The sequence below is a fragment of the Pseudomonas hydrolytica genome (assembly GCF_021495345.1).
In the GTDB taxonomy this organism is placed as follows: Bacteria; Pseudomonadota; Gammaproteobacteria; order Pseudomonadales; family Pseudomonadaceae; genus Aquipseudomonas; species Aquipseudomonas hydrolytica.
Genome location: NZ_CP099397.1, coordinates 4,340,696 through 4,395,408, shown reverse-complemented (window position 1 = coordinate 4,395,408; position 54,713 = coordinate 4,340,696). Strand labels below are relative to the sequence as shown.

Annotated in this window: 55 protein-coding genes and 1 riboswitch (2 of these 56 running past the window's edge); of the genes, 26 read left to right on the top strand and 29 right to left on the bottom strand. The window is 64.8% G+C overall.

Features of this window, described 5'->3' with window-relative positions:
- From L1F06_RS20625 to L1F06_RS20615, 3 genes are all read left to right on the top strand, one after another.
- Nucleotides 1-800, top strand: partial view of a TonB-dependent receptor family protein gene (locus L1F06_RS20625; RefSeq protein WP_129482963.1) — the 3' portion only. It extends 1,246 nt beyond the left edge of the window; 800 of the gene's 2,046 nt are visible here — the last part of the coding sequence; its start codon lies off the left edge, out of view; it ends in the stop codon at nt 798-800.
- Entirely contained in the window at nt 797-2,227 is a 1,431-nt protein-coding gene (locus L1F06_RS20620) for a hypothetical protein (protein WP_129482962.1), read from the top strand. The genes L1F06_RS20625 and L1F06_RS20620 overlap by 4 nt, the downstream gene beginning before the upstream one ends.
- A 164-nt stretch (nt 2,228-2,391) precedes the next feature.
- On the top strand, nt 2,392-2,874 hold the full coding sequence (locus L1F06_RS20615) for a copper chaperone PCu(A)C (RefSeq protein WP_012019643.1): 483 nt from the start codon (nt 2,392-2,394) through the stop codon (nt 2,872-2,874).
- 123 nt (nt 2,875-2,997) lie between these two features.
- On the opposite strand, the gene L1F06_RS20610 is transcribed toward L1F06_RS20615, so the two are convergent.
- The 3 genes from L1F06_RS20610 to L1F06_RS20600 form a co-directional block, all read right to left on the bottom strand.
- Entirely contained in the window at nt 2,998-3,945 is a 948-nt protein-coding gene (locus L1F06_RS20610; RefSeq protein WP_129482961.1) for an adenosine deaminase, read from the bottom strand.
- A 104-nt stretch (nt 3,946-4,049) separates the two neighbouring features.
- Nucleotides 4,050-5,405, bottom strand: coding sequence for an 8-oxoguanine deaminase (locus L1F06_RS20605; RefSeq protein WP_129482960.1), 1,356 nt, complete (start codon nt 5,403-5,405; stop codon nt 4,050-4,052).
- Between the two features lie 126 nt (nt 5,406-5,531).
- The gene (locus L1F06_RS20600) at nt 5,532-5,882 is read right to left on the bottom strand and encodes a MerR family transcriptional regulator (RefSeq protein WP_012019640.1); all 351 of its coding nucleotides are present in this window, start codon (nt 5,880-5,882) and stop codon (nt 5,532-5,534) included.
- Nucleotides 5,883-5,964: 82 nt separating this feature from the next.
- On the opposite strand from L1F06_RS20600, the gene L1F06_RS20595 reads away from it, so the two are divergent.
- Nucleotides 5,965-6,462, top strand: coding sequence for a hypothetical protein (locus tag L1F06_RS20595; RefSeq protein WP_129482959.1), 498 nt, complete (start codon nt 5,965-5,967; stop codon nt 6,460-6,462).
- 100 nt (nt 6,463-6,562) lie between these two features.
- Here the strand turns inward: L1F06_RS20595 and L1F06_RS20590 are convergent, their stop codons facing one another.
- The 7 genes from L1F06_RS20590 to L1F06_RS20560 form a co-directional block, all read right to left on the bottom strand.
- Nucleotides 6,563-7,246 (bottom strand): SDR family oxidoreductase, encoded by a 684-nt coding sequence (locus L1F06_RS20590; protein ID WP_003240390.1) that lies wholly within the window; start codon nt 7,244-7,246, stop codon nt 6,563-6,565.
- A gap of 45 nt (nt 7,247-7,291) precedes the next feature.
- Complete coding sequence (locus L1F06_RS20585) at nt 7,292-7,849, bottom strand: DUF922 domain-containing Zn-dependent protease (protein ID WP_129482958.1); 558 nt, start codon at nt 7,847-7,849, stop codon at nt 7,292-7,294.
- Nucleotides 7,846-8,430 (bottom strand): IMPACT family protein, encoded by a 585-nt coding sequence (locus L1F06_RS20580; RefSeq protein WP_096825604.1) that lies wholly within the window; start codon nt 8,428-8,430, stop codon nt 7,846-7,848. Before L1F06_RS20580 ends, L1F06_RS20585 begins: the two co-directional genes overlap by 4 nt.
- Complete coding sequence (locus L1F06_RS20575; RefSeq protein WP_003240396.1) at nt 8,430-9,092, bottom strand: TetR/AcrR family transcriptional regulator; 663 nt, start codon at nt 9,090-9,092, stop codon at nt 8,430-8,432. Before L1F06_RS20575 ends, L1F06_RS20580 begins: the two co-directional genes overlap by 1 nt.
- Nucleotides 9,093-9,250: 158 nt before the next feature.
- Nucleotides 9,251-10,627, bottom strand: coding sequence for a uracil-xanthine permease family protein (locus L1F06_RS20570; protein ID WP_129482957.1), 1,377 nt, complete (start codon nt 10,625-10,627; stop codon nt 9,251-9,253).
- A gap of 73 nt (nt 10,628-10,700) precedes the next feature.
- Nucleotides 10,701-11,501, bottom strand: coding sequence for an outer membrane protein OmpK (locus tag L1F06_RS20565; protein WP_012019634.1), 801 nt, complete (start codon nt 11,499-11,501; stop codon nt 10,701-10,703).
- Between the two features lie 322 nt (nt 11,502-11,823).
- The gene (locus L1F06_RS20560; RefSeq protein ID WP_012019633.1) at nt 11,824-12,741 is read right to left on the bottom strand and encodes a LysR family transcriptional regulator; all 918 of its coding nucleotides are present in this window, start codon (nt 12,739-12,741) and stop codon (nt 11,824-11,826) included.
- 164 nt (nt 12,742-12,905) lie between these two features.
- Here L1F06_RS20560 and aptA point away from each other — a divergent pair, with 164 nt between their 5' ends.
- The 3 genes from aptA (at nt 12,906) to L1F06_RS20545 (ending at nt 16,789) form a co-directional block, all read left to right on the top strand.
- Complete coding sequence (aptA, locus tag L1F06_RS20555) at nt 12,906-14,252, top strand: omega-aminotransferase AptA (RefSeq protein ID WP_012019632.1); 1,347 nt, start codon at nt 12,906-12,908, stop codon at nt 14,250-14,252.
- Nucleotides 14,253-14,341: 89 nt separating this feature from the next.
- Nucleotides 14,342-15,838, top strand: coding sequence for a CoA-acylating methylmalonate-semialdehyde dehydrogenase (locus L1F06_RS20550; protein WP_129482956.1), 1,497 nt, complete (start codon nt 14,342-14,344; stop codon nt 15,836-15,838).
- A 123-nt stretch (nt 15,839-15,961) separates the two neighbouring features.
- On the top strand, nt 15,962-16,789 hold the full coding sequence (locus L1F06_RS20545; RefSeq protein ID WP_129482955.1) for an arylamine N-acetyltransferase family protein: 828 nt from the start codon (nt 15,962-15,964) through the stop codon (nt 16,787-16,789).
- A 295-nt stretch (nt 16,790-17,084) separates the two neighbouring features.
- Here L1F06_RS20545 and L1F06_RS20540 read toward each other — a convergent pair whose 3' ends face one another.
- The 6 genes from L1F06_RS20540 to L1F06_RS20515 all read right to left on the bottom strand — a co-directional run bounded on the left by L1F06_RS20540 (nt 17,085) and on the right by L1F06_RS20515 (nt 22,185).
- Nucleotides 17,085-17,321, bottom strand: a complete 237-nt coding sequence (locus L1F06_RS20540; RefSeq protein ID WP_012019627.1) for a hypothetical protein — start codon at nt 17,319-17,321, stop codon at nt 17,085-17,087.
- A 357-nt stretch (nt 17,322-17,678) separates the two neighbouring features.
- Nucleotides 17,679-18,383 carry a lipopolysaccharide kinase InaA family protein gene (locus L1F06_RS20535; RefSeq protein ID WP_129482954.1) on the bottom strand — a complete coding sequence of 235 codons (705 nt, stop codon included), beginning with the start codon at nt 18,381-18,383 and terminating at the stop codon, nt 17,679-17,681.
- 240 nt (nt 18,384-18,623) lie between these two features.
- Nucleotides 18,624-20,270, bottom strand: a complete 1,647-nt coding sequence (groL, locus tag L1F06_RS20530; protein ID WP_003240411.1) for a chaperonin GroEL — start codon at nt 20,268-20,270, stop codon at nt 18,624-18,626.
- Nucleotides 20,271-20,319: 49 nt separating this feature from the next.
- Nucleotides 20,320-20,613, bottom strand: a complete 294-nt coding sequence (locus L1F06_RS20525) for a co-chaperone GroES (protein WP_003240414.1) — start codon at nt 20,611-20,613, stop codon at nt 20,320-20,322.
- Between the two features lie 320 nt (nt 20,614-20,933).
- A complete protein-coding gene (locus L1F06_RS20520) occupies nt 20,934-21,383 on the bottom strand; it encodes an FxsA family protein (protein ID WP_012019625.1) in 450 nt (149 codons plus the stop codon).
- A 67-nt stretch (nt 21,384-21,450) separates the two neighbouring features.
- Complete coding sequence (locus L1F06_RS20515; RefSeq protein WP_129482953.1) at nt 21,451-22,185, bottom strand: HugZ family pyridoxamine 5'-phosphate oxidase; 735 nt, start codon at nt 22,183-22,185, stop codon at nt 21,451-21,453.
- Between the two features lie 108 nt (nt 22,186-22,293).
- Between L1F06_RS20515 and L1F06_RS20510 the strand changes: the two genes are divergently transcribed.
- Nucleotides 22,294-23,052 (top strand): SDR family oxidoreductase, encoded by a 759-nt coding sequence (locus L1F06_RS20510; protein WP_003240420.1) that lies wholly within the window; start codon nt 22,294-22,296, stop codon nt 23,050-23,052.
- Between the two features lie 133 nt (nt 23,053-23,185).
- On the opposite strand, the gene L1F06_RS20505 is transcribed toward L1F06_RS20510, so the two are convergent.
- Nucleotides 23,186-24,154: a polyprenyl synthetase family protein gene (locus L1F06_RS20505; protein ID WP_003240422.1), complete on the bottom strand. Its 969-nt coding sequence runs from the start codon at nt 24,152-24,154 to the stop codon at nt 23,186-23,188.
- A 246-nt stretch (nt 24,155-24,400) separates the two neighbouring features.
- Between L1F06_RS20505 and rplU the strand changes: the two genes are divergently transcribed.
- The 5 genes from rplU (at nt 24,401) to L1F06_RS20480 (ending at nt 28,062) form a co-directional block, all read left to right on the top strand.
- Nucleotides 24,401-24,712, top strand: a complete 312-nt coding sequence (gene rplU, locus L1F06_RS20500; protein ID WP_003240425.1) for a 50S ribosomal protein L21 — start codon at nt 24,401-24,403, stop codon at nt 24,710-24,712.
- Nucleotides 24,713-24,749: 37 nt separating this feature from the next.
- Complete coding sequence (gene rpmA / locus L1F06_RS20495; RefSeq protein WP_003240427.1) at nt 24,750-25,007, top strand: 50S ribosomal protein L27; 258 nt, start codon at nt 24,750-24,752, stop codon at nt 25,005-25,007.
- Between the two features lie 166 nt (nt 25,008-25,173).
- Nucleotides 25,174-26,394: an Obg family GTPase CgtA gene (gene cgtA, locus L1F06_RS20490; protein ID WP_129482952.1), complete on the top strand. Its 1,221-nt coding sequence runs from the start codon at nt 25,174-25,176 to the stop codon at nt 26,392-26,394.
- Nucleotides 26,395-26,475: 81 nt separating this feature from the next.
- A complete protein-coding gene (gene proB / locus L1F06_RS20485; RefSeq protein WP_003240430.1) occupies nt 26,476-27,594 on the top strand; it encodes a glutamate 5-kinase in 1,119 nt (372 codons plus the stop codon).
- Between the two features lie 9 nt (nt 27,595-27,603).
- Nucleotides 27,604-28,062: a CreA family protein gene (locus L1F06_RS20480; RefSeq protein ID WP_129482951.1), complete on the top strand. Its 459-nt coding sequence runs from the start codon at nt 27,604-27,606 to the stop codon at nt 28,060-28,062.
- Nucleotides 28,063-28,168: 106 nt separating this feature from the next.
- On the opposite strand, the gene mqo is transcribed toward L1F06_RS20480, so the two are convergent.
- Both mqo and L1F06_RS20470 read right to left on the bottom strand, forming a co-directional pair.
- Nucleotides 28,169-29,665 (bottom strand): malate dehydrogenase (quinone), encoded by a 1,497-nt coding sequence (gene mqo / locus L1F06_RS20475; protein WP_129482950.1) that lies wholly within the window; start codon nt 29,663-29,665, stop codon nt 28,169-28,171.
- Nucleotides 29,666-30,114: 449 nt separating this feature from the next.
- Nucleotides 30,115-30,342: a hypothetical protein gene (locus tag L1F06_RS20470; protein WP_129482949.1), complete on the bottom strand. Its 228-nt coding sequence runs from the start codon at nt 30,340-30,342 to the stop codon at nt 30,115-30,117.
- 167 nt (nt 30,343-30,509) lie between these two features.
- Between L1F06_RS20470 and L1F06_RS20465 the strand changes: the two genes are divergently transcribed.
- Nucleotides 30,510-31,094: a YajG family lipoprotein gene (locus L1F06_RS20465; protein ID WP_003240438.1), complete on the top strand. Its 585-nt coding sequence runs from the start codon at nt 30,510-30,512 to the stop codon at nt 31,092-31,094.
- Nucleotides 31,095-31,150: 56 nt separating this feature from the next.
- On the opposite strand, the gene L1F06_RS20460 is transcribed toward L1F06_RS20465, so the two are convergent.
- Nucleotides 31,151-31,357 (bottom strand): hypothetical protein, encoded by a 207-nt coding sequence (locus L1F06_RS20460; RefSeq protein ID WP_003240441.1) that lies wholly within the window; start codon nt 31,355-31,357, stop codon nt 31,151-31,153.
- Between the two features lie 274 nt (nt 31,358-31,631).
- Here L1F06_RS20460 and L1F06_RS20455 point away from each other — a divergent pair, with 274 nt between their 5' ends.
- Nucleotides 31,632-31,907 carry a hypothetical protein gene (locus L1F06_RS20455; RefSeq protein ID WP_012019619.1) on the top strand — a complete coding sequence of 92 codons (276 nt, stop codon included), beginning with the start codon at nt 31,632-31,634 and terminating at the stop codon, nt 31,905-31,907.
- A 61-nt stretch (nt 31,908-31,968) separates the two neighbouring features.
- On the opposite strand, the gene L1F06_RS20450 is transcribed toward L1F06_RS20455, so the two are convergent.
- Nucleotides 31,969-33,129, bottom strand: a complete 1,161-nt coding sequence (locus L1F06_RS20450; protein ID WP_177491166.1) for a 1-acyl-sn-glycerol-3-phosphate acyltransferase — start codon at nt 33,127-33,129, stop codon at nt 31,969-31,971.
- A 101-nt stretch (nt 33,130-33,230) separates the two neighbouring features.
- Between L1F06_RS20450 and L1F06_RS20445 the strand changes: the two genes are divergently transcribed.
- From L1F06_RS20445 to L1F06_RS20435, 3 genes are read left to right on the top strand one after another with little or no spacing between them, the layout of a single operon-like run.
- Nucleotides 33,231-33,413 carry a CPXCG motif-containing cysteine-rich protein gene (locus L1F06_RS20445; RefSeq protein WP_003240446.1) on the top strand — a complete coding sequence of 61 codons (183 nt, stop codon included), beginning with the start codon at nt 33,231-33,233 and terminating at the stop codon, nt 33,411-33,413.
- Nucleotides 33,413-33,673 (top strand): putative signal transducing protein, encoded by a 261-nt coding sequence (locus L1F06_RS20440; protein ID WP_129482948.1) that lies wholly within the window; start codon nt 33,413-33,415, stop codon nt 33,671-33,673. Before L1F06_RS20445 ends, L1F06_RS20440 begins: the two co-directional genes overlap by 1 nt.
- A 30-nt stretch (nt 33,674-33,703) precedes the next feature.
- A complete protein-coding gene (locus L1F06_RS20435) occupies nt 33,704-34,321 on the top strand; it encodes an SOS response-associated peptidase (RefSeq protein ID WP_003240450.1) in 618 nt (205 codons plus the stop codon).
- A gap of 86 nt (nt 34,322-34,407) precedes the next feature.
- On the opposite strand, the gene L1F06_RS20430 is transcribed toward L1F06_RS20435, so the two are convergent.
- Complete coding sequence (locus L1F06_RS20430; RefSeq protein ID WP_129482947.1) at nt 34,408-36,558, bottom strand: methyl-accepting chemotaxis protein; 2,151 nt, start codon at nt 36,556-36,558, stop codon at nt 34,408-34,410.
- A gap of 195 nt (nt 36,559-36,753) precedes the next feature.
- On the opposite strand from L1F06_RS20430, the gene L1F06_RS20425 reads away from it, so the two are divergent.
- Nucleotides 36,754-37,575 (top strand): M48 family metallopeptidase, encoded by an 822-nt coding sequence (locus L1F06_RS20425; protein WP_003240453.1) that lies wholly within the window; start codon nt 36,754-36,756, stop codon nt 37,573-37,575.
- Between the two features lie 62 nt (nt 37,576-37,637).
- Here L1F06_RS20425 and L1F06_RS20420 read toward each other — a convergent pair whose 3' ends face one another.
- The 4 genes from L1F06_RS20420 to L1F06_RS20405 all read right to left on the bottom strand — a co-directional run bounded on the left by L1F06_RS20420 (nt 37,638) and on the right by L1F06_RS20405 (nt 41,101).
- Nucleotides 37,638-38,081: a ketosteroid isomerase-related protein gene (locus L1F06_RS20420; protein WP_003240456.1), complete on the bottom strand. Its 444-nt coding sequence runs from the start codon at nt 38,079-38,081 to the stop codon at nt 37,638-37,640.
- A 109-nt stretch (nt 38,082-38,190) separates the two neighbouring features.
- The gene (locus tag L1F06_RS20415) at nt 38,191-38,772 is read right to left on the bottom strand and encodes a TMEM165/GDT1 family protein (RefSeq protein ID WP_129483040.1); all 582 of its coding nucleotides are present in this window, start codon (nt 38,770-38,772) and stop codon (nt 38,191-38,193) included.
- Nucleotides 38,773-38,862: 90 nt separating this feature from the next.
- Nucleotides 38,863-38,983, bottom strand: a riboswitch (yybP-ykoY riboswitch).
- Between the two features lie 36 nt (nt 38,984-39,019).
- Nucleotides 39,020-40,015 carry a methyltransferase gene (locus tag L1F06_RS20410; protein ID WP_129482946.1) on the bottom strand — a complete coding sequence of 332 codons (996 nt, stop codon included), beginning with the start codon at nt 40,013-40,015 and terminating at the stop codon, nt 39,020-39,022.
- Nucleotides 40,016-40,135: 120 nt separating this feature from the next.
- A complete protein-coding gene (locus tag L1F06_RS20405) occupies nt 40,136-41,101 on the bottom strand; it encodes a 2-hydroxyacid dehydrogenase (RefSeq protein WP_129482945.1) in 966 nt (321 codons plus the stop codon).
- A gap of 79 nt (nt 41,102-41,180) precedes the next feature.
- Between L1F06_RS20405 and L1F06_RS20400 the strand changes: the two genes are divergently transcribed.
- Nucleotides 41,181-41,810, top strand: a complete 630-nt coding sequence (locus tag L1F06_RS20400; RefSeq protein WP_129482944.1) for a LysE family translocator — start codon at nt 41,181-41,183, stop codon at nt 41,808-41,810.
- A 45-nt stretch (nt 41,811-41,855) separates the two neighbouring features.
- Here L1F06_RS20400 and L1F06_RS20395 read toward each other — a convergent pair whose 3' ends face one another.
- Entirely contained in the window at nt 41,856-43,031 is a 1,176-nt protein-coding gene (locus L1F06_RS20395; RefSeq protein WP_129482943.1) for a thiolase family protein, read from the bottom strand.
- A 266-nt stretch (nt 43,032-43,297) separates the two neighbouring features.
- On the opposite strand from L1F06_RS20395, the gene L1F06_RS20390 reads away from it, so the two are divergent.
- From L1F06_RS20390 to L1F06_RS20375, 4 genes are all read left to right on the top strand, one after another.
- Complete coding sequence (locus tag L1F06_RS20390) at nt 43,298-44,980, top strand: fatty acid--CoA ligase (RefSeq protein WP_129482942.1); 1,683 nt, start codon at nt 43,298-43,300, stop codon at nt 44,978-44,980.
- A 217-nt stretch (nt 44,981-45,197) separates the two neighbouring features.
- On the top strand, nt 45,198-46,991 hold the full coding sequence (locus L1F06_RS20385) for a DUF1302 domain-containing protein (RefSeq protein WP_003240471.1): 1,794 nt from the start codon (nt 45,198-45,200) through the stop codon (nt 46,989-46,991).
- Nucleotides 46,992-47,023: 32 nt separating this feature from the next.
- Entirely contained in the window at nt 47,024-48,391 is a 1,368-nt protein-coding gene (locus L1F06_RS20380) for a DUF1329 domain-containing protein (protein WP_003240472.1), read from the top strand.
- Between the two features lie 142 nt (nt 48,392-48,533).
- A complete protein-coding gene (locus L1F06_RS20375; protein ID WP_003240475.1) occupies nt 48,534-51,278 on the top strand; it encodes a winged helix-turn-helix domain-containing protein in 2,745 nt (914 codons plus the stop codon).
- Here L1F06_RS20375 and L1F06_RS20370 read toward each other — a convergent pair.
- Complete coding sequence (locus tag L1F06_RS20370; RefSeq protein WP_003240476.1) at nt 51,267-52,127, bottom strand: hypothetical protein; 861 nt, start codon at nt 52,125-52,127, stop codon at nt 51,267-51,269. The genes L1F06_RS20375 and L1F06_RS20370 overlap by 12 nt on opposite strands.
- A gap of 82 nt (nt 52,128-52,209) precedes the next feature.
- Between L1F06_RS20370 and L1F06_RS20365 the strand changes: the two genes are divergently transcribed.
- Together L1F06_RS20365 and L1F06_RS20360 are read left to right on the top strand one after the other, a co-directional pair.
- Nucleotides 52,210-52,881, top strand: coding sequence for a TetR/AcrR family transcriptional regulator (locus tag L1F06_RS20365; protein ID WP_003240478.1), 672 nt, complete (start codon nt 52,210-52,212; stop codon nt 52,879-52,881).
- 70 nt (nt 52,882-52,951) lie between these two features.
- Nucleotides 52,952-53,890 carry an alpha/beta fold hydrolase gene (locus L1F06_RS20360; protein WP_003240480.1) on the top strand — a complete coding sequence of 313 codons (939 nt, stop codon included), beginning with the start codon at nt 52,952-52,954 and terminating at the stop codon, nt 53,888-53,890.
- Nucleotides 53,891-54,005: 115 nt separating this feature from the next.
- On the opposite strand, the gene L1F06_RS20355 is transcribed toward L1F06_RS20360, so the two are convergent.
- Nucleotides 54,006-54,713 carry the 3' portion of a metal-dependent hydrolase gene (locus L1F06_RS20355; protein WP_129482941.1) on the bottom strand. Its footprint extends 138 nt past the window's final position, so the window shows 708 of its 846 coding nt (coding positions 139-846); its start codon lies off the right edge, out of view; its stop codon occupies nt 54,006-54,008.

Here is a 54,713-nt window from a genome sequence, read left to right as displayed (position 1 = left end):
GCTTCAACTTCGCCGGCTTGCCCAGCGGTTTTCGCGACGACTCCTTCACCAGAAGTTACAGTGCGCGGATTGGCCGGATCGGTCTGCGCCACGAACTGGCCGAGGGCGTGCAACTGTTCGGCAACCTCAGCCAGAGCTTCGAGCCGCCCACCTTCAGCGAGCTGACCGGTGGCGCCATCGTTACCGAGAACGACGCGCAGAAGGCCACCACGCTGGAAGCCGGCATGCGCATCAGCCGGGGCCACCTGGATCTTGACCTGGCTGTGTACCGCAGCGAGGTTCGCGATGAGCTGCTCGGTTATGCCAACCCGCTCAATCCCACCCAGGTGGTCACCACCAACGCCGATCGCACCGTGCACCAGGGTATCGAGCTGGGCGCTGCCTGGCAGCTGGGCAATCTGCTCCTGCGCGGGCATTACCTGCTCAACGACTTCCGCTTCGACGACGATCCCGCCTACGGCAACAACCGCATCGCCGGCGTGCCGAGCCAGTTCCTCAAGGGCGAGCTGCTCTGGCAGCAGGATGGCTGGTATGTCGGCCCGACCCTGGAATGGGTGCCGGTGCATTACGCGGCCGACCATGCCGAGTCGCTGTATGCCGAGGCCTACGCCATCTGGGGCATGAAAGGCGGCTACCGTCCGCGCGAGGGCCTGGGGTTCTTCGTCGAAGGGCGCAACCTTTCCGACAAGACCTACATCGCCACCACCGGCGTGGTGGCCAACGCCAATGGCCGGGATGCCGCGCTGTTCATGCCTGGCGATGGCCGCAGCCTGTACGTCGGCCTGGAGTGGAAGCTGTGACGGCGGCCCTGCAGGCGCTGCCGCGCGCGACCTGGCGTCAGCGCCTGTTGCGGCTGATGCCCTGGCACCGGCGCCTGGCGATGCTGGCTTGCCTCGGGGTGTTCTGCTGGGCCGGCAGCGGCATGCTGCATCCGCTGATGGGCTACCTGCAGCCACGGGCGCAGACCATGGCCGCGCCGCAGCAGGTGGTGCCGCTGGACGACCTGCGCAGTCCCGCGCAGGTGCTCGCCGCTGCGGCCATCGAGCGGGTGCAGGCGTTGCGCCTGCTGGTGCTGGCCGGCGAGCCTTATTATCAGGCGCGTCTGCCCGGCGAACTGCAGCCGCGCTACTGGCATGCGCGCAGTGGCGAGGCCGTCGACCTGACCGCGGCGCATGCCGAAAGCCTGGCCCGGCATTACCTCGGCAGTGAGGAAAGCCTGACCTACGACGGCAGCCTCGGGCACTTCGGCAGCGAATATGCCTTCATCAACCGTCTGCTGCCGGTGGCGCGGGTCGACACCCGGCGCGAGGACGGCCTGAGGCTGTACGTCGATCTGTTCCATGACCGCCTCGGCACCCTGGTGGATCAGCGCAAGGCCTGGTTCAGCGCCTTCTTCCAGACCCTGCACAGCTTTCGCTGGCTGGATGCGGCTGGGCCGCTGCGCCCGTTGCTGATGGCCGTGCTGCTGGCCTCGATCCTGAGCGCGACGCTGTTCGGTATCGCGTTGTTCGTGGCGCGGCGCCGCGCCCGCAGTTTCAGTCGCCGCCTGCATGGCTGGTGGGGGCTGGGCCTGGCTGCGGCCACCCTGAGCTTCGCCAGCAGCGGCGCCTGGCACCTGCTGCACAAGCAGACGGCGGAACCCTGGCCTGCCGCCTACGCGGCGAGTTTCGAGGTGGCTCTGCTGGATCAGGCGCCCAGCGCCGATTGGCTGCTGCGTGGCGAGCAGCTGTTCGGCCTGAGCCTGCTGGAACTGGACGGCAAGCCGATCTGGCGCGCCCAGGGGCAGCAGTTCGGCATGATGCCGACCCTGCACTACCTGGATGCCGCCGGCCGGGAGCTGGATATCGACAGCGCGCGCCGCCATGCCCGTCAGCGTTTCGAACATTACGCCGCTGCGCTCGGCCTGGGCGAGATGCAGAGCCTGACGCTGCAATCGCAGTTCGATCACGAGTACGGCTTCGTCTTCAAGCGCCTGCCGGTGTTCAAGGCCACATACGCCGATGCGAAACGCACCGCTCTGTATATCGATCCGCTGGACGGCGCGCTGGCCAGCCGCGTGCAGGACGCCGACCGCCGCGAGGGCTGGGTGTTCGCCTACCTGCACAAGTGGGAGTTTCTCGCCGGCCTGGGCAATGGCTACAAGCATCTGATGCTGGGCCTGTTTGCGCTGGCGCACGTGCTGCTGGCGCTGGTCGGCCTGAGCCTGCTGCGCCGGAGCGCGCGCTGATGACCGGCCGGCCTGGCGACGGCAATGCGGCACATGCCGTGCTGCGCCGCCCGGCACGGGCCGAGCAGCGCTTGAGCTGCAAGATTCAACACGGCGCCACGGCCCTGGCTGCTGGCGCCGGTTTCATTCAGGCTACGGCCGACTACCGCAAGTGGAGGAACACCATGCTGAAACGAAATCTGCTGTTGGGCGCGCTGCTGGGCATGAGCCTGTTGGCCCAGGCGCACGAGTACGATGCCGGGCAACTGCACATCGAACACCCCTGGTCGCGCGAGATGCCGCCGGTGGCGCCGACCGCCGCCGCCTATTTCGTGGTGCACAACAAGGGCGGCGAGGCCGATCGCCTGCTCGGCGTCAGCACGCCGGTGGCCGGCAAGGCCGAGCTGCACGAGCATGTGCATGCCGACGGGGTGATGAAGATGCAGCAGGTACAGGATGTGACCATCCCCGCCGGTGGCGAGGTGAAGTTCGAGCCCATGGGCTATCACGTCATGCTGTTCGACCTGAAGCAGCAGGCCACGGATGGCGAGCGCTTTCCGCTGACCCTGACCTTCGAGAAGGCCGGCGCGGTCGAGGTCGAGGTGGCCGTGCAGAAGGATGCGCCGCAGGGGCATGATCATGGCGGCCACGGCAAGCACCAGCACTGACGCCGACACATCGGGGCCCGCCCGCTGCGCGCAGCGCACCCTGCCAGGCCGCAGGGTGCGTGGGCGTAGGGTGCGCCGTGCGTACCAGCGGCTGGTCTGCCGGTACGCTCAGCGCATACGGTCTCAGGCCAGCCTGGCGTCCAGACTGTTCTGCGCCAGGCGTCTGGCCTGGTCCTCGCTCATGCCCAGGTGCTCGTGCAGGGCGGCGAAGTTCTCGCCGACGTAGCCGCCGAAGTAGGCCGGGTCGTCCGAGTTCACTGTCACCTTCACGCCACGCTCGAGCATGTCGAGGATGTTGTGCTGGCCCATGTGCTCGAACACGCACAGCTTGATGTTCGACAGCGGGCAGACGGTCAGCGGGATCTGCTCGTCGATGATGCGCTGCATCAGCCGCTCGTCTTCGATGGCGCGCACGCCGTGGTCGATGCGCTCGACCTTGAGCAGGTCCAGCGCTTCCCAGATGTACTCGGGCGGGCCTTCCTCGCCGGCATGCGCCACCGCGTACAGGCCTTCGCTACGCGCCTTGGCGAACACCCGCTCGAACAGGCGCGGCGGGAAACCCTTCTCCGAGCTGTCCAGGCCGACGCCGATAAAGGCGTCGCGAAACGGCATGGCCTGCTCCAGGGTTTTGAACGCCTCTTCCTCGGGCAAATGACGCAGGAAACTGAGGATCAGGCCATGGCTGATGCCCAGCTGCTTCTCGCCGTCGAGCAGGGCCTGGCGGATGCCGCGCAGCACCACCTCGAAGGGGATGCCGCGGTCGGTGTGGGTCTGCGGGTCGAAGAAGGGCTCGACGTGGACGACGTTCTGCGCCTTGCAGCGCTGCAGGTAGGCCCAGGTCAGGTCGTAGAAGTCCTGCTCGCTGCGCAGCACGTTGGCGCCCTGGTAGTACAGGTCGAGAAACTCCTGCAGGTTGTTGAAGGCATAGGCCGCGCGCAGGGTTTCCACGTCGGCCCAGGGCAGTTCGATCTTGTTGCGCTCGGCCAGGGCGAACAGCAGCTCGGGCTCCAGCGAGCCTTCGAGGTGCAGGTGCAGTTCGGCCTTGGGCAGGGCATTGAGCCAGTCGTACATGGTCGGGTCTCGCTATCGGGCTTGGTTGCTGAGGAGTTTAACCCGTAGGGCGGGCGAAACCCGCCAACCAGGCGGTCGGCGGGTGGCGTTGCCTGTCTCGATGCTCAGCCGTTTACCAGTTCCCGCGCCGCCTGGCGGTGATCGGCGATCAGCTGGGCGACGTCCAGCCCTTCGATCTGGCCGTCGATCACCCGCCATTGGCCGGCGATCATCATGCGGTCGGCGCGGTCGGCGCCGCACAGCAGCAGCGCCGAAAGCGGATCGTGGCTGCCGGAGAAGCGCAGCTCGTCCAGTTTGAACAGGGCCAGATCCGCCTGCTTGCCCACCGCCAGTTCGCCGATATCGTCGCGCCCGAGCAGGCGCGCCGAACCGCGGGTGGCCCAGCCCAGGACGCGCTCGGGGGTGATCTGCTCGGCGCCGTAGCGCAGGCGCTGGATGTACAGGGCCTGGCGCGCCTCGAGCAGCAGGTTCGAGGCGTCGTTGGAGGCCGAGCCGTCCACGCCCAGGCCCAGCGGCGCGCCGGCCGCCTCCAGCTCGACGCTGGGGCAGATGCCCGAGGCCAGGCGCATGTTCGAGCTGGGGCAATGACAGATGCCGGTGCCGGCGGCGCCGAGCCGGGCGATCTCCTCGGCGTTGAAGTGGATGCCGTGGGCCAGCCAGGTGCGCGGGCCGAGCCAGCCGACGCTGTCGAGATAGTCCACGGTGCGCAGGCCGAACTGGCGCAGGCAGAAGTCTTCCTCGTCGAGGGTCTCGGCCAGGTGCGTGTGCAGGCGCACGCCCAGCTGCTCGGCCAGTTCGGCGCTGGCGCGCATGATGTCCTGGGTCACCGAGAAGGGCGAGCAGGGCGCCAGGGCGATCTGGATCTGCGCGCCGTCGCCGCGCTGGTGGTAGCGCTCGACCAGGCGCTGGCTGTCGGCCAGGATCGCCTCGCCGCTCTGCACCGTGTGCTGCGGCGGCAGGCCGCCGTCGGCCTCGCCCAGGCTCATCGAGCCGCGGGTGAGCATGGCGCGCATGCCCAGTTCGCGCACGACCTCCACCTGCACGTCGATGGCCTGTTCCAGGCCGCCGGGGAACAGGTAGTGATGATCGGCGGCGGTGCTGCAGCCCGACAGCAGCAGCTCGGCCAGCGCCACCTTGCTGGCCAGCGCCAGCTTCTCGGGCGTCAGCCGCGCCCACACCGGGTAGAGGGTCTTCAGCCAGGGGAACAGCGGCTGGTTGACCACCGGCGCCCAGGCGCGGGTGAGGGTCTGGTAGAAGTGGTGATGGGTGTTGATCAGCCCCGGCAGCAGCACGTGCTCGCGGGCATCGAAGGTCTGCTGGCAGGGGGCGGTCGGTTGCTGGCCGGCGCCGAGCAGCTCGACGATGCGGCCGTCCTCGACCACCAGGCCGCCGGAAGCGTCCTGAGCGTTGGCGGTGAAAACGGCGAGGGGGTTCTTGATCCAGATACGGGTAGCTGCCATTGAGCAGGCTCCTCTGAGGTTGAGTTCAGGTAGCCAGCTCAGTGTTGACCCTGTCTGCTGATCCAGGTTCGTCGCGGGTGACGTGCGGCGAAGATAACTGACCTTGGGGTCAGCACGCAATCCGCGTCAGGCGCGCAGCGGGCAGGTGGTGGCCAGGCGCTGCAGCAGCTCGTTTCGCAGTTGCTGCAGCTCGTCGATGCGGCGCTCGATCAGTGCCAGTTTGTCCTGCAGCAGTTGAGTCACGGCGTGATCCGGGTCGTCGGTCTGCCACAGGCCGCCGACATGCTGGCTGATCTCGCCCAGGCTGAAACCCAGGCGCTGCGCGGTCTTGATGTAGGTGACCAGTTGCACCATCTCGGCGGGGTAGTCGCGGTAGCCGTTGGCGCTGCGCCGTGCCGCGATCAGCCCGCGTTGCTCGTAGAAGCGCAAGGTGTCGCGGCTCACGTCGCAGGCTTCGGCCAGTTCTCCGATTCGCATCGTTTCACTCGGTTGGGTGTTGACCTTGGAGCATACTCCAGGCCTTAGCCTGGGTGCTCCTTCAATGACTGGAGCAACACCCATGTGGACTCCCGAACACTATCGTCGCCTGGTACGGGCCAGCGGCTGGTACGACCTGCTGGTGACCGCCGCCTTCGTCACGCCCTGGAGCTTCATGGCGCTGCACGGCCTGCTGCAAAGCCTGCATCACGGCCTCGGCCTGCCCGGCGCGCTGCCGCCATTCGAGCCGATGCACATGCTGTTGGGCAACCTGATGGGCTCGATCATCTGCGTCTGGTCGGTGCTGCGCATCCGCGATCCGCAACAGGCGTTCGGCCGCTATGACGCGGCCGGTCGACTGTTGTTCGCCACCTGGCAGATATACGCCCTGATGCAGGGCGCGACGCCACTGATCGCGATCTTTCTGTTCTTCGAACTGGCCTGGGGCGTGGCGCAGTTGTGGCCGGTGAGAACCTCGTCCTCCGGTCCCAGTGCCTCGGCCGCCATGCCTGGCCCAGCGATGCCGGTGCATACCGAAAGGAGTGCAGCCATCGACGCTACGGCGTCCGGCAGCAGGTAGCGGCATATCGGTGCCGGTAGCGACGTAGGATTTCGCTGTATTGCTCCGTCGCCGGAGCGCGGAGCCATGGTTGCACGCGGGCCGATACTAGCTGTGATGCCTACCAGGGCAGCGCATTGCCTTGATAGTCCAGGTAGCGCAGGCCTGGTTGGCCGACGGCGGCGCCGATCTGTTCGACCATGCCCTTGCAACTGCTGGCGATGTCCAGTGGTGCGTCGGCGCCGCCCATGTCGGTGCGTACCCAGCCCGGGTGCATCAGCAGGACGCCGAGTTGCGGATTGTCCTGATCGCGCACGAAGCACTGCACCAGGTGGTTGAGCGCGGCCTTGCTGGCACCGTACAGCGGCATGCCCAGGCCGGCGCCGGCCTCGATGCTGCCGAGGATCGAACTCATGAACACGATCAGCCCATGCTCGGCGGCCAGGTTCGGCAGCAGGCGCTCAGCCACGCGCAGCGGAGCGACGGCGTTGGTCAGGAACAGCTGGCCCATTTCTTCGGCGTTGGCCTGGGCGGTGCTGTGGTGTGCGGGGCCGGCCACCCCGGCGTTGACGAAGATGACGTCGAAGCGCTGACCGCTCAGGCGGACGGCAAGCTGCTCGAGGCTGCTCGGGTCGGTCATCTCCAGTTGCTCTACGCGTACACCGGGCAGTGCCTGCAGCGCTGGTTGCGCGGCGCTGCGCACGGTGGCGGTAACGGCCCAGCCCTGGGCGGCGAACTCACCGGCCAGGCCAAGGCCGAGGCCGCGTGATGCACCGATGATCAGAATGGAACGGGGTGCAGTCATTTCAGGCTCCATGACGTATGAGAGAGGCGCATCAGCATAGCGCACTTAGTCCGTCAGCCAGGCGCCCTGGCTGCGGCCATGGCCGGTGTCCCGGTCGTAGCGTCGCTCGTCCTGCACATGGCGCTGCAGCACGGCATTGGCGCGCTGGTTGGCCTGGCGCTGCAGCTCGTTGCAGCTGGGATACTCGGGCGTATCCAGCAGCACGGCGTCGATCTCGGCGGCCGCCGCCTGACCGATGTGGTAATGGCCCAGCTCATGCTCGCGCAGCGCGGCCAGATACTGCTCGAAACGCTGGCGCTGCTGGGCATCGCCGCCGGCGAGGCGCGGCAGGGTGATCTCGGTGTCGAGACGGGTGCGGGTCAGGGTGATGCGGCAGCGGCCGTCGCGCTCCTCCTGCCACCAGAAGCGCCAGTCCACGCGCCAGCGGGTGTAGCCATGGAACACCTGGCCCTGCTCGCGGATGGGGGAGGCCTGCGCGAGCGCCTGGCTCAGCGATTCGCCGCTGTGAAGGTGGGCGTCGTAGTAGCGATAGTGCAGACGGTCCAGCACCTCGGCCTGCGCCGCGCTCGCCAGCACCAGCAGAAGCAGCAGGGCCTGTTTCATGGGCTGTGCAACCGCTCGCGGCCACGGCTGACGTCGCCCAGCAGTCGCTCCAGCGCCTCGCGCTCGGCAGGCGCGACGGCCAGTTGCAGACGCGCGCCGGTGGCGTCGTAGTCCTCGCGTTCGATCAGGCTGTCGAACTCGTTCAGGCGTGCCTTGAACAGCGCCAGCTCGGCGAACTGCAGGTGGCAGCCGAACGCCTGACGCAGCACCAGCTCGCGCCGCTCGCCCGCCTGCAGACATTTGGCCGCGCTGCCGCCATAGGCGCGAGCCAGGCCGCCGGTGCCGAGCTGGATGCCGCCGTACCAGCGGATCACCAGCACCACCACCTGGTCGCAATCTTGCCCCTCGATGGCGGCGAGGATCGGCCGGCCGGCCGTGCCGCCGGGTTCGCCGTCATCGTTGAAGCGGTACTGGTTGCCCACCTTCCACGCCCAGCAGTTGTGCGAGGCGCTCGGGTCGCCGTGGCGTTCGATGAAGGCCTGCGCCTCGGCGGCGCTGGCGATGGGCGCGGCGAGGGCGAGGAAGCGGCTCTTGCGGATTTCCTCGCGGTACTCGCAGGGCGCGGCCAGGGTAAAGGCCATCAGGGCTTGGCGGGCGGCGTCAGGCCGCAGCCCTTGAGAATGATGTGGATCAGGTTGTCGCCGGCGGCTTCGAAGTCCTGTTTGGTCAGACGCGAGCGACCGGTGACGCGGCAGATCTGCGAGGCGAAGTCGGCGTAGTGCTGGGTGCTGCCCCACAGCAGGAAGATCAGGTGCACCGGGTCGACCGGGTCCATCTTGCCGGCGGCGATCCAGGCGTCGAACACCGCGGCGCGGCCGCGGAACCAGTCCAGGTAGTTCTGGTTGAAGTACTGCGACAGGCAGTCGCCGCCGCTGATCACTTCCATGGCGAAGATGCGCGAAGCCTTCGGCTGACGGCGGGAGAACTCCATCTTGGCGCGGATGTAGCGCGCCAGCGCCTCGGCCGGGTCGTCGTCGACGCTCAGGGTGTTGAAGGTGCTGTCCCACAGTTCGAGGATGTTGCCGAGCACCGCCAGGTACAGGCCCAGCTTGTTGTTGAAGTAGTAGTGCAGGTTGGCCTTGGGCAGACCGACGTTCTGCGCGATGGTGTTCATGCTGGTGCCCTTGAAGCCGTGGCGGGCGAATTCTTCTTCGGCGGCTTGGATGATGGCTTCTTCGTTCTTCTGGCGGATGCGTCCGGCGGGCTTGCCGCTGGCGCTATGGGCGGGGACTTCGAAGGTCATGAGGCGGTTCCGGACTGATCGTGGGGCTCGGCGCCTGCACAGATACCCCAGCGCCGCTCGGGTGACAAGCGCCGAACGCGCAAAATGGCCCGGGAAATGCCGTTGGTGCCTTTGTTGCACCAAGGCCGTGCACGGGAAGGGGCCCGTGCACGGAAAACTCAGACCCTCTGGGCCTGCTCGGAGGTGGTGACCTCAGGCTGCTCCAGCGGCAGCAACAGGGTCATGAGGATGGCAGTCAGGCCGCCGCTGGTGATCGCCGAGCCGAACAGGTTCTGCACCAGGGTCGGCATCTGGCTGAGCAGCTCGGGCTGGCTGGAAACGCCCAGGCCGATGCCGAAGCTGGTGGCCATGATCAGCAGGCTGCGCCGGTCCAGCGGCGCCTGGGCGAGGATGCGAATGCCGGCGGCGGCGACGGTGCCGAACATCACCAGGGTAGCGCCGCCCAGCACCGGCTTGGGGATCTGCTGGAGAATCGCGCCGAGCACCGGGAACAGGCCGAGGATCACCAGGATCGCGCCGATGTAATAGCCGACGTGCCGGCTGGCCACGCCGGAGAGCTGGATCACGCCATTGTTCTGGCTGAAGGTGGTGTTGGGAAAGGTGTTGAACACCGCGGCGATCAGCGAGCTGATGCCGTCGCCGAGCACTCCGCCCCTGATCCGCTGCAGGTACTGCGGCCCCTTGATCGGCTGTCTGGAGATCATGCAGTTGGCGGTCAGGTCGCCGGTGGTTTCGATGGCGGTGATCAGGTAGATCAGCGCCACCGGGACGAAGGCCATCCAGTCGAAGTCGAAGCCGTAGCGAAAGGGCATCGGCAGGCTCACCAGCGGCAGATCGGGCAGCGGCTTGGGCACCAGCACGCCGCTGAACCAGGCGGCCAGCGAGCCGACCAGCAGGCCGATGATGATCGCCGACAGGCGCAGCCAGGCGTTGCGCAGGCGGTTGAGCGCGATGATGGTGACCAGCACCAGGGCGCCCAGGGCCAGGTTGATCGGCGCGCCGAAGTTCTCGGCCTTGGCGCCGCCGCCGACATCGGTGATGCCGACCTTGATCAGGCTGACGCCGATGATGGTGATGACGATGCCGGTCACCAGCGGCGTGATGACGCGCTGCAGGTGGCCGATGAAGCGGCTCAGCACCATCTCGATGAAGGCGCCGAAGAAACACACGCCGAAGATCATCGCCAAGATGTCGTCCGGGCTGCCGCCGCGTGCCTTGACCATCAACCCCGCGGCCAGTACGGCGCTGAGGAAGGCGAAGCTGGTGCCCTGCACGCAGATCATCCCGGCGCCGATGCCCAAAGGCCGGCGCGCCTGGATCAGGGTGCCGACGCCGGACACCATCAGGCCCATGCTGATCAGGTAGGGCAGCTGTTCATGCAGGCCGAGCACGCCGCCGATAATCAAAGTCGGCGTGACGATGCCGACGAAGCAGGCGAGTACATGCTGCAAGGCGGCGAAGAAGGCCGGTAGCGGCGCCGGACGGTCGTCCAGGCCGTAGAGCAGTTCGGAGCTGGGTTGCGATTGACTGGTCATGGGGGCATTCCCGTGGTGAGTCTGGAAGTGGCTGCAAAACGCCGACCAGCCTGTGCCGGTCGGGCGCCGTGGGTCAGAAATGCACTTTCAGCAGCAGGCTGGCGGTGTTCTGGTTGGTGCTGAAGGCCGCCGAGTCCTGGATGCCGTACTTGTCCTTCCAGTAGCTGTACTCGACCCCGACGTAGAACTGCTTGTCGCCCCAGTCCATGGCCTTGCCCAGGTCGTACTTGATCTGCGGGTTGATGTGGTAGTTGCTGTGATAGCTGGCGTCGTTGTCCACCACCCAGTCGATGTAGCCGTCGATGAGGATGTCCGACTTGCCCGCCGGCAGGGTGTAGGACCAGCTCGGGGTGACCTGCCAGACGCCGCTGCCATCGGGTTTGCCGTCACCGTCGCGGTCGGCGCGGTTGCCGTCGGGCTGGCGGTAATAGAAGTTCAGCTTGAAGAAGTTGAAACCGGGTATGGCTAGGTCGAAGCCGGGGCCGAGCAGGTAGGCCTCGGTCTCGTCCTCGCCGAACTCGTAGGTTGCGGCCAGCAGCACGTCCTTGATCGGCCCGAACGACAGGTCCTTGCCCAGCAGCTTGCCGAACGACAGGCGCGGGCTCAGCTCACCGTAGAAACTGCGCGAATCCCCGGCGCCGTTCTGCGCGCCGTTGAAGAACTTCTGGTCGACGAAGAAGAACACATCGCCCCAGCTCCAGCCGCTGGCGTGCTCGAAGGTGAGGGTCTGCTGAATCGCCGGCTCCACCTTGAAGTTCTTGCCGTAGAGGTAGGAAAGGCTGTTGTTCTGCCAAAGCAGCGGGCCATCGGCCTGGGCCTGGGTCGCCAGCAGCAGGCTGCCGGCGGCGAGCAGGGTCGCGCGAGTAGGGTTCATCTGGGCTCCTGAGATCAGCGTGTTTTTCTAGTTTTCCTGGCCGTGTGGTCAGGTCGCTGCTCAAGTGCAAAAAGCTGTCCAACTGATCAGCTTGTGCGGAAGATTGTGTTCAGCCCTGGCGAAAGCCTTGTCGCATCAACTGCATACGATCTTTCGTGACATGGTGTTCATTTTCTGTTGCTGGCGCCCGGGCAAGGCGTCGCCCCGCGATAGGGCGGCCTGCACTCAAGTGGAGCTTCGTTCATCGGGCAGGAGCCGGCCTGCCGGCGATGCGTTGAGCGCGCACGCCGGCAGAGCTGTAGGCGCAGGCGAGTTGGCCCGATCAGGATTCGGCCAGCGCCTCGAGAAAGCTCTCCAGCACCAGATGCGCACGGCGCCCCTTGCGCGTTACTGCCGCCAGGCTGAGGTCATAGAAGCGGCTGGCGGGCTTGAGCGCGCGCAGCCGGCCCTGCTGCACCCAGGCCTGGGCATAGTGATCGGGCAGGTAGCCGATATAGCGTCCGGTGAGGATGAGAAAGGCCATGCCCTCGCGATCCGAGGCGCTGGCGGTGCAGTTGAGCAATTGATAGTGGTGCTGCACCTCGGGCGGCACGCGGAAGGTCGGGGCGATGGCCTCCTGGGCGTTGAGGCGCTCGTCTTCCAGCTGCTGGTCATCGACGTAGAACAGCGGATGGCCCACCGCGCAGTAGAGCAGCGAGCGTTCGCCGTACAGGGTCTGGTACTCGAGGCCGGACAGCGCGCCGACCTGCGGCACCACGCCGACGTGCAGGCGGCCGTCGAGCACGCCCTGTTCCACCTCCGAGGGTGGCGTCATGCGGATGTGAATGCGCACGTCCGGCCCCTGCGCCTTGAGCCGCGCCAGGGCATTGGTGATACGCATGTGCGGGATGGTCACCAGGTTGTCGGTCAGGCCGATGTTCAGCTCGCCGCGCAGGTGCTGGTGCAGGCCGTTGACCTCGGTGCGAAAGCTCTCCAGCGCCGCCAGCAGCTGCAGGGTGCTCTGGTACACCTCGCGGCCTTCCTCGGTCAGGGCGAAGCCGGCGCGGCCGCGCTGGCACAGGCGCAGGCCGAGGCGTTGTTCCAGATCGCTCATCTGCTGGCTGATGGCCGAGCGGCCAATCCCCAGGGCACTTTCCGCGGCGGAGAAACCGCCGCACTCCACCACGCTGCGAAACAGCTTGAGCAGGCGGATTTCAAAGTCGCTGACCTGGGCCAGCGGGTCGGGACGGCGGCTGCTCATTTGTTTAGTAAGCCTTGAACTGAAGGTAAGAAGAGTGCTGTTTTACTGACTCTATGCTCGTGGCACCTTGTCTGCAACTACCCTGTAGGAGCCGGCTTGCCGGCGCTGATCGCCCCGCAAGCGGGCTCCTGCACCCAATTGCCTGCCCGAGTGAGGCTACTCCGATGAACATGCCGCAGACCGCAACCCCGTCCCTGGCCAGCCAGCTCAAGCTGGATGCGCACTGGATGCCGTTCTCCGCCAACCGCCAGTTCCAGCGCGACCCGCGCATCATCGTCGGCGCGGAAGGCAGCTGGCTCACCGACGACCAGGGCCGCAAGATCTACGACAGCCTGTCCGGCCTGTGGACCTGCGGCGCCGGCCACTCGCGCAAGGAAATCCAGGAGGCCGTGGCCAAGCAGCTCGGCACCCTCGACTATTCGCCGGGCTTCCAGTACGGCCATCCGCTGTCGTTCAAGCTGGCCGAGCAGGTCGCCGACCTGATGCCGGGCGAGCTCAATCACGTGTTCTTCACCGGTTCCGGCTCCGAGTGCGCCGACACCGCGGTGAAGATGGCCAAGGCCTACTGGCGCCTGAAAGGCCAGGCCTCCAAGACCCGCTTCATCGGCCGTGCCCGTGGCTATCATGGCGTCAACATTGCCGGCACCTCGCTCGGTGGCATCGGCGGTAACCGCAAGATGTACGGCCAGCTGATGGATGCCGACCACCTGCCGCACACCCTGCAACCGGGCATGGCCTTTACCAAAGGCATGGCCGAAACCGGCGGCGTGGAGCTGGCCAACGAACTGCTCAAGCTGATCGAGCTGCACGACGCTTCCAATATCGCCGCGGTGATCGTCGAGCCGATGTCCGGCTCGGCCGGCGCCATCGTGCCGCCGGTGGGCTACCTGCAGCGCCTGCGCGAAATCTGCACGCAGCACAACATCCTGCTGATCTTCGACGAAGTGATCACCGGCTTCGGCCGCATGGGCAAGTGGAGCGGCGCGGAGTTCTTCGGCGTGACCCCGGACCTGATGAACGTCGCCAAGCAGATCACCAACGGCGCCATCCCGCTGGGCGCGGTGATCGCCAGCAGCGAGATCTACAACACCTTCATGCAGCAGCCGTCGCCGGAGCACATGATCGAGTTCACCCACGGCTACACCTACTCGGCGCACCCGGTGGCCTGCGCCGCCGGCCTGGCGACGCTGGAGCTGCTAAAGCGCGAGAACCTGATCCAGCAGTCCGCCGAGCTGGCGCCGAAGTTCGAGGCCGCGCTGCACGGCCTGAAAGGCACCAAACACGTGGTCGACATCCGCAACTGCGGCCTGGCCGGCGCTCTGCAGATCGCCCCGCGTGACGGTGACGCCGTGATCCGTCCGTTCGAGGCCGGCATGGCCTTGTGGAAGGCCGGTTTCTACGTGCGCTTCGGCGGCGACACCATCCAGTTCGGGCCGACCTTCAACGCCAGGATGGAAGACCTCGACCGCGTGTTCAACGCCGTCGGTGATGTGCTGAACAAGTTGGACTGACCTTTTTGTCTCCCCTCTACCGCTTGCGGGAGAGGGGCCGGGGGAGAAGGCGTCTCTCCCCAGCACCCGATTTCTTGATGGAGAACCCCATGAGCCATATCCCCCACCTGATCAACGGCGAACGTGTTGCCGGCAACGAGCGCAGTGCCCCGGTGTACAACCCGTCCACCGGCGACTCCACCTCTGCCGTCGGCCTGGCCGACCGCGCCACCATGCAGCTGGCCATCGACGCCGCCAAGGCCGCCTTCCCGGCCTGGCGCAACACGCCACCGGCCAAGCGCGCGCAGATCATGTTCCGCTTCAAGCAGCTGCTGGAGCAGAACGAGAACGAAATCGCCGCTCTGATCAGCGCCGAGCACGGCAAGACCATCGAGGACGCCATCGGCGAACTCAAGCGCGGCATCGAGAACGTCGAGTTCGCCTGCGCCGCCCCGGAAATCCTCAAGGGCGAGTACAGCCGCAACGTCGGCCCGAACATCGACGCCTGGACCGACCTGCAGCCCATCGGCGTGGTGGCTGGCATCACCCCGTTCAACTTCCCGGCCATGGTGCCGCTGTGGATGTACCCGCTGGCCATCGTCTGCGGCAACTGCTTCATCTTGAAGCCCTCCGAGCGCGACCCCAGCTCCACCCTGTTCATCGCCGAGCTGGCGCACCAGGCCGGCCTGCCCAAGGGCGTGCTGAACGTGGTCAACGGCGACAAGGACGCGGTCGATGCGCTGATCGAGGCGCCCGAGGTCAAGGCCCTGAGCTTCGTCGGCTCGACGCCGATCGCCGAATACATCTACAGCGAGGGCACCAAGCGCGGCAAGCGCGTGCAGGCCCTGGGCGGCGCCAAGAACCACGCAGTGCTGATGCCCGATGCCGACCTGGACAACGCCGTCAGCGCGCTGATGGGCGCGGCCTACGGTTCCTGCGGCGAGCGCTGCATGGCCATCTCCGTGGCCGTGTGCGTGGGCGACCAGATCGCCGACGCGCTGGTGGAGAAGATCGTCCCACAGATCCAGGCGCTGAAGATCGGTGCTGGCACCTCCTGCGGCCTGGACATGGGCCCGCTGGTCACCGCCGCTGCGCGCGACAAGGTCAAGGGCTACATCGACGCCGGCGTGGCCCAGGGTGCCAAGCTGGTGGTCGACGGTCGCGGCCTGGTGGTGCCGGGTAACGAGAACGGCTTCTTCGTCGGCGGCACCCTGTTCGACCGGGTAACTCCGGACATGACCATCTACACCGACGAAATCTTCGGCCCGGTGCTGTGCATCGTCCGCGTTGGCAGCCTGGAAGAAGCCATGCAACTGATCAACGACCACGAGTACGGCAACGGCACCTGCATCTTCACCCGTGACGGTGAAGCCGCGCGCCTGTTCTGTGACGAGATCGAAGTGGGCATGGTCGGCGTCAACGTGCCGCTGCCGGTGCCGGTGGCCTACCACAGCTTCGGCGGCTGGAAGCGCTCGCTGTTCGGCGACCTGCATGCCTACGGCCCGGACGGGGTGCGCTTCTACACCCGCAAGAAGGCCATCACCCAGCGCTGGCCGGCGCGCAAGAGCCACGAGGCGGCGCAGTTCGCCTTCCCCAGCAATGGCTGAGTGAGCTGCAGCGTTGAATGAGAAGGCCGGTCGCAAGATCGGCCTTTTTGCTATCGGCCCTATGCATATCTCCCATCTGCCGCCTCTGGTACAACAGCCGGCAGGTAGAAAGGGAGAAACACCATGACCGAAGCATTCAAGCTGGATCTGCACACGTATCTTGGGCGCCTGGACTACTCGTCGGCGCCGCCAGCGACCCTCGACACCCTGCGCGAGCTGCAGGCGCGGCACACCGCCGAATTCCCCTTCGAAACCCTGGCCAGCATGCTGCGTGTGCCGGTGCAGGTCGAACCTGCCGCGATCCAGGACAAGCTGCTGCGTCAGGGCCGTGGCGGTTACTGCTTCGAACTCAACCGCCTGTATCTGCTGCTGTTGCAGGCGCTGGGCTTCGACGCGCGCGGGCTGACCGGCCGCGTGGTCATGGGCGGCCCGGAAGATGCCCTGCCGGCGCGCACCCATATGCTGGTGCTGGTGACCATCGATGGCGTGCGCTACATCAGCGACGTCGGCTTCGGCGGCATGGTGCCGACCGGCCCGCTTTTGCTGGATAGCGAGGCGGAGCAGGCCACACCGCACGAACCCTATCGCCTGTCGCTGGTGGACGGCACCTATACCCTGCGCGCCCTGGTGACCGGCAGTTGGCGGGCGATGTACGTGTTCGATCTGCAGAAGGTGGCGGATATCGATTACGTGGTGGGCAACTGGTACGTGTGCACCCATCCGGACTCACCTTTCCTTGGCCAGATGATTGCCGCGCGCACCGGGCCAGAGCTGCGCAAGACGCTGAACAACGGCAGCTTCGCCATCCACCGCCTGGGACAGGCGAGTGAGCGGGTGCAGTTGCAGAGTGTCGATGAGGTGCTGAGGGTGTTGCGCGAGGAGTTCGGCATTCGGGTGCCGGAGCATCCTGAGCTACGGCAGATCGTTGAGCGGTTGATCGCGGGGGCGTGAAGGCAAGGCCGCAGATATCACCACGCTCTCGTAGGAGGGGGGGCAGCCGCAAAAGTCTCAGGAAGCCTCGAAGGCCCGCTGAGATTGCTGAAGGACCACGATCAGTTCCCCTCTCCCGCTTGCGGGGCGTAAGCGGAAACAGCGAAGCACTGCTTCGCCCGCTGAAGCGCCCTTAGCTCTGCGAAGGGCTGGGGCGCAGGGCGGGGGCTAGGGGAGAGGGCGCCTTTGCTTTTTGCATTTCGATGCTGCTTTTGCGTTGCCGGTGATTAGGGTTGGCCCTTTTGGCAAGCGCCGCTTACTGCTCGCCTTTCATCGCGCCGCTGAGGCCGAACATCAGCAACAGCAGATTGGCGTCCGGCTTCACGGCAGGCTGGATCTGCTTGCGCAGGGGGGCGTTGGGGCAGTGCTGTTCGGTCTTGCAGTCGTGTCCGTCCACGACGCGGGGGCCCGGTTCCTGCCAGGCGGCGGCGGCGATTGCCGTTACGCTGAGGGCGAGGCCAAGGAACAAACCTCGTGCTGTTTCTAGTTTCATCTTGTTAACCCCTTGAAAGCGCTGCCAAACGCTGTTCGCTAAACCTAGATCACTCATCGCCTAGTCGTTGCCTCGTGCGACGAACGGTCATCGAGCATGGCTGGCACCCGCCGGGGCTGTGCTGTGACACGGGCCGGATCGGTTGGTTCCATGGTGGTTCGGGTAACGTTTCAACGTCACCTTCGGTGCCTGTTACGCACAGGCTGTAACAGCCGGCCTTGGCGGACGAAGTTGCGTGCAACTCGCTTCGCTATCTCGCGCAAGGCGCGAGATAGGGCCACTTCCTGGTGGGGGGATTGCGATGCCCGCCGCTGGGGCGGAGGAACGAATGCCGGCGCTGGACCGGCGTGCGCATTATTAGGCAAGAGCTGTGCCCAGGCCGCGGGCGCCCTCGGCGAAAACGGCGCGGTAGCCTTGCAGCAGTTGTTGCCAGTCCTGCTCGGACCAGGGGCTGTGGCGTCTGAGCTGGCGCAGGTCATGGCGCGCCGCGCGCACCCGGCTCAGGCGTCGACGGCTTTTTTCCAGATCGAGCAGGGCGACCTGCGGCTGTCCCTCTTCAAAGCGTACGAACACGTGCTTGGCGTACAGGCAGCCATGCTGCCAATGGCCGAGGTGCATGCGTGCCAGGGTCGCGCCGATCTGGTGCAGCAGTTGGCTGTGTTGGGTTTCGTCGCACTGCTCGCGGCCGCCTTGGGCGTACCAGCTGTCGATATCGGTGAAGCCCTGCAGTTCCGCGGTGACCAGCAGGCCGCGCCAGCCCTGTTGCGGGTCGTGCTCGACGCCGCAGTAGACGAGTTGTGGCACGGGTACGCCGAGCGCTTCCAGAGCCAACAGGGCGTTGCGTTCGCGCAGTACGGTAGGACGGCCCTGGGGATGCAGCAGGCTGCGGTAGATATGGCCGATCTGGCGTTTGGCGTAGAGCACGCCGCTCTGGTCGAGCAGGCGTTGCACGCCGCTTTCGCCGCCGCGCCGGGCGTTGGGTGCTTCGACCCAGTCGCCTTGCTGTTGCCACCAATGCTGGAATGCCTGCTGTGAAAGATCGTTCGCGGTGCTCAGGGGCATGTTGTTCTTCTTATGTTTGTTTTTAGGGATGCGCTTGGCGCTCACCTGCTGAAATGGCGCTAAGCCGTTCAGGGTTGTAACAAAACATAAGCAAACAAGGTGCCTGAGTCCACCCTCAATGTCCTTGGGGCATCTGACCGGCGCCGAACGGTAGCCCGCTATGGCCGTCAGGAACGGCCGCGCATAAAAAAACCCCGCGACTAGCGCGGGGTTCTTCGTACTGCGTGGGAGCCGGTCGGCTTACATCATGCCGCCCATGCCACCCATACCGCCCATGCCGCCCATGTCAGGCATGGCCGGAGCCTTGTCGTCAGCCGCTTCGGCAACCATGGCCTCGGTGGTGATCATCAGGCCGCCGATGGAGGCAGCCGCCTGCAGCGCGGAACGGGTGACCTTGGCCGGGTCGAGAATACCCATCTCGATCATGTCGCCGTAGGTGTCGGTCGCGGCGTTGAAGCCGAAGTTGCCCGAACCCTGCTTGACCTTGTCGACCACTACGCTCGGCTCGCCGCCGGCGTTGGCAACGATCTGACGCAGCGGCGCTTCGACAGCGCGACGCAGCAGAGCGATACCGACGTTTTGGTCTTCGTTGTCGCCCTTCAGGCCTTCGATGGCCTGCAGAGCGCGCACCAGAGCCACGCCACCGCCAGGTACCACGCCTTCTTCCACTGCAGCGCGGGTAGCGTGCAGGGCGTCTTCAACGCGGGCCTTCTTCTCTTTCATCTCGACTTCGGTGGCAGCGCCAACCTTGATCACGGCAACACCGCCGGCCAGCTTGGCCAGACGCTCTTGCAGCTTCTCTTTGTCGTAGTCGGAAGAGGTTTCTTCGACCTGCTTGCGGATCTGCGCAACGCGGGCTTCGATGTCGGCCTGGGCACCAGCACCATCGATGATGGTGGTGTTGTCCTTGTTCAGCACGACGCGCTTGGCGTTACCCAGGTGCTCCAGAGTGGCGCTTTCCAGGGACAGGCCAACTTCTTCGGAGATCACGGTACCGCCGGTCAGGATGGCGATGTCCTGCAGCATGGCCTTGCGACGGTCGCCGAAGCCCGGCGCCTTGACGGCAGCGACCTTGACGATGCCGCGCATGTTGTTGACGACCAGGGTAGCCAGGGCTTCGCCTTCGACGTCTTCAGCCACGATCAGCAGCGGACGGCCAGCCTTGGCAACGGCTTCCAGAACCGGCAGCAGTTCGCGGATGTTGCTGATCTTCTTGTCGACCAGCAGCAGCAGCGGGCCTTCCAGCTCGGCAACCATGGTGTCCGGCTTGTTGATGAAGTACGGCGACAGGTAGCCGCGGTCGAACTGCATGCCTTCTACGACGGACAGTTCGTTTTCCAGGCCCGAGCCTTCTTCAACGGTGATCACGCCTTCCTTGCCGACCTTGTCCATGGCTTCGGCGATGATGTCACCGATGGAGTTGTCGGAGTTGGCGGAGATGGTGCCGACCTGAGCGATGGCCTTGGAGTCGGCGCACGGCTTGGCCAGGTCTTTCAGCTGAGCAACGATGGCGCTGGTGGCCTTGTCGATGCCGCGCTTCAGATCCATCGGGTTCATGCCGGCTGCAACGGACTTCAGGCCTTCGTTGACGATGGCTTGAGCCAGAACGGTAGCGGTGGTGGTGCCGTCACCGGCAGCGTCGTTGGCCTTGGACGCGACGTCCTTGACCAGCTGGGCGCCCATGTTTTCGAAGGCGTCTTTCAGTTCGATTTCCTTGGCAACCGACACACCGTCTTTGGTGATGGTCGGGGCGCCGAAGGATTTGGCCAGCACCACGTTACGGCCTTTCGGGCCGAGGGTGGCTTTGACGGCGTCGGCCAGTACGTTGACGCCTACGAGCATTTTCTTGCGGGCGGAATCGCCAAACTTGACTTCTTTAGCAGCCATTTTGATCAGTCCTCAAATTCTTGAAGGTTTAAACGGAGATTCGTGGGAATCAGGCTTCGATGACAGCGAGGATCTCGTTCTCGCCCATGACCAGCAGGTCTTCGCCGTCGACCTTGACGGTGTTGCTGCCGGAGTAGGGGCCGAATACCACCTTGTCACCGACCTTGACGGCCAGCGGACGGACTTCGCCGTTTTCCAGAACCTTACCGGTACCGACGGCAACGACTTCACCCTGGTTCGGCTTCTCGGCGGCCGAACCCGGCAGCACGATGCCGCCTGCGGTTTTGGTCTCTTCTTCGCTGCGACGGATCACGACGCGGTCATGCAGAGGACGAAGCTTCATTGTCGATCTCTCCTAACAATTGAATGGCCAACTTGCCGACTCTTGCTTGGTCGGCGGGTTTGTAAAATCCGGCGAGGCCGGGCGCGGCACGCTGGGCGCACCGCGAAAGTCGGACTGCCTCAGGGGCAGGCACCTTGCGGTGACTGCTACATGTGGGCGGGCAAGGGCATTTCAAGGGGCGGGGGTGAAATTTTTTGCGCAGCGAAGGGGGATATCGCGCAGGGCAGTTCGATGCCAGCGTTGCGCTTGAGTAGAAGCCGACTTGCCGGCGATCAGCCAGGGAGATCGCCGGCAAGCCGGCTCCTACGGGTGCTTGGAGATCAGTCGCGACGCTCGTACTCGCCCTCGAGAACATTGGGGCGGGTTTGCCCGGAGCGGGCGGCCTGGTCGTCGAAGAAGGCGCGCTGGCGCAGGGCCTGTTCCTCGGCGCGGCGGCGAATCTTGCCGACCAGCAGGCGGCGGGTGAAGGGAATCAGGCAGAGCGCGCCGAAGACGTCACTGATGAAACCCGGCAGCAACAGCAGGCCGCCACCAACGGCGATCAGCAGGCCTTCGAGCATTTCCTGCTCGGGCAGCTCGCCGCGCGACAGTCTTTCCCGGGCGCGCCAGGCGGTAGCGACGCCGGCCACGCGCAGCAGCACGCTGCCGAGGATGGCGGTGCCGATCACCAGCATCAGCGTCGGCAGCACGCCGATGGCGCTGCCGACCTTGATCAGCAGGGCCAGTTCGATGATCGGAAACAGCAGAAAGAGGAACAGAAACGCGCGCATGAGTCGAAGTGTCCTTGGCGGAAGACAGGCTTCCCGTAGAAGTTAAATATGGCGCTCTGCGCTTAATTCAAGCTGAAGGCTCGCCGCTGGTCGGCCAGCTCTCGGCCCGGGCCAGTTGCACCAGGGCCTGGCGTACTGCGCCGGGGTTGCTGCAGGGCGCGGGAAACGGCAGCCAGTGCAGGCTCTGGCCGATGCGCAGGTGAAAGCCTTCGCTGTCGATGCCGGCCATCTGCGCCGGCTCGTGCTGCGGCAGGCCGGCCAGTTCGACGTAATGGGCGATGGCATTGGCGTGGTCGTCGTTCATGTGCTCGACCATGCTCGCTTCGCTGCCGTCCGTCGCGAAGGGATTGGCCTGGGCGACCTGATCGAGCCAATGAATGGCGCCGAAGCCGCCGATAAAGCGCCAGCGCACCGGCTCCAGCCGCCAGAAATTGAAGTCATGCGCCCGATGGTAGTCGCGCGACTGAGGGAAAAAGCGGTAATAACGTTGGGCGGCCGCTTCGATTTCGCTTTCGTCATGCAACTGTCTTGCTTCGGCGAGCAAAGTAAGGCGGCCGACCGCCTGCACATCCTCTGCGCCGCGCTCGCCGACCAGTAGCGAGCATTTGGCGTCCTGCCCGAGATTATGGGTGTGCTGGGCGATGCGGCTGATCAGGATCAGCGGCCGGCCCTCGGCGTCCAGGCAGTAGGGCACCACCGATCCGAAAGGGAAACCCGGCATGGCCTTGGAGTGGGTGCTGAGCACGCCACGGTATTCCTTGAGCAGCAATTCTCGTGCATGCTTGCCGGCTTTCACGCTCACCTTATGACTCCTCGCAAAGAATCCGTCAGAAACGGACAGACGCCCTAGCATAGCGGTTCGCGGGCATCAGCGGGGTCGGTAAATGCTGCACCTTGAGGGGATAACGCGATGCAACTGAAAGACAAAGTCATCATCATCACTGGCGGCTGCCAGGGACTGGGCCGCGCCATGGGTGAGTACCTCGCGGCCAAGGGCGCCAAGCTGGCGCTGGTCGATCTGAACCAGGAAAAACTCGACGAAGCCGTGGCCGCCTGCAAGGCCGCCGGTGGCGACGCCCGTGCCTACCTGTGCAACGTGGCCAATGAAGAGCAGGTGACCCACATGGTCGCCCAGGTGGCCGAGGACTTCGGCGCCATCAACGGCCTGGTCAACAATGCCGGCATCCTGCGCGATGGCCTGACCATCCGCGTCAAGGACGGTGAGATGACCAAGATGAGCCTGGCGCAGTGGCAGGCGGTGATCGACGTCAACCTGACCGGCGTGTTCCTCTGCACCCGCGAAGTGGCGGCGAAGATGATCGAGCTGGGCAACCAGGGCGCCATCGTCAACATTTCCTCGATCTCCCGTGCCGGCAACATGGGCCAGGCCAACTACTCCGCGGCCAAGGCCGGCGTCGCCGCTGACACTGTGGTCTGGGCCAAGGAACTGGCGCGCTACGGCATCCGCGTGGCGGGCGTGGCGCCGGGCTTCATCGAAACCGAGATGACCGGCAGCATGAAGCCGGAAGCCCTGGAGAAGATGACCTCCGGCATTCCGCTCAAGCGCATGGGCAAGCCGGCCGAGATCGCGCATTCGGTGGCCTACATCCTGGAAAACGACTACTACACCGGTCGTATCCTGGAGCTGGACGGCGGCCTGCGCCTGTAATCGGCTGCGCCTGAACGCAAAACGCCCCGACTGGTTCGGGGCGTTTTCGTTTCCGGCTGCTGGTACGCACGGCGCGCCCTATGGGCATGATGCGCGCGGCTTTCCATAGGGTGCGCCGTGCGCACCGCTGCTTTCAATGCGTACGGGCGACGGCGAAACGGCTCAGCTCGATCAGCGCATCGCGATACTCGCCGGCCGGCAGCACGTCCAGACAGGCGATGGCGCGTTCGGCGTAGTCACGGGCGAGACGGGCGGTGTAGTCCAGGGCGCCGGCGGCATCCACGGCGGCGCGGATGCTTTCCAGGTCTTCGATACCGCCTTTCTGAATGGCGCGGCGCACCAGAGCGGCCTGCTCCTCGCTGCCTTCGCGCATGGTGTAGATCAGCGGCAGGGTCGGTTTGCCTTCGGCCAGGTCGTCGCCGACGTTCTTGCCCAGTTCGGCCGCATCGCCCTTGTAGTCGAGCAGGTCGTCGACCAACTGGAAGGCGATGCCCAAGTGGTCGCCGAAGGTGCGCAGGGCTTCGCGCTGCGCCTCGTTGGCGCCGGCCAGCGCCGCGGCGCTGTGGGTCGAGGCCTCGAACAGCATCGCGGTCTTGCCGCGGATGACTTCCATATAGGTCTCTTCCGTGGTGCTGGCGTCGCGCACCTTAGACAGCTGCAGCACTTCACCCTCGGCGATCACGCGGGTGGCGTGGGAGAGAATCTTCATCACCGGCATGGAGCCGAGCTCGACCATCATTTCGAACGAGCGCGAATAAAGGAAGTCGCCCACCAGCACGCTGGGCGCATTGCCCCACTGGGCATTGGCGGTGCTGCGGCCACGGCGCATGTCGGACATGTCGACCACGTCGTCGTGCAGCAGGGTGGCGGTGTGCAGGAATTCGATGGTGGCGGCCAGCAGACGCAGGTCGTCGGCCTGGTAGCCCAGTGCGCGACCGCTGAGCAGTACCAGCAGTGGCCGCAGGCGCTTGCCGCCAGCGGAGATGATATAGTCGCCGATCTTTTCCACCAGTGGCACGCGGGAAACCACCTGTTGGCGAATGATGCCATCGACGGCGGTGAAATCGTCAGCTACCACGCGGTAGAAAGCCTGGGGTTGCATCGGCGACTGGTGCTCCTTTGAGGTTGCGCGGCATGCTAGGTGGCGGGGTATGGGCTGTCAAGGCAAGCACCTGCAGCCCTTGCGTGGCGTCACGGCCTTGCGTACAATCGCGCACCCTGAACTTCCCCCTGGGCATTTCCCTGCCTTACGCAATTGCAAGGGTGTCACTTCCGGCCCCGAGCAGCCATGCCAGCCAATAACGATTTTTCTAAAGCGCTGGGTGAGCAGGATCAACGGAGATTTACCATGTACGCAGTGATTGTTACTGGTGGCAAGCAATACAAGGTCACCGAAGGCGAATTCCTCAAGATCGAGAAGCTCGAGCTCGCCACTGGCGAAGCCGTGACTTTCGATCGCGTTCTGCTGATCGGCAATGGCGACGACGTTAAGATCGGCGCTCCGGTCGTAGACGGCGCCAAAGTGGTTGCAGAAGTCGTTTCGCAAGGTCGTCACGACAAAGTGCGCATCATCAAGTTCCGCCGTCGTAAGCACCACATGAAGCGTCAGGGCCACCGTCAGTGGTTCACTGAGATCAAAATCACCGGTATCCAGGCCTGATCCGTCGGCCCCGATCCCTTTATAGGAGTATTGACTCATGGCACACAAAAAAGCTGGCGGTTCTACCCGTAACGGCCGCGATTCCGAAAGTAAACGCCTTGGCGTGAAGATGTACGGTGGCCAGGTCATCAAGGCCGGCAACATCATCGTTCGTCAGCGCGGCACCGAGTTCCACCCGGGTTTCGGCGTGGGCATGGGCAAGGACCACACCCTCTTCGCCAAGATCGAAGGCGTGGTCAAGTTCGAAGTGAAGGGCGCTTTCGGCCGTCGCTACGTGAGCGTTGTTCAGGCCTAATCGCCTGCGCGCTGGAAAAGCCCTGTCCGTAGGACGGGGCTTTTTTGTTTCTGTATCCTTGGGTTCTTGCCCGATGACCCGTAACGCCACGCTGTCTGCGTGGGGTCATCCGGCAAGGGCCTTTACGTTGTTCTGTTGACCCGCAGCTCTTGCGGGAGGCGTATCCATGAAATTTGTCGACGAAGTTTCGATTTTTGTAAAAGCCGGTGACGGCGGTAACGGCATGATGAGCTTCCGCCGCGAGAAGTTCATCGAAAAGGGCGGCCCCAACGGCGGGGACGGTGGCGATGGTGGCTCGGTATTCCTTGAGGCCGACGAGAACCTCAACACCCTGATCGATTACCGCTACACCCGCAAGTTCCACGCGCAGAACGGCGAGAAGGGCGGCAGCACCGACTGCACCGGCGCCAAGGGCGAGGATCTGATCCTGCCGGTACCGGTCGGCACCACGGTGATCGACGTGGCGACTCAGGAAGTGATCGGCGATCTGGTCAAGGCCGGTCAGCGCCTGATGGTCGCTCAGGGCGGCTGGCACGGCCTGGGCAACACCCGCTTCAAGTCCAGCACCAACCGCGCGCCGCGCCAGACCACACCGGGCAAGCCGGGCGAGTCGCGCGATCTCAAGCTGGAGCTGAAAGTGCTGGCCGACGTCGGCCTGCTCGGTCTGCCCAATGCCGGCAAGAGCACCTTCATCCGCGCCGTATCCGCGGCCAAGCCGAAAGTCGCCGATTACCCCTTCACCACCCTGGTGCCGAACCTGGGCGTGGTCAGCGTCGACCGCTTCAAGAGCTTCGTCGTCGCCGACATTCCCGGTCTGATCGAGGGCGCTTCGGAAGGCGCCGGTCTGGGTATCCGCTTCCTCAAGCACCTGGCGCGTACCCGCCTGCTGCTGCACCTGGTGGACATGGCGCCGCTGGACGAGAGCGATCCGGCCGAGGCTGCGCAGGTGATCATCGACGAGCTGGGCCGCTTCAGCCCGGCGCTGGCCGAGCGTGATCGCTGGCTGGTGCTGAACAAGATGGACCAGATCCCGGAAGACGAGCGCGAGGCGCGCAAGGCCGATATCGTCGCCCGTCTGGGCTGGCAGGGCCCGGTCTACGTGGTGTCGGCCATCAGCCGCGACGGCACCGAGCGCATCTGCCGCGACATCATGCATTACCTGGAGGTGCGTGCCGAACGCATCGCCGAAGACCCGGTATTCGCCGAGGAACTGGCCGAGCTGGATCAGCGCATCGAGGACGAGGCCCGCGCCCGCCTGCAGGCGCTGGACGATCAGCGTGCGCTGCGTAAATCCGGCGTGCGCAGCGTCGACGATATCGACGAAGACGATGATTTCTTCGACGATGAAGACGACGACGGCCCGGAAATCATTTACGTCCGGGATTAAGCAAATTTCCAACGCCGCTTAATTGCGGCGTTTTTGTAGGTGGGGTGGAACCCATCGTTTTCTGGCTAAGGTTGGAAGATCATGCGTGACAAGGTGACCGGCGCACGGCGCTGGGTGGTGAAGATCGGCAGTGCGCTGCTGACCGCCGACGGGCGTGGCCTGGATCGTGCGGCCATGGCGGTGTGGGTCAAGCAGATGGTGGCGCTGCGCGAGCAGGGCGTCGAATTGGTGCTGGTGTCCTCCGGCGCCGTGGCGGCCGGCATGAGCCGCCTGGGCTGGACCAGTCGACCTAGCGCGATGCACGAACTGCAGGCCGCCGCCGCCATCGGCCAGATGGCGCTGGTGCAGGCCTGGGAGTCGAGCTTCGCCGAGCATGGCCGCCGTACCGCGCAGGTTCTGCTGACCCACGATGACCTCTCCGACCGCAAGCGCTACCTCAACGCGCGCAGCACCCTGCGCACCCTGGTGGGCCTGGACGTGATCCCGGTGATCAACGAGAACGACACCGTGGTCACCGACGAGATCCGCTTCGGCGACAACGACACCCTGGCTGCGCTGGTGGCCAACCTGGTAGAGGCCGATCTGCTGGTGATCCTCACCGACCGCGACGGCATGTATACCGCCGATCCGCGGCACAACCCCGATGCCGAGCTGATCCATGAGGCGCGTGCCGATGACCCGGCGCTGGATGCTGTGGCCGGCGGCGTCGGCGGCGCACTGGGGCGCGGCGGCATGCAGACCAAGCTGCGCGCTTCGCGCCTGGCGGCGCGTTCCGGTGCGCACACCGTCATCGTCGGCGGTGCCATCGAGCAGGTGCTGGCGCGGCTCAAGGCCGGCGAACGCCTGGGTACTCTGCTGGCGCCCGAGCGCGGCCTGCTGGCGGCGCGCAAGCAATGGCTGGCCGGCCACCTGCAGACCCGCGGCACCCTGGTGCTGGACGCCGGCGCGGTGAAGGCGCTGAGTCAGGATCGCAAGAGCCTGCTGCCGGTGGGCGTGAAGGCCGTGCAGGGCAGCTTCCGCCGTGGCGAGATGGTGGTCTGCGTTGCTCCGGATGGTCGCGAGGTCGCCCGCGGCCTGGTCAACTACAGCGCGCTGGAAGCGCAGAAGATCATCGGCCAGCCGTCCGATGCCATCGAGAAGCTGCTGGGCTATGTCGATGAGCCGGAGCTGGTGCATCGCGACAATCTGATCCTCGTTTAAGGAGCACGCATGCGTCCGTTGAAGGGAGTGTTGCTGGGGCTGCTGATGTTGCCCGGCCTGGCACTGGCCGAGACCATCGGTGAAGTGTCTACGGTGTTCAAGTGGGTGGGGCCCAACGACAAGATCGTCGTCGAGGCTTTCGATGACCCCAAGGTGGCGGGCGTGACCTGCTACCTGTCGCGCGCCAAGACCGGCGGCGTGAAGGGTGGCCTGGGGCTGGCCGAGGATCGCGCCGAGGCGTCCATCGCCTGTCGTCAGGTCGGTCCCATTGCATTCAAGGACACGCTCAAGGACGGCGAGGAAGTCTTCAAGGAGCGCACCTCGCTGGTGTTCAAGACCATGCAGGTGGTGCGCTTCTTCGACGCCAGGCGCAACACGCTGGTGTATCTGGTCTACAGCGACCGGGTGATCGAAGGCAGCCCGCAGAATGCGGTGACCGCCATTCCGATCCTGCCCTGGGGCCAGTAGGGTGCGCCGTGCGCACCAGCTCAGGCGATGGAATGCTCGGTGCGCATGGCGCACCCTACGCCTAAAAGAAAACCGCCCCGAGGGGCGGTTTTTTCATGCGTGGCGATCAGCTCGGTACATCCAGCTGCAGGCGCTTGTTCGACTGCGTCTGCACTTCACGGTAGCGCTCGGCATCCTTGGACAGGACATCGGCCATGGCCGGGAAGATTTCGTCCAGCTTGGTGCGCCAGCCTTCGCTCTTGGCCTGCTCGGGGAAGCAGCGGCGAATCAGGTCAAGCATGATCGACACGGTCACCGAGGCACCCGGCGAGGCGCCGAGCAGGGCGGCGATGGTGCCGTCCGCAGCTGCCACCAGTTCGGTACCGAACTGCAGGATGCCGCCGTTCTTGCTGTCCTTCTTGATGATCTGCACGCGCTGGCCGGCCACTTCCAGGCGCCAGTCCTCGGCCTTGGCCTCCGGGTAGAAGCCGCGCAGGGTGTTCAGGCGCTGTTCCTCGGACTGCATCACTTCCTTGATCAGGTAGCGGGTCAGGTCCATGTTGTCGCGCGCCACCGCCAGCATCGGGCCGAGGTTGTTGGGGCGTACCGACAGCGGCAGGTCGAGGAACGAGCCGTGCTTGAGGAACTTGGTGGTGAAGCCGGCGTAAGGCCCGAACAGCAGGGACTTCTTGCCATCCACCACGCGGGTATCGAGGTGCGGCACCGACATGGGCGGCGAGCCCACGGCGGCCTGGCTGTAGACCTTGGCCTGGTGCTGCTTGACGATTTCCGGGTTGTCGCAACGCAGCCACTGGCCGCTTACCGGGAAGCCGCCGAAGCCCTTGCCCTCGGGGATGCCGGACAGTTGCAGCAGCGGCAGTGCGCCGCCACCGGCACCGAGGAAGACGAACTTGCTCTTGAGCTTGCGCGTGGCGCCGGAGCGAGTGTCCTTGATGTCCACCAGCCAGCCTTCACCGTCGCGCTTGAGGTCGGTGACCTTCTGGTTGCAGATGACCTTGGCGTTGGGCTGGCTGGTCAGGTAATCGAGCATCTGCTCGGTGACCGCGCCGAAGTTGACGTCGGTACCGGCCTGCACGCGAGTCATCGCCAACGGTTCGCTGGCATCGCGGCCCGGGATCAGCAGCGGCGCCCATTCGGCGATGGTGGCGCGATCCTCGGTGTACTCTATCTCGGTGAAGGCATGATGCTGACGCAGGGCCTCGAAACGCTTCTTGAGGAAGGCGATGCCGCTGTTGCCGCGCACGAAGCTCATGTGCGGAACCGGATTGATGAAGGTCTTCGGCGATTTGATCGCGCCCTTCTCGATCAGGTAGGCCCAGAACTGCTTGGACTCTTCGAACTGCGCGTTGATGGTCACCGACTTCTTGATGTCGATGCTGCCATCGGCACCTTCCGGGGTGTAGTTCAGTTCGCACAGGGCGGCATGGCCGGTGCCTGCGTTGTTCCAGGGGTTGGAGCTTTCCACCGCGCCGGACTCGCGCAGCTCCACCACTTCCAGCGTGATGCCGGGGTTGAGCTCCTTGAGCAGCACGCCCAGGGTCGCACTCATGATGCCGGCGCCTACCAGCACCACATCTACGCTTTGGTAATCGTTATGCGCCATTAACCTCTCTCCAAGAAAATCTGCACCAGATTGGCGGCCGCATGGCCGTCAGGGCGATACCGTCGGACTCAGGCGCAAGGCCCTGTCGTGAGGAGGGGAAGGTCAAGGCTGGGATTTGCGGACGCAAAACTGTTCATCTGTTCGCCACACTCTTGTGAAGTTTTAAAAACCGTTTTTTTCACGCTCTTTTGGAGCGGTGAACCTCAAAAGCTCGTCTGCCTCGGCGCGCTTTTTGCCCGTGCACGTCATGCATTGCATGGCTGCAATCGGTTCTGCATCTGGGCTAAAAGGCGGCTGGCCGGAAATGGCAGCACGAAGTGGGCGACTCTCTGGGGCGGGAGCGATGATGTTGCAGGCCCGATCAGGAGACGTCCTTATAATCGGGGCGCGATTATAACGGTGAATGAGGGGAAATTGATCGCCCTGCGTGACTTTTCTTCTTCCGCCGGTCAGGCCGCCAACGGAGAGGGGTTCGATGCGCGAGTGACGACTGGCACAACCCTGACGCCGGCAGGCAGTGGCGCGCCGAGCCAGGAGATGTGCGCTTCGCTCACTTCGACCCAACCGGCCTGGTTCGGGTGTTCGCGCATCTGGCGCAGGGCGCGGCAATGGCCCTGTGCATCGAGGAGGGCGAAGTGGCGCATGGGGCGAGGGCTGAACAGGCGACGCAACAGCATGGCGAAGGCTCCAGCGTAAGGGCTGGTAGCCTTTATGCCAGGGCGCGGTGACAGGGTGATGACAGGAACCGCGGCAACCCGCCGGAGGTCTCATGCAGCGCTACTGTCGGCGTCAGGCGGTGCTGGGTATACTGCCGGCCACTTTATACCTCACTCGGAGAGAGAGCATGCTGCACCGTGCGTTGATCGCCTTGCTTGCTGCCGCCAGCCTGACCCTGGCCGGCTGCGCCCTCAGCCCTCAGCAACTCACCCCGCAACCCAAACTCACCAGCTCGCTGACCCCGGTGGGGCAGGGGCAGCCGGTGGTGGTACGGGTGGCCGACGGCCGTCCTTCGCCGGTACTGGGTACCCGCGGTGGCCTGTATCCGGAAACCAGCGCCATCAGCGTCAGCAGCGACGCCATCCTGCCGCGTTTGCAGGCAGAGGCGGAGGCGGCGGTGCGTCTGCTCGGCTTCACCCCGTCTGCCAATGCCTACAATGCGCCACAACTGACCATCACCCTGGCTGAGTTGAAGTACCAGTCGCCGAAGGAAGGCATGTATGTCACCGAAGCGGACATCTCTGCCTCCATTCGTGCCGATGTGCAGGGCGGTAGCCGCCGTTACACCGGCCGTTACGGCGCTTCGCTGAACCAGCGTTTCGGCACTGCGCCGAACCAGCAGACCAACACCAAGCTGGTGACCGATGTGCTCAGCGATGCACTGACCCGGGCCTTCAAGGACCCGACCATCGGCCAGGTACTGCTGCAGTAACGCTGCAGATAGCAAAACGCCCCGCAATGCGGGGCGTTTTCGTTTGTGCGGGAGCTTCAGGCGGCCTGATCGTAGAGCTCCGGCAGGCTCATGCCGGTGCGATTGTCGATATCCGGCAGGTCGTAATGCTCGTGGCCGCCAAGGGCGCAGTAGACCAGCCAGTGCTGGTCCTGCACGTTGAAGGAGAGTTCATCGATCACGGCGTCCACTTCATCCAGCGAATCGATCAGGTAATCGCGATCCAGCGGTTGGGGATTGAGCATGGCAGGTCCTCCGAGGACATAGGGGATTGGCTCCAGCAACAGTCGTGACTGTTTGGTCACTGTCAGAGATACAAACCCTAGGCCAGGCATATGACAGTTTTCAGACGATTTCGGGATAGCGAGCGGCGTTCGTCGGAAACGAACTTCATAAAAGCGGGTTTTCAGTACACTGCGCGACGACTTTTCGGGGGCTGAGACGCGCCTGTTTTCAGCCGAAATCCCCATTCTGGTGCGGTGGCGAGCTTGCTGCACCACGCTGTTCTCGAGGTGTCGCATGTCGCTGCAGATGTTGTGGTCGCTGTTTCTCGCCCATCCGTCAGGGGCGGTGAATTCGTTGGCGCTGTTCTTCGCTCTGGCTGGCGCCTGGTTGTGCCTGATGACCCGCTTGCGCGAGCAGCGCGGTCTGGCACGTGTACTGGCGCAAGGCGAACTGGAGACGCTGGATGACGGCGACGAGCGCACCCTGCGGATCAACCGCTTCTTCTATCGTTTCGGGGCCACCTGCCTGGGCGCGGCTCTGCTGCTGTCCTGGTTCAGCACGCGCTTGTAGTCACGGATGAATCAATGAAAACGGCAGCCATGGGCTGCCGTTTTCGTTTCTGCCGCAGGGCTTACAGGGGCAGGCCGGCCTTGATCCGGTACTGGTTTCGCACCGGGTTGGCGTATTGCAGGATCAGGAACGGTTTCTCTTCGGCGCTGCAGGCGGCCAGGCGCTTGTTCCATTGGGCTTCGGCCTTGGCCAGCTCCTCGGCTGCGAACAGTTCATGCGCCGCGGGTACGTTCAGCTCGGCCTCGCGACCGTCCCACATGGCATAGGCCAGGTAATGCACCGGGAACAGGCGGTACTGGCCGAGGATGTGTCGGTCCAGCGCCTGTGCGAGCTGCTTGGTGTCCTCCAGGCCGGCGACCGGCGGGCCGAAGTGCAGGTGCACGCGGCCCTTGTAGCCGGTGATGCCCAGGGCGATGCTGGCGTCGTCTTCACCCGGCGCCTTGGTGTAGCTGCCGGTGGCGGCGCGCACGCTCAGCTCGCGTGCCTTGGCCAGGTCGCAGGGGTCGTATTCGTAGCTGATCGAAACCGGGATCAGGTTGAGCGAGTCGATCACCGCAGCGAACGGCTCGTCCTTGCGGCTCATGTGGAACATCTTGAGGATCGCCGAGTCGGTGCGGTCGTCACCGTCCTTGGCACGGCCTTCGGCCTGGGCGATCCAGATCGATTCGCCGTCTTCGCGGATCGAGTGGTTGATGTAGGCGGAAAGCAACTGGTACGCCGCCAGCTTCTCGCGGCGGCCGCTGATCGAGCGGTGCACGATGAAGCTCTTGTTCAGGCGCATCAGATCGCTGACGAAGGGGCGTTGCAGCAGGTTGTCGCCAATGGCGATGCGCGGCGTCTGCAGGCCGGCATGGTAGACGGCGTAGTTGACGAAGGCCGGGTCCATGACGATGTCGCGATGGTTGGCCAGATACAGATAGGGCTTGCCCGGCTGCAGGTGCTCCAGGCCGGAGTAGCTGATGCCGTCGCTGGCGTGCTCGATGGTGCGGTCTATGTAGGGCTCGATCTTTTCCTGCAGCTTGGAGACCGAATCGATGCTGGCGAACTCGCTGCGCAGGCGCGCGGCGATCAGCGGCTTGAGCAGCCAGCCCAGTGGCCCGGCCAGGCGCGGAAAACGGAAGCGGGTAAGGGTGCCGAGAAACGCCTGGTCGGCGAGCAGGCGCGCCAGAACGGGGCGCACTTCTGCATCGGCATAGGGTCGGATGGCATCGAATGCGCCCATCATGCTCTCTTGTTCTAAAACGGCTAAGGTTGAATGAGGATCTGCCCGGCAGGGTGAGCAATAGACCGGCGATTATACCGCCAAGTCACACGGAGGCCGCGATGCTGGAGAGCGAGTCTTATCTCTGCCCCTACTGCGGTGAGCCGGCCGAGGCCGTGCTCGACCTGTCGGGAGGCGATCAGTCCTATATCGAGGATTGTCCGGTGTGCTGCCGGCCGATCCTGTTCGAGCTGCATACCGATGGTGTCGACTGGCAGTTGGAAGTACGGGGAGAGAACGACTGATGCAGCGAATCTACGAACCGGAGAATCTGCTGGAAGGGCAGATGCTGTTGGGCATGCTCGCCAGCGAGGGTATCGAGGCGCACCTGCTCGGCCAGCATCTGGTCGGTGCCGTGGGCGAGCTGCCGGCATGTGGTCTGCTCGGCCTGCTGGTGGCGGACGAGGATGCCGAGCGGGCGCGGGCGCTGATCGGTGCGTACAATGCCGCGCAACCCTTGCCCGGCGACGAGCCGGAGTCCTTTCAGGGCGTATTGCTGTGCTGATGCGCTCTTTGCCGTTTCTCGAGTACTTCCATGTCCGGACGCTACGCCCTGTTTCGTTGGTCTCCCGCTTTCGCGGCGCTGCCCGGTTTTCCGGCCGATCAGCAGCCGCACTGGAACATCGCGCCTAACGGCCAGGTGCTGTTGTTGCGCGCGGGGCGCGACGGGCGGGAAGCGGCGCGTGCTCGCTGGGGGCTGACCCCGGCCTGGCTGCAGGACCTGTCCAAAACCCCCGCCCATGCCCGCGCCGAAACCCTCGCCGAGCAGCCGATGTTTCGCGAGCCCTTTCGCCTGCGCCGCGGCTTGTTGCCGGCCAATGGCTTCTACGAGTGGCGCGGTTCCGCGCGCAAGCGGCCGTACTGGATGACCAGTGGCGACTCGCTGATGTACTTCGCAGCGCTGTGGGAGGTCTATCCGGTGGGGGGGCACGAGTATCTGAGCGTGGCCATGATCACTCAGGAGGCTGCCTCGCTGCGCCGCCCGCTGATTCTCGGCGAGCACGAACAGGCATTGTGGTTGAGCAACGACACGCCGCCCGAGCAACTGGCAGCGCTGCTGGCCAAGCCGCAGGTTGCGCTGCGTGAGCGCGCACTGGCCACGCTGGTCAACGATCCGAAGCTGGATGCGCCGGAGTGCCTGACTCCGGCGTGAAGCCTTAGGCTGTCGTGGGACGGCTAGGCCGTGCCCCCGCAACAACCGCTGGAAGAGTGGTGCGCATGGCGCACCCTACAAGCCGCTTACACCTTGAATTGATTGATCAGCCTGCGCTGCTGTTCGGCCAGCTTGGTCAGTTCGGCGCTGGCCTGGCTGGCCTCGTCGGCACCGGCAGCGACCTCGTTGGCCACCTGGCCGATGTTGGTGACGTTGCGGTTGATGTCTTCGGCCACCGCGCTCTGTTCTTCCGCTGCACTGGCAATCTGCGTGTTCATGTCGTTGATCACCGAGACCGCCTGGGTAATGGATTCCAGCGAGTGGGCGGCCTGGTTGGCATGCTCCACGCTGTCGTCGGTCTTGCTCTGGCTCTGTTCCATGACCTTGACCACTTCGCGGGTGCCTTGCTGCAGCTGCTGGATCATGCTCTGGATTTCTTCGGTGGCCTGCTGGGTCTTCTGCGCCAGGTTGCGTACCTCGTCGGCGACCACGGCGAAGCCTCGGCCCTGTTCGCCGGCGCGTGCGGCTTCGATGGCGGCGTTGAGTGCCAGCAGATTGGTCTGTTCGGCGATGCCACGAATGGCGACGAGGATGGCGTTGATGTTCTCGCTGTCCTTGGCCAGGTTCTGCACCACGCCGACGGCGCGGCCGATCTCGCTGGCCAGGGCGGCGATGGCGGCCGAGGTTTCCTGGACCACCTGCTTGCCCTGATTGGCCGCCTGGTCGGCGTGGTGCGCGGCTTCGGCGGCCTGAGTGGCGTTGCGCGCCACGTCCTGCGCGGTGGCGGTCATCTGGTGCACGGCAGTGGCCACCAGTTCGATTTCCGCCAGCTGCTTCTGCACGCCCTGGTTGGTGCGGATGGCGATATCGGCGGTGTGCTCGGAGGAGTCGCTGACCTTTTGTACCGAGGTCACCACGTCGCCGATCATGGTCTGCAACTTGGCGAGGAAGGCGTTGAAGCCCTGGGCGATACGGCCCAGCTCGTCGTTGCGTTCCACCTGCAGGCGCACGGTCAGATCGCCGTCGCCCTTGGCGATGTCATCAAGCATGCCGACCATCTGCCGCAGCGGGCGGGCGATGCCGTAGCCGACGAACCAGATCACCAGCAGACCGAGGCCGGCGATCAGCAGGCCGACCAGGGCCATGCCCAGGGTGTCGCCGTCGCGCTGGGCGCTCAGCTCGGCCTGCAGTTGGCGCAGATCGGCCATCACGGTGTCCAGCGGCAGCACCAGCATCAGCACCCAGCGGGCGTCGCTCTGGCCGATGGCGAAGCTGAGAAACAGCTCGATATGACTTTTGGCGGGATCGTCCTCGACATGGATGTCGTACTTCGGCGTGCCGGGTTGCAGGCCGCTCAGGTTGGCCAGCTCGTTGGCATCGAGCAGCAGCGTCGCCGGTTCGCCAAGCTTGTCCGGCGCCTGGGTCGAGGCCACCAGGCGGCCGTTGCCGGCGATCAGCGCCATCTCGCCGGCGCCGCCATAGAGCTGGGCGTCAGCCTTGGTCAGCAGATCCTGGATGAAGTTGACGGCCAGGTCGGCACCGGCGATGCCGCGAAACTCGCCGTCCACAAGAATCGGCGAGGTGAAGGAGGCGAGCATGGTCATCTTGCCGCCGACGTCGTAGGGGGCCGGGTCGATCACGCAGGGGCGTTTGCGCTCCTTGGCGCACAGGTAGTACTCGCCCTCACGAACGCCGGTGGGGAGCAGGGTCTCGCTTTCCATCGAGCCGATGGCGTCGATCCCCAGGCTGCCGTCGGCATTGCGGTACCACCAGGGCAGGAAACGGCCGCTGCCGTCGTAGCCGTTCTCGCTGCTGCCGGCATAGAGGTCGTCGCTGGCGTCGAAGGCATTCGGCTCCCAGCCGATGTAGCTGCCGAGCAGTTTGGGATTCTGCGCCGTGGTCTCACGCACCAGGTTGGCCAGCTCCTCGCGGCTGATGCTGAGCAGCGGGCTGCCGCTGGCGTCGGTCATGCCGAGCATGGCGTTGACCCGGGCCAGGCCGGCGGTGATCTGCAGCGGCTGTTCCAGTTCGCGCTGGATTTCGCTGACCTGCGCCTGGGCCAGGGCCGCCAGGCGTTGTTCGATGATCTGTTCGAGCAGCGTCTGGGTGCGCTGCTGGACCAGTGCCTGGGTACGGCTGCTGGCGAACAGGGCATAGAGCACCAGGGCCACGACCACCAGCAGCACGCTGGCACCGGCAAGAAAGGCGACGGAAAACTGGACCGACTTGAACTTCATGGGAGCTCCGGAGCGCGAGAGACCTGTCTCAGGTATCGGCTGCAACAGGACGAAACCTTAATGGGCTGGCGCGGCCCATCCGGGTAGCGGTATTGGTTCTAGCAAAGATGGCGCACGGCGATCGCGCAAGTGCCGTGGTTGCCCGGGGTGTTGGAGCGGCCTAGCATAGGGCCGTCGTTTCAAGGAGATCGCTCGATGAGCAAGGTTGTTAACCTGAGTGGCCTGGCCGTGGCGTTGCTGCTGGCGGGCTGCCAGGCGGTGAATACCACCAGCGGTGGTGCGGTGGGCGTGGAGCGCAAGCAGTACATGTTCAGCATGCTGTCGGCCGAGCAGGTCAACCAGATGTATGCGCAGTCCTATCAGCAGACGCTGAGCGAGGCGTCGAGCAAGGGCGTTCTGGACAAGACCAGCAATAATGCCAAGCGCCTGCAGGCCGTCGCGGCGCGCCTGATTCCCCAGGCCCCGCGTTTTCGTCCGGATGCGGCCAACTGGCAGTGGGAGGTCAATCTGATCAAGAGCCCCGAGCTCAATGCCAACTGCGGCCCCGGCGGCAAGATCATCTTCTACAGCGGCATCATCGAGAAGCTCAAGCTGACCGACGACGAGATCGCCGCGATCATGGGTCACGAAATGGCGCATGCCCTGCGCGAGCACAGCCGCGAGGCCATGTCCAAGGCCTATGGCATCCAGATGGCCAGGCAGGGCGCCGGCGCCTTGCTCGGCCTCGGTGAAGGCGGAATGGCATTGGCCGATACGGTGGTGCAGTACAGCCTGACGCTGCCCAACAGCCGCGCCAACGAGAACGAAGCGGACCTCATCGGCCTGGAGCTGGCGGCCCGTGCGGGGTACAACCCCAACGCGGCGATCAGCCTGTGGCAAAAGATGGAGGCCGCTGGCGGCGGTGCGCCGCCCGAGTTCATGAGCACTCACCCTTCGTCCAGCAGCCGTATCGCGTCGCTGCAGGCCGCCATTCCCAAGGTGATGCCACTGTACGAACAGGCCAGGGCCGGGCGCTGAGCCCAGGTCTCGGCAGCAGAACGACGGCGCGGCGTGAGCACTCACGACGCGCCGTCGGCGTTTCAGGGCAGGGCTTTTTCCGCGAAGGGGCGGGTTTGCAGGCCCAGTTGCGCGCGGAAGCTTTCCATGTCAAACATGGTGCAGATTTCGCGGATCTCATGGCCTGGTGTCAGGCTCCAGAACGCCATGGCCGAGATGCTGAGGACCTTGTCGCTGGGCGGGTAGCCCAGGGCTGGCCTCTGGATAGTGCCGATCAGGGTGCTCCAGGTGACCACCTTGTAGTCCTCGGCAATGCATTCTTCGACCAGTACCTGCAGGTCCGGCATCGCGTGGCGGATGTCCTGGACCATCTGGGCGAAGCCGGCGCTGTCGAGCGGGGTGCCGATGAACGAGCTCTTGTAGAGAAAGTCGCGGCTGTGCAGCTGTTCGGCCAGCGCCAGGCGGCCCTTGTTCCACGTCAGGTCGATGTGCTGGCACACCACCTTCTTGCGATCATCCAATGACATGACGCCCTCCAGACTGCTGGCTCAATTGCGTGATCTGTCGGCAATTTAGCAGCAGGCGGGAGGGGGCTGGGATTGGCCGAAATGCCGCTTCGCTGGCGTCAGCGATGTGTCATAGCAACCCGCTCAGCGTCAGCGCCTGATAGCCGGCATAGACGGCCAGGGCGGCAAAGGCGCATGCAGCCAGGCGGCGGATCAGCGTTAGCGGCAGGCGCTCGGCGGCGAAGTTGCCCGCCAGCACCACCGGCACGTTGGCGATCAGCATGCCCAGGGTGGTGCCGATCACCACCAGCACGAAATGCGGGTACTGCGCCGCCAGCATCACCGTGGCGACCTGGGTCTTGTCGCCCATCTCGGCGAGGAAGAAGGCGATCAGGGTGGTGAGGAAGGGGCCGTACTTCTTCAGGCCGGATGCTTCGTCCTCGTCCAGCTTGTCGGGGATCAGCGTCCAGGCGGCCACGGCAATGAAGCTGGCGGCGAGTATCCAGCTCAGGGTGGCGGGGGAGAAGAATCCGGCGACCCAGTTGCCAACGGCACCTGCGGCGAAATGGTTGGCCAGGGTGGCGACCACGATGCCCCAGATGATCGGCCAGGGCTTGCGAAAGCGCGCGGCCAGCAACAGGGCAAGCAATTGCGTCTTGTCGCCGATTTCGGCAAGGGCAACGATGAGGGTGGGGACGAACAGGGATTCCAGCATCAGGCTTCCTAAAGGGGCGGGTCGACACGGCTATGACACGTACGACCTTCCCGCCCCGGGTAAGGTGTGCGTGTCATAGGTCTTGTCAAACCGCAGGCCTCTCTATGAAGGCCTTGGGTCGCACGCGCCATGCTCTGCGGAGCAAGTGTGTTGACGCGTGCCGGGCGAGCAGGGCGCTCGCGGGAGACTACTCCCCTAGGACGGGCGCCATTGTGCCCAAGCGTTGCGTTCCGGGCAACCCCACTCAGCGACGTGCGCTGTAGATGCGAAAACCGTCGGCCTCGGCCAGGGTGCGGCAAGGGCCGAGATGGTGCTCGATCAACGGTGGATACTTGAGGAAACTGTTAGCCACCAGCCGCAGCTCGCCGCCTTCGCGCAGGTGGCGCGCGGCCTGGGTCAGCAGGTTTTCGCTGGCCTGATAGTGGGTATGTACGCCCTGGTGAAACGGCGGGTTGCTGACGATGGCGGCCAGCTCCCCGGGCGCCGACTCGATGCCCGTGCCGGCGATCAGCTCGGCCTCCAGCCCGTTGCGGGCCAGGGTCAGGCGACTGCTGGCCAGGGCGAAGGCATCGACGTCCAGCAGGCTGACGTGGCTGGATGGGTAACGACGCTTGAGGGTGGCGCCGATCACGCCTGCGCCGCAGCCGAAATCCAGCAGATGTCCCTGCGGCAGATTGTCCAGATGCTCCAGCAGCAGGGCGCTGCCACGATCCAGGCGGCCGTGGGCGAATACGCCCGGCAGGCTCACCACCTGCAGCGGTCCGTCGGCCAGTTGCAGGCTATAGACCTGGGCCAGGGCGTCGAGATCGGGCGTTGCCGGCGCCTGCTCGATCTGCACGCTCCAGAGCTGGCAGTGGCGCGCGCTGTCGAGCTTGCGCGGCTTGCCGTAGACCGCCAGTTGCTTGGCCGCGCGCTCGATGCCGCCGCGCTTCTCGCCCACCAGATAAAGCGGCCGGCCAGTCAGTCGCGAGGCGAGCGCCTGCAGCAGGTAGTCGGTCAGCTCGCGTGATTTCGGCAGGAACAGCACGGCCGCGCGATAGTCGCCTTTCGGCATCTGCGTGTCGAAGTGGCTACGACCGGCAAAGCGCGCCGCCAGTTGCGTCTGGTCGCCGGCATGCCAGCTCCAGCCATGCGCCTGCGGCAGGACGCCGAGCAGGTCGTCGGCCGGCAGGCCAGCCAGCAACAGCTCGCCTTCGAACAGCTCGGCCTGGCGCAGGAGAACTTCGCTTCGCGGGTCCATGGTGCTTCCTGAAATCTGTGATGCGAAAAAATTGAGGGGGCGGGGCGAGCTCGGCTCGCGAAACCGGGCATCGCTGTTAAGCGCACGCCACCTCGTCGCTCCCTTAAAAAGCTGCGCAGCTTACCCGACCACCCGGCGCGGCGCACCGGCGAAGAAGGCTTCTGCGTTTTCCACCACCTGGGCGACGATGCGCTGACGTGCCTCGCGGCTACCCCAGGCGTTGTGCGGGGTGACGATCAGCCGCGGGATGTCGCCAGTCAGCAGCGGGTTGCCGTCTTTCGGTGGTTCCTGCGTCAGTACGTCGGTGGCCGCGCCGCCCAGATGACCGCGGCGCAAGGCGTCGGCCAGTGCTTGTTCGTCGACCAGGCCACCACGGGCGGTGTTAACCAGCAGGGCCTGCGGCTTCATCAGGGCCAGCTCGGCAGCGCCGATCAGGTTGCGGGTCTGCTCGTTGAGCGGGCAGTGCAGGGTCAGCGCATCGACCTGTGGCAGCAGCTCGTGCAAAGCCAGGCGGTCGGCGCGCGCTGGTCTGCCCGGCAGCTGGCCAAGCACCACGCGCATGCCGAAGGCCTCGGCCAGGCGGGCCACCGCGCTGCCCAGTTCACCGTGGCCTAGCAGGCCGAGGGTCTTGCCCTCGAGTTCGACGATGGGGTGGTCGAGCAGGCAGAACTGGCTGGCCTGCTGCCAGCGACCGGCAGCCACGTCGCGCTGGTAGTCGGGCAGGCGGGTGGCCAGTGCCAACAGCAGCAGCAGGGTGTGCTGAGCCACCGAAGGGGTACCGTAACCCTGGCAGTTGCTCACCGTCACCCCATGGGCACGGGCGGCGTTCAGGTCGATGTTGTTGGTGCCGGTGGCGGTGACCAGCACCAGTTTCAGCTCGGGGCAGGCAGCGAAGGTGGCGGCATTCAGCGGCACCTTGTTGCTGATGGCCACCTGGGCGCCCTGCAGGCGCTCGGCAACCTGCTCGGGGGCGGTCTGTGCATGCAGCGTCAGTTCGGCAAAGGCCTGCTGCAGGGGATGCATGTCGAGGTCGCCGAGGTCGAGGGAAGCATGGTCGAGGAATACGGCGCGGGCGCTGTTGCTCATCAGCTGTACCTTTTCGCAGAGGGGGCGCAGGAGTAGATTGGCGAGCCTATCAGACCTCGACTGCCGCTGCGGAGCCCTCATGTACTGGACCGAGTTCCTCACCGTTGCCCTGATTCACCTGCTGGCCGTGGCCAGCCCGGGCCCCGATTTCGCCATTGTGGTGCGCGAGAGCGTGGCCTATGGGCGGCGTGCGGGGTTGTTCACCGCCTTCGGTGTCGGCACCGGCATCCTGGTACACGTGACCTATTCGCTGCTCGGTATCGGCCTGATCGTTTCGCAGTCCATCGTGCTGTTCAACGCGCTGAAATGGCTGGCCGCCGCTTATCTGCTGTACATCGGCATCAAGGCGCTGCGCGCGCGTCCGGCAGACCCGGCCAGTGCCGAGCTGAACCTGGCGGCAGGTGAGCGCAGTGGCCGTGGCGCCTTCGTCACCGGCTTCGTGACCAACGGCCTGAACCCCAAGGCGACCTTGTTCTTCCTGTCGCTGTTCACCGTGGTGATCAACCCGCACACGCCGGTGGCGGTGCAGGCCGGTTATGGCCTGTATCTGGCGCTGGCCACCGCCTTCTGGTTCTGCCTGGTGGCCTGGCTGTTCAGTCAGCAGCGTGTACGCGCTGGCTTTGCCCGCATGGGGCATTGGTTCGACCGGCTGATGGGCGCGGTGCTGGTGGGCATCGGCGTGAAGCTGGCGCTGACCGAGATGCGTTAAACGAAAGAGCCCCGCGACTGCGGGGCTCTTTCGTGATGGGCTGGCTTACAGCAGTTCGATGGCCACGGCAGTGGCTTCGCCGCCGCCGATGCACAGCGAGGCGATACCGCGCTTGCCGCCTTTCTTCTGCAGGGCGTTGATCAGGGTAAGGATGATCCGCGAGCCGGTGGAGCCGACCGGGTGCCCCTGAGCGCAGGCGCCACCGAAGACGTTGACCTTGGCGTGATCCAGACCGTGTTCGCGCATGGCCAGCATGGTCACCATGGCGAACGCTTCGTTGATCTCGAACAGGTCCACCTCATCCTTGTTCCAGCCGGTCTTCTTCAGCAGGTTGCTCATGGCGCCGATGGGCGCCAGGGTGAACTCGCTCGGGTCCTGACTCTGGGTGGCGTGGGCAACGACCCTGGCCAGCGGTTTGAGGCCGCGCCTGGCAGCTTCCTCGGCAGTCATCAGCAGCAGGGCGCTGGCGCCGTCGGAGATGGAACTGGCGTTGGCGGCGGTGATGGTGCCGTCCTTTTTGAAGGCGGGTTTGAGCGCAGGAATCTTGTCCAGATTGGCAGTCAGCGGCTGCTCGTCATCCTTGACCACCACTTCGCCTTTGCGCGAGCTGACGGTGATCGGCACGATCTCGGCATCCAGCGAGCCGTCCTTGATTGCAGTCTGGGCACGCTTGAGCGACTCGATGGCGTAGGCGTCCATTTCCTCGCGGGTGATGCCGTATCGGTCGGCGGTCTCCTGGGCGAAGGAGCCCATCAGGCGGCCAGTGCGCGCGTCTTCCAGGCCGTCGAGGAACATGTGGTCCTTGATCTCGCCATGGCCTATGCGCAGGCCGGTGCGGGCCTTCTCCAGTACGTAGGGGGCGTTGGACATGCTTTCCATGCCGCCAGCGATCATCACCTGGTTGCTGCCGGCCTTGAGCGAGTCGAAGGCCATCATCACCGCCTTCATGCCCGAGCCGCACAGCTTGTTGATGGTGGTGCAGCCGGTGGCGCTTGGCAGGCCGGCATTGAGCGAGGCCTGGCGTGCCGGGCCCTGCTTGAGGCCGGCCGGCAGTACGCAGCCCATGATCACTTCCTGCACCTCGGCCGGCTCGATACCGGCGCGCTTGACTGCCTCGCGGATGGCGGCAGCGCCCAGATCGACGGCGGCCACGCTGGCCAGGCTGCCCTGGAAACCGCCCATGGGAGTACGGGCGCCGCTAACGATGACGATATCGGACATGGTGTTACCTCGAACGAACGTGTGACTCGGTGCCGCCTTGTTTGTGGCGTGCTCTCTACGGCTGCCAGCCTCCGGGCTGTCGCGCAGCGACGTCAAGAACTGCTCCCGAAAGTTTTTCAGGACTGGCGGGTTGTCTCGATTCTAACCTGTGACTAAAAGTGGCCATAGAGTCACGTTGCAAATCATTCTTTGGGCTGATTTCGCTGTGCAGGCACCGCTCTAGAGTCGCTGCATCATAAATTCCTGGCGTGCCTCAAGGTGACTTCATGCTGCAGACCCGACTGATCCCTTCCGCTACCAATGCCCACGCTTATCCGCTGCTGATCAAGCGCCTGCTGCTGTCCGGCAGCCGCTATGAGAAGACCCGGGAAATCGTCTATCGCGACAAGCTGCGTTACAGCTACGCCACCTTCAACGAGCGCGTCGCCCGGCTGGCCAACGTGCTCAGCGGGGCCGGGGTCAAGGCCGGCGATACCGTGGCGGTGATGGACTGGGACAGCCACCGCTATCTCGAGTGCATGTTCGCCATTCCCATGCTCGGCGCGGTGCTGCACACCATCAATATTCGCCTGTCGCCGGACCAGATCCTCTACACAATGAACCACGCCGAGGACCGCTTCGTGCTGGTCAACAGCGAGTTCGTGCCGCTGTACAACGGCATTGCCGGGCAACTGACCACCGTCGAGAAGACCCTGCTGCTGACCGATGGCGATGACAAGAGCGCCGAACTGCCGAACCTCGTCGGTGAATACGAGAGCCTGCTGGCGGCGGCCAGCCCCAGCTACGACTTCGCCGACTTCGACGAGAACTCCGTAGCCACTACCTTCTATACCACCGGCACCACCGGTAACCCCAAGGGTGTGTACTTCACTCATCGGCAACTGGTGCTGCACACCCTGTCGATGGCGACCACCATGGGCGGCCTGGACAGCATTCGCCTGCTGGGCAACGACGATGTCTACATGCCGATCACGCCGATGTTCCACGTGCACGCCTGGGGCGTGCCCTACGTGGCCACCATGCTCGGGGTCAAGCAGGTGTACCCGGGGCGCTACGAGCCGGACATGCTTTGCCGGCTGATCAAGGAAGAGAAGGTCAACTTCTCCCACTGCGTGCCGACCATCCTGCAGATGGTGCTCAATGCCCCTGGCGCGCAGGGGCATGACTTCGGCGGCATGAAGATGATCATCGGTGGCAGCGCGCTGAACCGTTCGCTGTACGAGGCGGCCAAGGCGCGCGGCATCCAGCTCACGGCAGCGTATGGCATGTCCGAGACCTGCCCGCTGATTTCCTGTGCCTACCTCAACGAGGAGCTGCGCGCCGGCAGCGAGGACGAGCGCACCACCTACCGCATCAAGGCCGGCATTCCGGTGCCGTTGGTGGAGGCGGCCATCATGGACAGCGAAGGCAAGCTGTTGCCCAGCGATGGTGAAACCCAGGGCGAGTTGGTCCTGCGCGCGCCCTGGCTGACCCAGGGTTACTTCCGGGAGCCGGAGAAGGGCGAGGAGCTCTGGGCGCATGGCTGGCTGCACACCGGTGACGTGGCCACCATCGACGGCATGGGCTTCATCGAGATTCGCGATCGCATCAAGGACGTGATCAAGACCGGCGGCGAGTGGATTTCCTCCCTGGAGCTGGAAGACCTGATCAGCCGGCACCCGGCCGTCCGCGAAGTCGCCGTGGTCGGTGTGCCCGATCCGCAGTGGGGCGAGCGTCCCTTCGCCCTGCTGGTGGTACACGAGGGACAGGCACTGGACGCCAAGGGGTTGAAGGAACACCTCAAGCCGTTCGTCGAGCAGGGCCATATCAACAAGTGGGCGATACCCACGCAGATCGCGCTTGTTACCGAAGTTCCCAAGACCAGTGTCGGCAAGCTGGACAAGAAGCGCATTCGCGTCGATATCGCTCAATGGCAGGAGGCCGGGAGCGCATTCCTGTCCACGCTGTAAGGTGCGAACTGGCTGGGTGGTCGAAGTGACTGCCCAGTCAAACAAGCGTTTGGCTTGCTAATTGCTGTTTCACGTCCATGCTTGGCTAGGGGCAGGGTCTGAAACCTGCGAGCCAGAGTGCCTGGGGGCTGCAAATCACACTTTCGAGGGATCAAGCAGTAGTACCCGCTGGCTATAGTCCAAGCATCCATAACAAAAAACACATGGAGTAGCGTCGATGACAAAAACAACACCCTACTGGCGCCTGGCGAAACTGCCGCTGGCAGTCAGCCTCGCTTCCACCCTCGCCGCTCCGGCATTCGGTGTCACTTTCAATATCGGCGAGATCGAGGGTCAGTTCGATTCGCAACTGTCCGTCGGTGCCAGCTGGGCGGTGCGTGGTGCCGACCCGAGCCTGGTCGGCCTACGCAACGGTGGCGGGGCCTCGTCCCAGACCGGCGACGACGGTCGTCTGAACTTCAAGAAGGGCGAGACCTTCTCGAAAATCTTCAAGGGCATCCACGACCTCGAGCTGAAATACGGCGATACCGGTGTGTTCGTGCGCGGCAAGTACTGGTATGACTTCGAGCTGAAAGACGAGAGCCGCCTGCTCTACGACATCGACGACAGCAACCGCAAGACCGCCGCACAATCGTCCGGCGTGCAATTGCTCGACGCATTCCTCTATCACAACTACACCATCGCAGAGCTGCCGGGCAGCGTGCGCGTCGGCAAGCAGGTGGTGAGCTGGGGCGAGAGCACCTTTATCCAGAACTCGATCAACTCGATCAACCCGGTGGATGTCGCGGCATTCCGTCGTCCCGGTGCCGAGATCAAGGAAGGCCTGATCCCGGTCAACATGTTCTATGTGTCGCAAAGCCTGACCGACAACCTTTCGGCCGAGGTGTTCTATCAGCTCGAGTGGGATCAGACGGTTCTCGACAACTGCGGCACCTTCTTCGCTCTTGATGTGCTGGCCGACGGCTGTACTGATCGTCTGGCCGTAGATGGCTCCGATTTTGGCGGTCCAGGTAGTCCTCGTTACGCTTATTTGAGCCGTCTGGGTGATAACGATGCCCGTGACAGCGGGCAATACGGTATCGCCCTGCGTTGGTTCTCGCCGGAACTGGACACCGAGTTTGGCTTCTACACCATGAACTACCACAGCCGTACGCCGAATCTCTCCTACGTCGCTGGGCGAGGTGCTTATCTACCGGGGATAAGCCCATCAGATGGGCCTCAGTTTGCCGACCCGTCAATTGGTCAACTTCATGCAGGTTACTACCTGGATTATGCGGAAGATATCCGTCTGCATGGCATGAGCTTCTCCACTACTGCAGGCTCGGCTTCTATCGCAGGTGAAATCAGCTATCGGCCGAATATGCCGATGCAGATCAACACCATCGACTTGACGTTGGCGTCTATCCTGCAGACGGGCTTGGCCTACACCAATAGTCCGATATATACCAGTGGTCATGCTCAGGGCTTTGAAGGGGAAGTTCTGCAGGGTTATGTACGCAAGCCGTTGACTCAGGCGCAAGTTACCGTTACCCAATTTATCGATCAGGTCGCTGGTGCCGAGCGTCTCACTCTCGTTGGTGAAGTCGGTTATTCGCATGTTAGCAATCTGGGCAAGAATGAACTGCGCTTCGGTCGGGCCCCAGAGTTTGGTAGCGGTCCCCTAGCTACTCCGGGCCTCTGCGAGACTGTAGGTAACTCGGCTAATCCTCAAGAATGCAATAACAAGGGGTTCTACACCACCACTTCGTGGGGATATCGTGCTCGCGCAATCTTGGATTACAACAATGCATTCGCCGGCGTAAACCTCAGGCCCAGCCTGTCTTGGTCGCATGACGTGGACGGCTATGGTCCGACCTTCAACGAGGGCAACAAGGCAATCAGCCTGGGCCTGGATGCCGAGTATCAGAATACTTACACCGCCAGCCTGTCCTACACCGATTTCTTCGGTGGTAAGTACAACACCAACATTGATCGCGACTTCGTCGCACTCAGCTTTGGCGTGAACTTCTAAGCGGTCAGGAATTTCGAGGAATCATGATGCAAATGAAAACAACAAAAAAACTGTGGCAAAGCGGTGTCCTGACCCTGTCTCTGCTGGCGACCAGCGTGATGGCGGCAGTGTCGCCGGATGAAGCGGCCAAGCTGGGTGCCAGCCTGACGCCGGTCGGTGCTGAAATGGCGGGTAACGCCGATGGTTCGATTCCGGCCTGGACCGGCGGTCTGCCGGCCAATGCAGGCAGCGTCGACGGCAAGGGCTTCCTGTCGGACCCGTTCGCCAGCGAGCAGCCGCTGTTCACCATCACCGCGCAGAACGTCGAGCAGTACAAGGACAAGCTGACCCCCGGCCAGCTGGCGATGTTCAAGCGCTATCCCGAAAGCTACAAGATGCCGGTCTACCCGACCCACCGTTCGGCGAGCCTGCCGGCTTCGGTACTCGAGGCGACCAAGCAGAACGCGGTGAACACCCGTATGGTTGAGGGCGGCAACGGTCTGGAGAACTTCAAGACTGCCAACCCCTTCCCGATTCCGCAGAACGGCCTGGAAGCGATCTGGAACCACATCACCCGCTACCGCGGTGGCAGCGTGCGTCGTCTGGTGACTCAGGCGACTCCGCAGCCGAATGGTTCCTACTCGCTTGTTTACTTCCAGGACGAGTTCACCTTCCGCGATGCGCTGACCGACTTCGATCCGAGCAAGGAAAGCAACGTACTGTTCTACTTCAAGCAGCGCGTCACCGCTCCGTCGCGTCTGGCCGGTAACGTGCTGCTGGTGCACGAGACCCTCAACCAGGTCAAGGAGCCGCGTCTGGCCTGGCTGTACAACGCCGGTCAGCGTCGCGTGCGTCGTGCGCCGCAGGTGTCCTACGACGGTCCGGGTACCGCGGCCGACGGTCTGCGTACCTCCGACAACTTCGACATGTACAACGGTGCGCCGGATCGCTACGACTGGAAGCTCAACGGCAAGAAGGAGATCTACATCCCCTACAACGCCTACAAGCTGGATTCGCCGAACCTGAAGTACTCCGACATCATCAAGGCCGGCCATATCAACCAGGACCTGACTCGTTACGAGCTGCACCGCGTCTGGCATGTGACCGCGACCCTGAAGTCGGGCGAGCGCCACATCTACGCCAAGCGTGACTTCTACATCGACGAGGATACCTGGCAGGCTTCGCTGATCGATCACTACGACGGTCGCGGTACCCTGTGGCGCGTAGCCGAGGCGCATGCCCAGTACTACTACGACAAGCAGGTGCCGTGGTACACCGTGGAGACCCTGTACGACCTGCTGTCCGGTCGCTACCTGGCTCTGGGTATGAAGAACGAGGAGAAGCAGGCCTACGACTTCAACTACAAGGCCTCCAGCAGCGACTACACTCCGGCGGCCCTGCGCCAGGCGGGCGTTCGCTAACTGCTGTTGTCGAGTTACACGACGAAGCCGGCCTTGTGCCGGCTTTTTCGTTACGGACTGTAGCCGACGCTTCAAATGGCCAATACAAGTCGCTAGGCTGAGTTCAGGGTGCGCCTACACAAGACTTCCCAAGAAGTGGCCGATGACAGACCTTTCCCGTTCGCCTGGTTTCCCTTACGCACCGGCCTCGCCGGTCGAGGCGCGTTTCTACCGGCCACCGCTGCCGGCAGGGCATGTGCCCCGGCCCAGGTTGTGCCAGCGCCTCGAAGAGGGGCTGCAGGGGCGCCTGCTGCTGGTCTGTGCGCCTGCGGGGTTCGGCAAGAGCTCCCTGGCCATCGAGTTTTGCGAGGGGTTGCCCGAGCACTGGCACAGCCTGTGGCTGGGGTTGAGCGAGCGCGATCAGGACCCTGGGCGCTTCCTCGAGCGCCTGCTGCAAGGGCTGCAGCAGTTCTACCCAGCTCTCGGTGAAGAAGCGCTCGGCCTGCTGAAAATGCGTCAGCGCCACCAGCCGTTTGCCTTCGAACAGTGGCTCGATGGTCTGCTCGATGAGCTTGCCGACGAGCTGGATGACGGTCAGCCGCTGTTGCTGGTGCTGGACGACTATCACCTGGCGCAGGGGCCGGTGCTCGACCGTTGCCTGCAGTTCTTCCTCAATCACCTGCCACCCGGCGTCCTGCTGCTGGTGACCAGCCGCCAGCGGCCCGACTGGCATCTGGCTCGCCTGCGTCTGTCGCGGCAGTTGCTGGAGCTCAACGAACAGGACCTGAGGCTCACCACCGGCGAGGTGGATGCCCTGCTGAGCAGCCAGGGGGCTCGCCTGCAGAGGCCGCAGGTCGCCGATATCCTGCAGCGCAGCGAGGGCTGGGTAGCAGGCCTGCGCCTGTGGCTGCTGGCGGTCGAGGAGCTCGATGGCGATGCCCAGGAGGACCTGGCGCTGCATGGCGGCGAGGGGCTGATCCGCGAGTACCTGCTCGAGGAAGTGATAGAGCGGCAGCCGCCCGAGGTGCAGCAGTTCCTCTATGAGACGGCCTGCCTGGAGCGCTTCTGCGCCGGGCTCTGCGATGCGGTGCGCGACAGTCATGACAGCGCCGCGATCATCCGGCAGTTGCAGGCCAATCAGGTATTTCTGGTGCCGCTTGACGAGCAGGGCCAGTGGTTTCGTTACCACCACCTGTTTTCCGACCTGCTCAACGCGCGATCGCTCGAGGGCCAGGTTCGCTCGCAGGGCGGCGCTCATCTGCGCGCATGCCGCTGGTTCGCCGCGCAGGGCATGCTGGACTCGGCCATCGAGCAGGCATTGCTGGCCGGTCAGGCCGATGTCGCCGCCAGTCTGGTGCAGAACCTTTCCGAAGAGCAGATGCTGGCAGAGCAGAACATCGCCATGTTGCTGCGCTGGAAGACCAACCTGCCGGACGACCTGCTGGCCAGTACGCCGCGCTTGATCATGCTCTATGGCTGGGCGCTGGCACTGGCCTGCCAGCTGGATGCCGCGCAGGAGCTGCTGGAGCAGCTCGGACGTTTCCTGCCTGCGGCCGATCCGCTCGGCCAGCGCAGCCTGCTGGCGCAGTGGCAGGCGCTCGATGGCGTCATCGCGCGTGGCCGTGGCGACGGCGCGCGGGCCGAGCAGCAATGCAGCGAGGCGCTTGCCGGCCTGCCCGCGGAGCGCTATGGCCCCCATTTCATGTGTCTGTCGACGTTGGCCAATCTGGCCATGGTACGTGGCGATCTGTGGCGAGCGCGAGGCCTCAATCGCGAGGCCCTGGAGCTGGCGCAGCGCATCGACAACCCGCTGTTCGAAGCGCTGGCGCATTACGAGCGTGCTCGCGTGCTGCAGGCGCGTGGCGAAGTGCTGCGGGCGTTGAGCGAGGTGCGCCAGGGGCTGGCGCATCTGCAGGGCTTGCCTGTGCAGCGCAGCTATTCGGTGCGAGCACGTCTGACCCTGTACGAGGGCTATCTGCTCAGCCTGCGCCTGCAGCCGCGGGCGGCCGAGCAGCTGCAGGCCGGTATCGCCGAGGCGAGAAGCTGTCGCGACGTCGGTGTGCTGATCGGTTACTGCGTGCTGGCCTGTCTGGAAGGGCGCCGCGGCCGCCCCGCCGAGGCCTTTGCCCTGCTCGGTGAGGCGGAGCGGCTGATGCATGTATGGGACGTACCGGCGATCTACTACCTGGCGATGATCACCCTGATCAAGTGCGAGCTGTGGTTGCGTCAGGGGCAGGTCGAGCTGGCCGCCGCCTGGCTGCCGCAACTGGCCGAAACCTATGGCGATCAGGGGCGCGCCCTGGCGCCGGAGTTCCATCCACAGCTGGCCCTGCACATCGACTTGCAGCAGGCGGCGCTGGAGCGTCTACAGGGCGATGTGGAGGCTGCGGAGCGGCGTCTGCGTGCCTTGCAGCAGCAGGCCCAGGGGCTCGGTGGGCAACTGGTGGGGCTGATGGCGCAGGCGCAGCTGGCTCAGCTGCTGCGGCAGACGGGCCGCGAGCGTGAGGCGCAGCAGCAGCTCGACGGCTGCCTGGAGGTCGCCCAGGGCGGTGCTCTGCTGCCGTTCGTCGAACTGCTCGAGCACCAGCCGCAGTGGCTGCGCGAGCGTTTGCAGTTGCGTCCTGCTTGCCCGCAGCGCGATGCGCTGCTCGCCCAGTTGCCGGCCGCTCGGGAGGCGGACGAGGACGTGGCGCCGGAGGAGAGCGGCCCGACGGAAAAGCTCAGCGGCCGTGAGATGGCCGTGCTGCAGCTGATCGCGCGCGGCTGTTCCAATCAGGAGATCAGCGAGCGCCTGTTCATCTCCCTGCACACGGTCAAGACCCACGCCCGCCACATCAACAGCAAGCTCGGCGTCGAGCGGCGCACGCAGGCGGTGGCGAGGGCCAAGGGCCTCGGCCTACTGCGCTGAGCCAGGCAGCGAGAGGTCCAGCGTCGGGGCCTTGATCGGCGGCGTCACCGGCTGCGCCAGCTTGGTCTGCACGTCACGATGAATCATCTGCAGCACCGGCAGCAGTGCAGCCATGTCGTTCCCCACCTGGGGATAACGATGGTTGCTGGCGAGCCCTTCGATCCGTTTCAGCAGCCCCGCCTGGACGTCTGCCGGCAGGTGCACGTACAGCTCCGGCAACTGCTGGCTCAGCTCGGCGCTGTACAGCAGCAGCTCGTCGCGGCCGAAGGCCTGGGTCAGCTCCAGATAGTCCAGCGCGCTGTTGCTGAGCATGGCCGCCGCTGCCTTGGTTTCCTGCAGGCCCTGCAGGCGCACCGGGTTGCTCTGCTCGCTCTGCGACAGGGTCATCCAGAATTCGGTGGTGAGGGTGAACAGAATCGCCTGCTGACGCAGCGAGTAGCTCATTAGGCCAAGCGCTTCGGCGGCATAGGGCTGCTGCTTGGCGCGGAAGTCGAAGTACAGGCGCATCAGCTCCTTGAGTTCGAACAGCACCTCGCGCGCCTCGTTCTGTCGCAGCTCCAGCGGCGCATAGATGTTGAGCTGCGGGCGAAAGTTCTCGGTCGAGATCATGCGCTGGTAGATCGGCCCGGTGAACTCGCCGCTGCGCCGTGGCAGCGCGTTGGCCTGTGTGCTGTCGAGCTGTTCCAGCGCTTCGCGCAGTTGCTGGTAGTCGCCGGCACGCCAGGGCTTGTGGATATCGGGAATGCGCTGGCCCAGGTAGAACAGCTCGGCTGCGCCGGCGTGCGGCAGCCAAACCAGCAAAAGGATGGCCAGCGGCCAGAGAAGGGGGCGTGCTAGGGTGAGCGACACGATGAATATCCGCGGCTAGAGGCGGCTCCAGAGTACTCAGCTCGACCGCCGCAGTCACCCGCGCCTTGGTTGGGGGAAGAGCATGGACGAGCTGACCGAGCGCGGGGCGATACGCGCGGTGTTCGAGGACCTCGGCGGTTACGGCGCGCTGGCCCCACAGCAGGGTAGCGGCAGCGAGGGCCCGCTGGTCGGGCACCTGCAGCGCACCAACATCCAGTTGGCGGCCATCGGCGTGTTCGCCCGCAAGGGCCTGGAGCAGGTCACGGTGAACGACCTGCTGGAGGCGGCGCAGGTATCGCGGCGTACCTTCTACAAATACTTCGCCAACAAGATGGACGTGCTCGAGGGCATCTACCAGACCTCGGTGCAACTGCTGCTGGCGCGGTTTCGCCAGATGCAGCAGGTAGCCGGCAGCCCGCAGGCCTGGCTGCGCGCCATGGTCGGCCTGTTCTTCGACTACCACCTGGCGGTCGGACCGATCATCCGATTGATGCAGGAGGAGGCGCTGCGTGCCGATTCGCCGCTGGCCGCGCACCGTCAGCGCGCCCATCAGGAGATGCTGCGTCTGGTGGTGGAGCGGCTGGAGCCGGAGCTGACGCCGCGCGATCCGCTGGTGTATCAGGCGCTGATCTGGGCGCTGGAAGCCGCCTCGCTCGACCTGCTCGGGCGCAGCGCCAGCCGCGAACAGATCGAGCAGGCCAAGGCGGTACTCGGCGACCTGCTGATCGCCTCGCTGTGCCCGGGCTCAACCTAGGTTGGGCAGTGTTTGCCGCCAGGTCATGTTCTGATCACCGATACCTACAACAAGAATCGAGGTATCGCGCATGTCCAATAGCCTGTCGCTGCAGCCGCCATTGGCCGCTGGCTTCGCCCGCCTGGGGTTCGGTGCCCTGCCGCTGGAACGCCTGAAAGCGCGTTATGGCAACGCTGCCCAAGGCTCCCGCTATGTCGAGATCGACGGTTTCAATGTCCATTACCGTGACGAAGGCAGCCGCGACAAGCCGGCACTGGTGCTGATCCACGGCGTGGTGGCCTCGCTGCATACCTGGGACGGCTGGGCAGAGGCCTTCGCCCCGCACTACCGCATCATCCGTTTCGACGTGCCCGGCTTTGGCCTCACCGGCCCGGCGCGCGACGGCGAGTACTCGGCCGAGCGCATGATTCGCGTGCTTGGCTTGCTGCTCGACTACCTGCAGGTGGACAAGGCGGATATCGCCGGCAATTCCCTCGGTGGTTACATCGCCTGGAATTTCGCCCTGGCCCAGCCCCAGCGGGTCGGCAAGCTGGTGCTGATCGATCCGGCCGGCTACCCCATGGCCAAGGTGCCCTGGATGATCGCCGCCGCCGCGCTGCCTGGAGCGACCGTGGCCATGCCGCTGTGGATGCCGCGCGCGCTGATCGCCCAGGGCATCAAGGAGGTTTACGGCGAGCCGGGGCGGATCAAGCCCGGTGTGGTCGACCGCTACTACGACCTGTCGCGCCGCCCCGGCAACCGCCGCGGCATGATGGACATCTTTCGCGTGCTGCTGAAGGTCAACAGGCAGGAGCTGCACACCACACCGCAACGGGTGGCCGGCATCCAGGCACCGACCCTGCTGATGTGGGGCGAGCGCGACCGCTGGATCTCGCCCCGGCACGTGCCGCTGTGGCAGCGCGACCTGCCGGGCATTCAGGTCAAGGTCTACCCGGGGGTGGGACACATTCCCATGGAGGAGATTCCCGAGCAGAGCGCGGCCGATGCGATGAGGTTTCTGCTGGGTTGAGCGATGCCCGTCGGGCGCGGATTCGGCGGGTTGCTCCCGCCTTGTCTGCAGCAGGATGCAAACCCGGGTTTTCGCTAGCGAAGCCCCGGATTGCACCGAGCTACGCGGCCTGCATTCAGGCTGCGCTGGCCTGAGGTTGCGGCACGCCGTCGAATTCCTCGCGGGTGGCGTGCAGCAGTGCGAGGTTGTCGTGTTCCCAGGGGTGGAAGTCCTTCTTGAAGAAGTCCAGATAGGGACGCAGGAGCGGGCGGAACACGCCTTCCTTGCCCCACATCCAGCGCAGCCCGTCGCGCCAGACGCGCCAGTTCCACAGCAGGCCGTCGACCTTGAGCATGTGCGCCAGGCCGCGGGTGGTGTCGAGCACGAAGAAGAAGGTGCCCATGACCATGGCCCGGCGCAGCAGTTTGCGGCTGCCGCACACCTGGTTGTAGACGTCGAAGGCCACGGCCTTGTGTTCGGTTTCCTCCAGCGCATGCCAGCGCCACAGGCGCGCCAGCGTGGGATGGGCGCCGGCCATGTGGGCCGGGTTCTTCAGCAGTCCGTCGGCCATGATCGCGGTGATGTGTTCCAGCGCCGCGGTGGCGGCCAGCTGCCGCTGTGGCGAGAACTTCTTCTGGGTGTAGCGGATGCGCGCGCGGGCGCGCTTCTCGATGCGCTCGATGTCGTAACCCAGATCACGCAGGCGCTGGCTGTATTCCAGGTGCTCGCGACTGTGATGACCTTCCTGGCCGATGAAGCCGCGAATCTGCTCCTTGAGCAGCGGGTCGTCGATGCGATCACGGAACTGGCGCACCGAGTCGATGAAGAAGCGTTCGCCGTCGGG

Excerpts from the sequence above, each read along its gene's own strand:
- L1F06_RS20615 (WP_012019643.1), top strand. The coding sequence starts at position 2,392 with ATGCTGAAACGAAATCTGCTGTTGGGCGCGCTGCTGGGCATGAGCCTG.
- L1F06_RS20610 (WP_129482961.1), bottom strand. The coding sequence starts at position 3,945 with ATGTACGACTGGCTCAATGCCCTGCCCAAGGCCGAACTGCACCTGCAC.
- L1F06_RS20605 (WP_129482960.1), bottom strand. The coding sequence starts at position 5,405 with ATGGCAGCTACCCGTATCTGGATCAAGAACCCCCTCGCCGTTTTCACC.
- L1F06_RS20600 (WP_012019640.1), bottom strand. The coding sequence starts at position 5,882 with ATGCGAATCGGAGAACTGGCCGAAGCCTGCGACGTGAGCCGCGACACC.
- L1F06_RS20595 (WP_129482959.1), top strand. The coding sequence starts at position 5,965 with ATGTGGACTCCCGAACACTATCGTCGCCTGGTACGGGCCAGCGGCTGG.
- L1F06_RS20590 (WP_003240390.1), bottom strand. The coding sequence starts at position 7,246 with ATGACTGCACCCCGTTCCATTCTGATCATCGGTGCATCACGCGGCCTC.
- L1F06_RS20585 (WP_129482958.1), bottom strand. The coding sequence starts at position 7,849 with ATGAAACAGGCCCTGCTGCTTCTGCTGGTGCTGGCGAGCGCGGCGCAG.
- L1F06_RS20580 (WP_096825604.1), bottom strand. The coding sequence starts at position 8,430 with ATGGCCTTTACCCTGGCCGCGCCCTGCGAGTACCGCGAGGAAATCCGC.
- L1F06_RS20575 (WP_003240396.1), bottom strand. The coding sequence starts at position 9,092 with ATGACCTTCGAAGTCCCCGCCCATAGCGCCAGCGGCAAGCCCGCCGGA.
- L1F06_RS20570 (WP_129482957.1), bottom strand. The coding sequence starts at position 10,627 with ATGACCAGTCAATCGCAACCCAGCTCCGAACTGCTCTACGGCCTGGAC.
- L1F06_RS20565 (WP_012019634.1), bottom strand. The coding sequence starts at position 11,501 with ATGAACCCTACTCGCGCGACCCTGCTCGCCGCCGGCAGCCTGCTGCTG.
- L1F06_RS20560 (WP_012019633.1), bottom strand. The coding sequence starts at position 12,741 with ATGAGCAGCCGCCGTCCCGACCCGCTGGCCCAGGTCAGCGACTTTGAA.
- aptA (WP_012019632.1), top strand. The coding sequence starts at position 12,906 with ATGAACATGCCGCAGACCGCAACCCCGTCCCTGGCCAGCCAGCTCAAG.
- L1F06_RS20550 (WP_129482956.1), top strand. The coding sequence starts at position 14,342 with ATGAGCCATATCCCCCACCTGATCAACGGCGAACGTGTTGCCGGCAAC.
- L1F06_RS20545 (WP_129482955.1), top strand. The coding sequence starts at position 15,962 with ATGACCGAAGCATTCAAGCTGGATCTGCACACGTATCTTGGGCGCCTG.
- L1F06_RS20540 (WP_012019627.1), bottom strand. The coding sequence starts at position 17,321 with ATGAAACTAGAAACAGCACGAGGTTTGTTCCTTGGCCTCGCCCTCAGC.
- L1F06_RS20535 (WP_129482954.1), bottom strand. The coding sequence starts at position 18,383 with ATGCCCCTGAGCACCGCGAACGATCTTTCACAGCAGGCATTCCAGCAT.
- groL (WP_003240411.1), bottom strand. The coding sequence starts at position 20,270 with ATGGCTGCTAAAGAAGTCAAGTTTGGCGATTCCGCCCGCAAGAAAATG.
- L1F06_RS20525 (WP_003240414.1), bottom strand. The coding sequence starts at position 20,613 with ATGAAGCTTCGTCCTCTGCATGACCGCGTCGTGATCCGTCGCAGCGAA.
- L1F06_RS20520 (WP_012019625.1), bottom strand. The coding sequence starts at position 21,383 with ATGCGCGCGTTTCTGTTCCTCTTTCTGCTGTTTCCGATCATCGAACTG.
- L1F06_RS20510 (WP_003240420.1), top strand. The coding sequence starts at position 22,294 with ATGCAACTGAAAGACAAAGTCATCATCATCACTGGCGGCTGCCAGGGA.
- L1F06_RS20505 (WP_003240422.1), bottom strand. The coding sequence starts at position 24,154 with ATGCAACCCCAGGCTTTCTACCGCGTGGTAGCTGACGATTTCACCGCC.
- rplU (WP_003240425.1), top strand. The coding sequence starts at position 24,401 with ATGTACGCAGTGATTGTTACTGGTGGCAAGCAATACAAGGTCACCGAA.
- rpmA (WP_003240427.1), top strand. The coding sequence starts at position 24,750 with ATGGCACACAAAAAAGCTGGCGGTTCTACCCGTAACGGCCGCGATTCC.
- cgtA (WP_129482952.1), top strand. The coding sequence starts at position 25,174 with ATGAAATTTGTCGACGAAGTTTCGATTTTTGTAAAAGCCGGTGACGGC.
- proB (WP_003240430.1), top strand. The coding sequence starts at position 26,476 with ATGCGTGACAAGGTGACCGGCGCACGGCGCTGGGTGGTGAAGATCGGC.
- L1F06_RS20480 (WP_129482951.1), top strand. The coding sequence starts at position 27,604 with ATGCGTCCGTTGAAGGGAGTGTTGCTGGGGCTGCTGATGTTGCCCGGC.
- mqo (WP_129482950.1), bottom strand. The coding sequence starts at position 29,665 with ATGGCGCATAACGATTACCAAAGCGTAGATGTGGTGCTGGTAGGCGCC.
- L1F06_RS20470 (WP_129482949.1), bottom strand. The coding sequence starts at position 30,342 with ATGCTGTTGCGTCGCCTGTTCAGCCCTCGCCCCATGCGCCACTTCGCC.
- L1F06_RS20465 (WP_003240438.1), top strand. The coding sequence starts at position 30,510 with ATGCTGCACCGTGCGTTGATCGCCTTGCTTGCTGCCGCCAGCCTGACC.
- L1F06_RS20460 (WP_003240441.1), bottom strand. The coding sequence starts at position 31,357 with ATGCTCAATCCCCAACCGCTGGATCGCGATTACCTGATCGATTCGCTG.
- L1F06_RS20455 (WP_012019619.1), top strand. The coding sequence starts at position 31,632 with ATGTCGCTGCAGATGTTGTGGTCGCTGTTTCTCGCCCATCCGTCAGGG.
- L1F06_RS20450 (WP_177491166.1), bottom strand. The coding sequence starts at position 33,129 with ATGGGCGCATTCGATGCCATCCGACCCTATGCCGATGCAGAAGTGCGC.
- L1F06_RS20445 (WP_003240446.1), top strand. The coding sequence starts at position 33,231 with ATGCTGGAGAGCGAGTCTTATCTCTGCCCCTACTGCGGTGAGCCGGCC.
- L1F06_RS20440 (WP_129482948.1), top strand. The coding sequence starts at position 33,413 with ATGCAGCGAATCTACGAACCGGAGAATCTGCTGGAAGGGCAGATGCTG.
- L1F06_RS20435 (WP_003240450.1), top strand. The coding sequence starts at position 33,704 with ATGTCCGGACGCTACGCCCTGTTTCGTTGGTCTCCCGCTTTCGCGGCG.
- L1F06_RS20430 (WP_129482947.1), bottom strand. The coding sequence starts at position 36,558 with ATGAAGTTCAAGTCGGTCCAGTTTTCCGTCGCCTTTCTTGCCGGTGCC.
- L1F06_RS20425 (WP_003240453.1), top strand. The coding sequence starts at position 36,754 with ATGAGCAAGGTTGTTAACCTGAGTGGCCTGGCCGTGGCGTTGCTGCTG.
- L1F06_RS20420 (WP_003240456.1), bottom strand. The coding sequence starts at position 38,081 with ATGTCATTGGATGATCGCAAGAAGGTGGTGTGCCAGCACATCGACCTG.
- L1F06_RS20410 (WP_129482946.1), bottom strand. The coding sequence starts at position 40,015 with ATGGACCCGCGAAGCGAAGTTCTCCTGCGCCAGGCCGAGCTGTTCGAA.
- L1F06_RS20405 (WP_129482945.1), bottom strand. The coding sequence starts at position 41,101 with ATGAGCAACAGCGCCCGCGCCGTATTCCTCGACCATGCTTCCCTCGAC.
- L1F06_RS20400 (WP_129482944.1), top strand. The coding sequence starts at position 41,181 with ATGTACTGGACCGAGTTCCTCACCGTTGCCCTGATTCACCTGCTGGCC.
- L1F06_RS20395 (WP_129482943.1), bottom strand. The coding sequence starts at position 43,031 with ATGTCCGATATCGTCATCGTTAGCGGCGCCCGTACTCCCATGGGCGGT.
- L1F06_RS20390 (WP_129482942.1), top strand. The coding sequence starts at position 43,298 with ATGCTGCAGACCCGACTGATCCCTTCCGCTACCAATGCCCACGCTTAT.
- L1F06_RS20385 (WP_003240471.1), top strand. The coding sequence starts at position 45,198 with ATGACAAAAACAACACCCTACTGGCGCCTGGCGAAACTGCCGCTGGCA.
- L1F06_RS20380 (WP_003240472.1), top strand. The coding sequence starts at position 47,024 with ATGAAAACAACAAAAAAACTGTGGCAAAGCGGTGTCCTGACCCTGTCT.
- L1F06_RS20375 (WP_003240475.1), top strand. The coding sequence starts at position 48,534 with ATGACAGACCTTTCCCGTTCGCCTGGTTTCCCTTACGCACCGGCCTCG.
- L1F06_RS20365 (WP_003240478.1), top strand. The coding sequence starts at position 52,210 with ATGGACGAGCTGACCGAGCGCGGGGCGATACGCGCGGTGTTCGAGGAC.
- L1F06_RS20360 (WP_003240480.1), top strand. The coding sequence starts at position 52,952 with ATGTCCAATAGCCTGTCGCTGCAGCCGCCATTGGCCGCTGGCTTCGCC.